The sequence below is a fragment of the Cupriavidus sp. H39 genome, assembly GCF_050271075.1.
In the GTDB taxonomy this organism is placed as follows: domain Bacteria; phylum Pseudomonadota; class Gammaproteobacteria; order Burkholderiales; family Burkholderiaceae; genus Cupriavidus; species Cupriavidus necator_B.
Window position 1 is genome coordinate 674573 of the sequence record NZ_CP189848.1, and the last position, 54867, is coordinate 729439.

55 protein-coding genes (2 of these 55 only partly in view) are annotated in these 54867 nt (G+C 67.8%); 24 read left to right on the forward strand and 31 right to left on the reverse strand.

The genetic code is table 11. The annotated features are described in order from the left end of the window. The 10 genes from rapZ to ACOCMH_RS18620 form a co-directional block, all read right to left on the reverse strand. Positions 1 to 24: the beginning of an RNase adapter RapZ gene (gene rapZ, locus ACOCMH_RS18575; RefSeq protein WP_427312453.1), read on the reverse strand. Its footprint begins 858 nt before the window's first position; 24 of the gene's 882 nt are visible here — the first part of the coding sequence; it begins with the start codon at positions 22 to 24; the stop codon falls past the left edge of the window. Between the two features lie 108 nt (positions 25 to 132). Then, positions 133 to 525 (reverse strand): PsiF family protein, encoded by a 393-nt coding sequence (locus tag ACOCMH_RS18580; RefSeq protein WP_427312454.1) that lies wholly within the window; start codon positions 523 to 525, stop codon positions 133 to 135. Between the two features lie 170 nt (positions 526 to 695). Beyond that, positions 696 to 1667: an HPr(Ser) kinase/phosphatase gene (gene hprK, locus ACOCMH_RS18585; RefSeq protein ID WP_012351664.1), complete on the reverse strand. Its 972-nt coding sequence runs from the start codon at positions 1665 to 1667 to the stop codon at positions 696 to 698. Between the two features lie 81 nt (positions 1668 to 1748). Beyond that, the gene (locus ACOCMH_RS18590) at positions 1749 to 2204 is read right to left on the reverse strand and encodes a PTS sugar transporter subunit IIA (RefSeq protein WP_018008706.1); all 456 of its coding nucleotides are present in this window, start codon (positions 2202 to 2204) and stop codon (positions 1749 to 1751) included. Positions 2205 to 2556: 352 nt separating this feature from the next. Continuing rightward, positions 2557 to 2907: a ribosome hibernation-promoting factor, HPF/YfiA family gene (gene hpf / locus ACOCMH_RS18595; RefSeq protein ID WP_010814386.1), complete on the reverse strand. Its 351-nt coding sequence runs from the start codon at positions 2905 to 2907 to the stop codon at positions 2557 to 2559. A 48-nt stretch (positions 2908 to 2955) separates the two neighbouring features. Then, a complete protein-coding gene (locus tag ACOCMH_RS18600; protein ID WP_427312455.1) occupies positions 2956 to 4434 on the reverse strand; it encodes an RNA polymerase factor sigma-54 in 1479 nt (492 codons plus the stop codon). Positions 4435 to 4555: 121 nt separating this feature from the next. Further along, a complete protein-coding gene (gene lptB / locus ACOCMH_RS18605) occupies positions 4556 to 5356 on the reverse strand; it encodes an LPS export ABC transporter ATP-binding protein (protein WP_171514267.1) in 801 nt (266 codons plus the stop codon). Positions 5357 to 5413: 57 nt separating this feature from the next. Beyond that, positions 5414 to 6064 carry a lipopolysaccharide transport periplasmic protein LptA gene (gene lptA / locus ACOCMH_RS18610; RefSeq protein ID WP_427312456.1) on the reverse strand — a complete coding sequence of 217 codons (651 nt, stop codon included), beginning with the start codon at positions 6062 to 6064 and terminating at the stop codon, positions 5414 to 5416. A 77-nt stretch (positions 6065 to 6141) separates the two neighbouring features. Further along, a complete protein-coding gene (gene lptC / locus ACOCMH_RS18615) occupies positions 6142 to 6771 on the reverse strand; it encodes an LPS export ABC transporter periplasmic protein LptC (RefSeq protein ID WP_427312457.1) in 630 nt (209 codons plus the stop codon). A gap of 42 nt (positions 6772 to 6813) precedes the next feature. Then, positions 6814 to 7797 carry a KpsF/GutQ family sugar-phosphate isomerase gene (locus tag ACOCMH_RS18620; protein ID WP_427312458.1) on the reverse strand — a complete coding sequence of 328 codons (984 nt, stop codon included), beginning with the start codon at positions 7795 to 7797 and terminating at the stop codon, positions 6814 to 6816. Here ACOCMH_RS18620 and ACOCMH_RS18625 point away from each other — a divergent pair. Then, entirely contained in the window at positions 7684 to 7941 is a 258-nt protein-coding gene (locus ACOCMH_RS18625; protein ID WP_427313411.1) for a hypothetical protein, read from the forward strand. The two genes, ACOCMH_RS18620 and ACOCMH_RS18625, sit on opposite strands and share 114 nt — an antisense overlap. After that, entirely contained in the window at positions 7941 to 9920 is a 1980-nt protein-coding gene (locus ACOCMH_RS18630) for a monovalent cation:proton antiporter-2 (CPA2) family protein (RefSeq protein ID WP_427312459.1), read from the forward strand. Before ACOCMH_RS18625 ends, ACOCMH_RS18630 begins: the two co-directional genes overlap by 1 nt. Positions 9921 to 9963: 43 nt before the next feature. Here the strand turns inward: ACOCMH_RS18630 and ACOCMH_RS18635 are convergent, their stop codons facing one another. Further along, positions 9964 to 10338 carry a ribbon-helix-helix domain-containing protein gene (locus ACOCMH_RS18635; protein ID WP_427312460.1) on the reverse strand — a complete coding sequence of 125 codons (375 nt, stop codon included), beginning with the start codon at positions 10336 to 10338 and terminating at the stop codon, positions 9964 to 9966. Between the two features lie 97 nt (positions 10339 to 10435). Beyond that, on the reverse strand, positions 10436 to 11014 hold the full coding sequence (locus tag ACOCMH_RS18640; protein WP_427312461.1) for a DJ-1/PfpI family protein: 579 nt from the start codon (positions 11012 to 11014) through the stop codon (positions 10436 to 10438). A 192-nt stretch (positions 11015 to 11206) separates the two neighbouring features. On the opposite strand from ACOCMH_RS18640, the gene ACOCMH_RS18645 reads away from it, so the two are divergent. From ACOCMH_RS18645 to ACOCMH_RS18655, 3 genes are all read left to right on the forward strand, one after another. Further along, positions 11207 to 11779, forward strand: coding sequence for an adenine phosphoribosyltransferase (locus ACOCMH_RS18645; RefSeq protein WP_427312462.1), 573 nt, complete (start codon positions 11207 to 11209; stop codon positions 11777 to 11779). Positions 11780 to 11819: 40 nt separating this feature from the next. Further along, positions 11820 to 12431 (forward strand): LysE family translocator, encoded by a 612-nt coding sequence (locus tag ACOCMH_RS18650; RefSeq protein ID WP_427312463.1) that lies wholly within the window; start codon positions 11820 to 11822, stop codon positions 12429 to 12431. A gap of 222 nt (positions 12432 to 12653) precedes the next feature. Continuing rightward, positions 12654 to 14333, forward strand: coding sequence for a Na/Pi cotransporter family protein (locus ACOCMH_RS18655; RefSeq protein WP_171514258.1), 1680 nt, complete (start codon positions 12654 to 12656; stop codon positions 14331 to 14333). Between the two features lie 10 nt (positions 14334 to 14343). Here ACOCMH_RS18655 and ACOCMH_RS18660 read toward each other — a convergent pair whose 3' ends face one another. The 3 genes from ACOCMH_RS18660 to uvrA all read right to left on the reverse strand — a co-directional run bounded on the left by ACOCMH_RS18660 (position 14344) and on the right by uvrA (position 18759). After that, positions 14344 to 14829, reverse strand: a complete 486-nt coding sequence (locus tag ACOCMH_RS18660) for an adenosine-specific kinase (protein ID WP_427312464.1) — start codon at positions 14827 to 14829, stop codon at positions 14344 to 14346. A gap of 147 nt (positions 14830 to 14976) precedes the next feature. After that, on the reverse strand, positions 14977 to 15759 hold the full coding sequence (locus ACOCMH_RS18665; RefSeq protein ID WP_427312465.1) for a hypothetical protein: 783 nt from the start codon (positions 15757 to 15759) through the stop codon (positions 14977 to 14979). Positions 15760 to 15897: 138 nt separating this feature from the next. Further along, a complete protein-coding gene (uvrA, locus tag ACOCMH_RS18670) occupies positions 15898 to 18759 on the reverse strand; it encodes an excinuclease ABC subunit UvrA (protein WP_427312466.1) in 2862 nt (953 codons plus the stop codon). Positions 18760 to 18983: 224 nt separating this feature from the next. Here uvrA and ACOCMH_RS18675 point away from each other — a divergent pair, with 224 nt between their 5' ends. The 4 genes from ACOCMH_RS18675 (at position 18984) to ACOCMH_RS18690 (ending at position 22793) form a co-directional block, all read left to right on the forward strand. Next, complete coding sequence (locus ACOCMH_RS18675; protein ID WP_427312467.1) at positions 18984 to 20234, forward strand: MFS transporter; 1251 nt, start codon at positions 18984 to 18986, stop codon at positions 20232 to 20234. A gap of 214 nt (positions 20235 to 20448) precedes the next feature. Further along, a complete protein-coding gene (locus tag ACOCMH_RS18680; protein WP_427312468.1) occupies positions 20449 to 21006 on the forward strand; it encodes a single-stranded DNA-binding protein in 558 nt (185 codons plus the stop codon). Between the two features lie 435 nt (positions 21007 to 21441). Then, the gene (locus ACOCMH_RS18685; RefSeq protein ID WP_427312469.1) at positions 21442 to 22263 is read left to right on the forward strand and encodes a DUF2092 domain-containing protein; all 822 of its coding nucleotides are present in this window, start codon (positions 21442 to 21444) and stop codon (positions 22261 to 22263) included. Between the two features lie 11 nt (positions 22264 to 22274). Beyond that, a complete protein-coding gene (locus ACOCMH_RS18690; protein ID WP_427312470.1) occupies positions 22275 to 22793 on the forward strand; it encodes a hypothetical protein in 519 nt (172 codons plus the stop codon). An 83-nt stretch (positions 22794 to 22876) separates the two neighbouring features. Here ACOCMH_RS18690 and ACOCMH_RS18695 read toward each other — a convergent pair whose 3' ends face one another. Further along, positions 22877 to 24046, reverse strand: coding sequence for a diguanylate cyclase (locus ACOCMH_RS18695; RefSeq protein ID WP_427312471.1), 1170 nt, complete (start codon positions 24044 to 24046; stop codon positions 22877 to 22879). 384 nt (positions 24047 to 24430) lie between these two features. On the opposite strand from ACOCMH_RS18695, the gene ACOCMH_RS18700 reads away from it, so the two are divergent. Beyond that, complete coding sequence (locus ACOCMH_RS18700; protein ID WP_427312472.1) at positions 24431 to 24769, forward strand: RcnB family protein; 339 nt, start codon at positions 24431 to 24433, stop codon at positions 24767 to 24769. An 84-nt stretch (positions 24770 to 24853) separates the two neighbouring features. Here the strand turns inward: ACOCMH_RS18700 and ACOCMH_RS18705 are convergent, their stop codons facing one another. After that, positions 24854 to 25102, reverse strand: coding sequence for a hypothetical protein (locus tag ACOCMH_RS18705; RefSeq protein WP_427312473.1), 249 nt, complete (start codon positions 25100 to 25102; stop codon positions 24854 to 24856). A gap of 370 nt (positions 25103 to 25472) precedes the next feature. Here ACOCMH_RS18705 and ACOCMH_RS18710 point away from each other — a divergent pair, with 370 nt between their 5' ends. The 4 genes from ACOCMH_RS18710 to ACOCMH_RS18725 all read left to right on the forward strand — a co-directional run bounded on the left by ACOCMH_RS18710 (position 25473) and on the right by ACOCMH_RS18725 (position 28768). After that, on the forward strand, positions 25473 to 26057 hold the full coding sequence (locus tag ACOCMH_RS18710; protein ID WP_427312474.1) for a hypothetical protein: 585 nt from the start codon (positions 25473 to 25475) through the stop codon (positions 26055 to 26057). A gap of 221 nt (positions 26058 to 26278) precedes the next feature. Then, entirely contained in the window at positions 26279 to 26785 is a 507-nt protein-coding gene (locus ACOCMH_RS18715; RefSeq protein WP_427312475.1) for an ion channel, read from the forward strand. A gap of 129 nt (positions 26786 to 26914) precedes the next feature. Next, a complete protein-coding gene (locus tag ACOCMH_RS18720; RefSeq protein ID WP_427312476.1) occupies positions 26915 to 28369 on the forward strand; it encodes an HdeD family acid-resistance protein in 1455 nt (484 codons plus the stop codon). A gap of 48 nt (positions 28370 to 28417) precedes the next feature. Next, entirely contained in the window at positions 28418 to 28768 is a 351-nt protein-coding gene (locus ACOCMH_RS18725) for a hypothetical protein (RefSeq protein WP_427312477.1), read from the forward strand. A 45-nt stretch (positions 28769 to 28813) separates the two neighbouring features. Here ACOCMH_RS18725 and ACOCMH_RS18730 read toward each other — a convergent pair whose 3' ends face one another. Beyond that, positions 28814 to 29731 carry a MurR/RpiR family transcriptional regulator gene (locus ACOCMH_RS18730; RefSeq protein WP_427312478.1) on the reverse strand — a complete coding sequence of 306 codons (918 nt, stop codon included), beginning with the start codon at positions 29729 to 29731 and terminating at the stop codon, positions 28814 to 28816. A gap of 395 nt (positions 29732 to 30126) precedes the next feature. On the opposite strand from ACOCMH_RS18730, the gene ACOCMH_RS18735 reads away from it, so the two are divergent. The 6 genes from ACOCMH_RS18735 to ACOCMH_RS18760 are packed head-to-tail and all read left to right on the forward strand — an operon-like array spanning position 30127 to position 36630. Next, on the forward strand, positions 30127 to 30543 hold the full coding sequence (locus ACOCMH_RS18735; protein ID WP_427312479.1) for a type IV pilin protein: 417 nt from the start codon (positions 30127 to 30129) through the stop codon (positions 30541 to 30543). A gap of 2 nt (positions 30544 to 30545) precedes the next feature. Further along, positions 30546 to 31040: a GspH/FimT family pseudopilin gene (locus tag ACOCMH_RS18740; protein WP_427312480.1), complete on the forward strand. Its 495-nt coding sequence runs from the start codon at positions 30546 to 30548 to the stop codon at positions 31038 to 31040. After that, on the forward strand, positions 31037 to 31657 hold the full coding sequence (gene pilV / locus ACOCMH_RS18745; RefSeq protein WP_427312481.1) for a type IV pilus modification protein PilV: 621 nt from the start codon (positions 31037 to 31039) through the stop codon (positions 31655 to 31657). Before ACOCMH_RS18740 ends, pilV begins: the two co-directional genes overlap by 4 nt. Further along, positions 31654 to 32727, forward strand: coding sequence for a PilW family protein (locus ACOCMH_RS18750; protein WP_427312482.1), 1074 nt, complete (start codon positions 31654 to 31656; stop codon positions 32725 to 32727). The genes pilV and ACOCMH_RS18750 overlap by 4 nt, the downstream gene beginning before the upstream one ends. 32 nt (positions 32728 to 32759) lie before the next feature. Continuing rightward, positions 32760 to 33317 (forward strand): pilus assembly PilX family protein, encoded by a 558-nt coding sequence (locus ACOCMH_RS18755; RefSeq protein ID WP_427312483.1) that lies wholly within the window; start codon positions 32760 to 32762, stop codon positions 33315 to 33317. A gap of 40 nt (positions 33318 to 33357) precedes the next feature. Continuing rightward, positions 33358 to 36630, forward strand: coding sequence for a pilus assembly protein (locus ACOCMH_RS18760; RefSeq protein ID WP_427312484.1), 3273 nt, complete (start codon positions 33358 to 33360; stop codon positions 36628 to 36630). A 6-nt stretch (positions 36631 to 36636) separates the two neighbouring features. Here the strand turns inward: ACOCMH_RS18760 and ACOCMH_RS18765 are convergent, their stop codons facing one another. The 7 genes from ACOCMH_RS18765 to ilvA form a co-directional block, all read right to left on the reverse strand. Then, positions 36637 to 38121 (reverse strand): efflux transporter outer membrane subunit, encoded by a 1485-nt coding sequence (locus ACOCMH_RS18765; RefSeq protein ID WP_427312485.1) that lies wholly within the window; start codon positions 38119 to 38121, stop codon positions 36637 to 36639. Positions 38122 to 38132: 11 nt separating this feature from the next. After that, the gene (locus ACOCMH_RS18770; protein WP_427312486.1) at positions 38133 to 39296 is read right to left on the reverse strand and encodes an ABC transporter permease; all 1164 of its coding nucleotides are present in this window, start codon (positions 39294 to 39296) and stop codon (positions 38133 to 38135) included. Next, positions 39293 to 40255, reverse strand: a complete 963-nt coding sequence (locus ACOCMH_RS18775) for an ABC transporter ATP-binding protein (RefSeq protein ID WP_427312487.1) — start codon at positions 40253 to 40255, stop codon at positions 39293 to 39295. The genes ACOCMH_RS18770 and ACOCMH_RS18775 overlap by 4 nt, the downstream gene beginning before the upstream one ends. Continuing rightward, the gene (locus ACOCMH_RS18780) at positions 40252 to 41241 is read right to left on the reverse strand and encodes an HlyD family secretion protein (protein WP_427312488.1); all 990 of its coding nucleotides are present in this window, start codon (positions 41239 to 41241) and stop codon (positions 40252 to 40254) included. Before ACOCMH_RS18780 ends, ACOCMH_RS18775 begins: the two co-directional genes overlap by 4 nt. Beyond that, positions 41238 to 41975 carry a TetR/AcrR family transcriptional regulator gene (locus ACOCMH_RS18785; RefSeq protein ID WP_427312489.1) on the reverse strand — a complete coding sequence of 246 codons (738 nt, stop codon included), beginning with the start codon at positions 41973 to 41975 and terminating at the stop codon, positions 41238 to 41240. Before ACOCMH_RS18785 ends, ACOCMH_RS18780 begins: the two co-directional genes overlap by 4 nt. A 268-nt stretch (positions 41976 to 42243) precedes the next feature. Further along, positions 42244 to 43077: an NADPH-dependent 7-cyano-7-deazaguanine reductase QueF gene (queF, locus tag ACOCMH_RS18790; protein WP_427312490.1), complete on the reverse strand. Its 834-nt coding sequence runs from the start codon at positions 43075 to 43077 to the stop codon at positions 42244 to 42246. A 15-nt stretch (positions 43078 to 43092) separates the two neighbouring features. Then, a complete protein-coding gene (gene ilvA, locus ACOCMH_RS18795) occupies positions 43093 to 44631 on the reverse strand; it encodes a threonine ammonia-lyase, biosynthetic (RefSeq protein WP_427312491.1) in 1539 nt (512 codons plus the stop codon). Between the two features lie 308 nt (positions 44632 to 44939). Between ilvA and otsB the strand changes: the two genes are divergently transcribed. The 4 genes from otsB (at position 44940) to ACOCMH_RS18815 (ending at position 49486) form a co-directional block, all read left to right on the forward strand. Beyond that, positions 44940 to 45746: a trehalose-phosphatase gene (gene otsB / locus ACOCMH_RS18800; RefSeq protein WP_427312492.1), complete on the forward strand. Its 807-nt coding sequence runs from the start codon at positions 44940 to 44942 to the stop codon at positions 45744 to 45746. Positions 45747 to 45756: 10 nt separating this feature from the next. Further along, positions 45757 to 47622 (forward strand): glycoside hydrolase family 15 protein, encoded by a 1866-nt coding sequence (locus ACOCMH_RS18805; protein ID WP_427312493.1) that lies wholly within the window; start codon positions 45757 to 45759, stop codon positions 47620 to 47622. A gap of 87 nt (positions 47623 to 47709) precedes the next feature. Then, positions 47710 to 49101, forward strand: a complete 1392-nt coding sequence (gene otsA, locus ACOCMH_RS18810) for an alpha,alpha-trehalose-phosphate synthase (UDP-forming) (RefSeq protein ID WP_018008747.1) — start codon at positions 47710 to 47712, stop codon at positions 49099 to 49101. 31 nt (positions 49102 to 49132) lie between these two features. Next, positions 49133 to 49486: a 4a-hydroxytetrahydrobiopterin dehydratase gene (locus ACOCMH_RS18815; protein WP_427312494.1), complete on the forward strand. Its 354-nt coding sequence runs from the start codon at positions 49133 to 49135 to the stop codon at positions 49484 to 49486. Between the two features lie 221 nt (positions 49487 to 49707). On the opposite strand, the gene ACOCMH_RS18820 is transcribed toward ACOCMH_RS18815, so the two are convergent. From ACOCMH_RS18820 to ACOCMH_RS18845, 6 genes are all read right to left on the reverse strand, one after another. Then, on the reverse strand, positions 49708 to 50313 hold the full coding sequence (locus ACOCMH_RS18820) for a nucleotidyltransferase family protein (protein WP_427312495.1): 606 nt from the start codon (positions 50311 to 50313) through the stop codon (positions 49708 to 49710). A 19-nt stretch (positions 50314 to 50332) separates the two neighbouring features. Further along, complete coding sequence (locus ACOCMH_RS18825) at positions 50333 to 51370, reverse strand: XdhC family protein (protein WP_427312496.1); 1038 nt, start codon at positions 51368 to 51370, stop codon at positions 50333 to 50335. Beyond that, positions 51343 to 51897 (reverse strand): CoxG family protein, encoded by a 555-nt coding sequence (locus ACOCMH_RS18830; RefSeq protein WP_427312497.1) that lies wholly within the window; start codon positions 51895 to 51897, stop codon positions 51343 to 51345. Before ACOCMH_RS18830 ends, ACOCMH_RS18825 begins: the two co-directional genes overlap by 28 nt. Continuing rightward, positions 51888 to 53138 carry a vWA domain-containing protein gene (locus ACOCMH_RS18835; RefSeq protein ID WP_427313316.1) on the reverse strand — a complete coding sequence of 417 codons (1251 nt, stop codon included), beginning with the start codon at positions 53136 to 53138 and terminating at the stop codon, positions 51888 to 51890. The genes ACOCMH_RS18830 and ACOCMH_RS18835 overlap by 10 nt, the downstream gene beginning before the upstream one ends. A 9-nt stretch (positions 53139 to 53147) precedes the next feature. Beyond that, positions 53148 to 54044, reverse strand: coding sequence for an AAA family ATPase (locus tag ACOCMH_RS18840; protein WP_427312498.1), 897 nt, complete (start codon positions 54042 to 54044; stop codon positions 53148 to 53150). Positions 54045 to 54242: 198 nt separating this feature from the next. Then, positions 54243 to 54867, reverse strand: partial view of an FAD binding domain-containing protein gene (locus tag ACOCMH_RS18845; RefSeq protein WP_427312499.1) — the 3' portion only. It continues 176 nt past the right edge of the window; only the last 625 of its 801 coding nucleotides appear in the window; its start codon lies beyond the right edge, outside the window — the gene reads right to left on this strand; the stop codon is at positions 54243 to 54245.

Genomic DNA, 54867 nt, shown 5'->3' on the forward strand with positions numbered 1-54867 from the left:
GCCGGTGATGAGGATGATGCGCATAGCAACTGAAGCATAGCATCAGGTGCTGGCTGCGTCATGACAGCACGTTGACACCAACAAAAATGGCGAACCTTCCGGTTCGCCATGCTGCTTCGCCAGTGGTGGCGCTCAGGCTGCCTTCGACAGGCATTCCTTCATGTAGGCCTTGTATTCGTCGCCCTTCTTGCCCTTGCCGGACTTGCTGCACGAAGCCATCTTGTCCTGCTGGGTCTTCGGCGCGCCCGACTTCGACAGGCATTCCTTCATGAAAGCCTTGCGTTCGTCGCCCTTCTTGCCGGCGGCCTGCGTATTGCAGGCCTTCATCTTGTCCTGCTGGGTATTGGCCGCGGGCTTGTCGGGGCTGGCCGGCGTAGCAGGCGTGGCGGGCACGGCAGGCGTGGCCGGGGCAGTAGCCGATGGCTTGGCCGGGGTCGCGGGCGTGGCCGGGGTGGCGGTCTGCGCAAATGCGCTGGCCGCGATCAACGGGGTGACCAGCGCGCACATCGCAATCAGTGTCTTCATGCTTGCTCTCCTCGGGGGTGGAAAACCTTATCGCCGCGCGCCGGGTCGGCGTTGCAGCTTCCGTAACGGGCGTGATGCCCATTACAGCACAAAACGGAGCATGCCTAAGAAACGTTGACGGGATGTGGCTACGCCGTTGTAAGCAATTGCAAACCGCGGCGAACGGCGGCTTAAAGCAGCCGGCCCTGCCCGCGCGAGACAGCGTCGGCCTGCATGGCGGCGCGCTGGCGATCCATGAAATCGCGCAGCGTGTCGATGCCGCGCAGGCGCAGGATGGTGTTGCGCACGGCAGCCTCGACCAGCACGGCAAGGTTGCGGCCGGCCGCCACCTGGATCTTGACCATGTGGATCGGCAGCCCGAGCACGTCCAAGTATTGCGAATCCAGCGGCAGCCGCTCGAACTCGCCATCGTTGCGCCGCACCAGCTGCACCACCAGCTTGATCTTCATCTTTCGCCGCACCGCGGTCTCGCCGAAGATGGTCTTGATGTCGAGCAGCCCCAGGCCGCGCACTTCAAGCAGGTTCTGCAGCAGCGGCGGGCAGCGGCCTTCGATGAAATCCGGCCCCAGCCGGACGAAATCGACGGCGTCGTCGGCCACCAGCCCGTGGCCGCGCGAAATCAGTTCCAGGCCAAGTTCACTCTTGCCCAGTCCCGATTCGCCCATGATCAGCACGCCCATGCCCAGGATGTCGAGAAATACGCCATGCATGGTCACGCGCGGCGCCGAGATGCGCGACAGGTACAGGCGCAGGTGGTCAATCACCGCCGCGGACGACACCGGCGTGGTGAACAGGGGCGTCGACGAGCGCGTGCAGCGCAGTTCCAGGTCCGGAGGCGGCTCCATGCCGTCGGCGATCACCAGGAAGGGCGGCTCCAGCAGGATCAGCTCGCCCATCTGGCGCTTGCGGGTCTCGTCGTCCAGCCGCTGGTAGTACGTGATCTCGGGTTTGCCAAGAACCTGGATCCGGTTCGGGTGGATCAGGTTGAGGTGGCCCACCAGGTCGGCGGCGGAGGTTGCTTCGCGGGCGAATTCCACGTCAAAGGCGCGGTCCGCGCCTTCCAGGCCGGCGACCCACGAGAGTTTGAGGTCGGCTGCGTTGTCGTCGAAGATAGACTGGGAGGTGACGCCGGTGAGTTCCATGCGGGTTGACTGGTAAGGCGGACTGCGAAGCGCGTGGCGCCTGCCCGGTCTGGTGCCGGCCCGCTCTGGGGAATCAGTGGATCAGGGATGCCATGCAATCAGCAGTTCGTGCACGGCATCGGGCGTGGGCAGGGTCGCCAGGCCCTCGCGCATGTCGCGATCCGACAGCAGTTGTGCGATCTCGGACAGGATTTCCAGGTGCTGCTGCGTGGCCTGTTCCGGCACCAGCAGGAAGATCAGCAGCGAAACCGGCTTGCCGTCCGGCGATTCGAACGGAATCGGCTCGGCCAGGCGCATGAAGGCGGCCAGGGGCTGCTTGAGGCCCTTGATGCGCCCGTGCGGAATCGCCACGCCGGCGCCGAGTCCGGTCGAGCCCAGCGACTCGCGCGCGAACAGGTTATCGGTCACGATGGCGCGCGCCACGCCATGATTGTTCTCGAAGAGGAGCCCGGCCTGCTCGAACACACGCTTCTTGCTGGTGACGCTGACGTCGAGGGTGATGTTGCCGGGTGGCAGCAATTTGGCCAAACGATTCATGGGCGATGCGCAGGATTTCAGTTAGCGGGCGGACCGTTCCGCCGGGCAGCGGCTGGCTCCCTGGCCGCTGCCGGCGCGGCTGGGAGGCGTCCGGCCCATTATAGAGCAGCGGTTAGGCTCGCATTGTGCAGCGCAGCGGGAGCAGGCGCGGCCACGATTTTCTCTCTCTCTTTGTATGGCGCAGCATACACCTTGACGCTGCGCTTGCGAACACCTCGGGTTCCTATGCGTGACAGGGTTGGCTCCGCTGCCACAGCCGAGCCGGCGCCCGGGCGCAAAAAAGCCGCGCTTCGCGGCGCGGCTTGCCTGTGGAATCCTGGTTCAGCAGCCCGTTTCGGGCTGCCGGGCACGGTTACTGCTGCATTTGCGCGGCGGCCATCTGGTACTTGACCGCTTCGCGGTCGTGGCCTTGCACGCGATCCTTGTAGCGGATCACCTGACGGTCCAGCTTGTCGACGAGTGCGTCGATCGCCGCATACAGGTCTTCGTGATGCGCCTCGACAAAGATGTCCTTGCCCTTTAGATGCAGATTGATTTCCGCGTACTGGCGCCGGTCCTTTTCCTTGTGATTGTCGACAGAGAGCAGCACGCTAACGCCAATGACTTGATCGAAATGCCTGACGATTCGCTCCAGCTTCGTTTCCACGTACTCACGCAGAGGGGGCGTGATGTCCAGGTGGTGTCCACTGATCTTGAAGTTCATAGCGCTTCTCCTTCTGAAAGAGCCTCACCAGGCAGGCGGTGGGCTCGGCTACAAAGACTTGCGGAGATTCACTGCGGGGATCTTGAGGGCTTCGCGATATTTGGCAACGGTGCGTCGTGCGACAACGAAGCCTTGCTCACCCAGCAGTTCGGCGATGCGACTGTCGGAAAGGGGATTCCTCGGGTCTTCGGCTCCTATCAGTTGCTTGATCAAGGCGCGGATGGCCGTTGATGAAGCCGCGCCACCGGTTTCGGTGGACACGTGGCTACCGAAGAAGTACTTCAATTCGAAAGTACCCATCGGCGTAGCCATGTATTTATTGGTCGTCACCCGGGAGATGGTTGACTCATGTAAACCCAGTGTATCGGCAATCTCCCGCAAAACCAAGGGGCGCATGGCGATTTCACCGTGGGTGAAAAAGTTCTTTTGACGCTCGACAATGGCCTGCGAGACACGCAGGATGGTGTCGAACCTTTGCTGGATGTTCTTGATCAGCCAGCGCGCCTCCTGCAGCTTCTGCTGCAGCCCCGCGGTGCCGGTTTCGCCCTTGGCGCCGCGCAGGATCTGCGCGTACATATCGTTGATGCGCAGCCTCGGCATCACATCGGGATTGAGCTGCGCGATCCAGCCGCCGCTGCCTTTGCGCACGAACACGTCGGGCACCACGAAATCGGCTTCGGGGCGGCTGTAAGCGTGGCCCGGGTAAGGGGCCAGCGAGCGGATCAGGTCGTGCGCGGCCTTCAGTGCGACTTCATCGACCTGCAGTGCCTTCTTCAGCCGCGTGTAGTCGCGTACCGCAAGCAGTTCCAGGTGATGGGTAACGATGGTCAGCGCCAGTTCGCGTTGCGGGTGGGTCAGGCGGCGCAATTGCAGCGCCAGGCATTCGGCGGCATTGCGCGCGCCCACGCCGGGCGGATCGAAGCTCTGCAGCAGCGTCAGGATGGCGTGGACTTCGTCGGGGTCGAACTCGAGCTCTTCGGGCAGTTCCGCGCAGATCTCTTCGAGCGAGGCGCTCAGGTAGCCATCGTCATCGAGGGATTCGATCAGGAAGATGGCGAGACCCTTGTCGCGCGCCGAGATCTTCAGCGGCGTCAGCTGCTCCATCAGGTATTCGCGCAGCGTGGGCTCGGCATCGCGCAGCTGCATCGGCGTCTTTTCGTCCTCGTCGCCTTGCGGGCGCCGGGCGAAGTCGTCCAGGCTCCAGTCGCCGTTGCTGTAGTCGTCACCGCTGCTGTTGTCGCCGTAGCTGTCATCGGCGGCGCCGTCGGCGCGCGCGTCGCCATTGCCCTGGGGCTCGGCCGGGGCGGGCGCGGGGGCGCTCTGTAAGTTGACCGAGCCATCGGCCGCCACGCGCAGCGGGCTTTCGATCCAGTCGTTCTCCCGTTCAAGCAGCGGGTTTTCTGTCAGCGCCTGTTCGACTTCCTGCTGCAGTTCGAGCGTGGAAAGCTGCAGCAGCCGGATCGACTGTTGCAGCTGCGGAGTCAGTGCCAGGTGCTGGGAGAGGCGAAGCTGTAGCGACGGTTTCATGCGACCTATTTTATGCGCATCTTTCCGATGTTGGAACGGAAATTGCTATCGCTGATGCGCCGTGATCGCCGCTGGCTCTCTGCCGTGCCGCCATGGCCGCCCGCACGGGGCGGCCGCCTTGTCACATGCGGAAGTTCTCGCCCAGGTAGACGCGCCGCACGGCGTCATTGGCAATGATGTCTTCCGGCTGGCCCGAAGCCAGCACCGTGCCTTCGCTGATGATGTAGGCGTGATCGCAGATGCCGAGCGTCTCGCGCACGTTGTGGTCGGTGATCAGCACGCCGATATTGCGCGCCTTGAGGAAGCTGACGATGCGCTGGATCTCGCCCACGGCAATCGGGTCCACGCCGGCGAAGGGTTCGTCCAGCAGGATAAAGCGCGGCGATGACGCCAGTGCGCGCGCGATTTCCACGCGGCGGCGCTCGCCGCCGGACAGCGACAGTGCCGGGTTGTTGCGCAGGTGGGCGATCTGCAGGTCGTCGAGCAGGGAATCCAGGCGGCGCTCGATCTCGGCCTTGGCCAGCGGCTTGCCCTGGTCCTGCTGCAGCTCCAGCACCGCGCGGATATTTTCCTCGACATTGAGCTTGCGGAACACCGAGGCTTCCTGCGGCAGGTACGACAGCCCCATGCGCGCGCGCTCGTGGATCGGCAGGCCGCTGATGTGGTCGCCGTCGAGCACGATGTCGCCTTCGTCCAGGGCCACCAGGCCGACGATCATGTAGAACGACGTGGTCTTGCCGGCGCCGTTGGGGCCGAGCAGGCCGACCACCTCGCCGCTCTTCACGTCGAGCGAGACGTCCTTGACAACCGTGCGCGAGCCATAGCGCTTCTTCAGGTGGCGCACGACCAGCGTGCTGCCGCCGGGCAGGACGGCGTTGGCTGCGACGGAAGGCTTCTCGGCGAGGGTGGCGTTATCGGTCATGGGTACGGTCAGGCGTTCAGGCGTGGCAGTCGCCGGCGCGCGGGCCGGCGACTGGCGTCAGGGTTTGTTGGCGGGCGCGGGCGCGGGCTTCAGGTCCAGCGGCGAGCCGCCGCCGCCCGCGGTGCCGGACTTCTGGTCCTGGCGCGGCGACAGCACCGCGCGCACCCGGCCGGACGGATTGGCTGCCGCGGCATCGCCGCTGCCGCCGCCGGCGGCGGTGTAGAGTTCCTTGCGGCTGTCGTAGGTCAGCACCGCGCCGCGGATCTCGTCGAGTTGCTTGGCGCCCTGCAGCCGCGCCATGCGGGCGTTGCCGATCAGCTTGGAGAATTCCTGCTTGCCGTCGTATTCGATGCGGTCGCCCCAGCCGTCGATGTATTCGTCGACGCCTTCGCGCTTCTGGCGGATATAGGCCTGCTTGCCCGGCTTCGCGGTGGCCACGGCGAACTGGTAGCCTTCCGGGTCGGTGCGCAGCTCGGCGGCGTCGGACTTCAGGATCATGGTGCCCTTGGTCAGCACCACGTTGCCGCTCAGCGTATAGATCTGCTTGACGTCGTCGTAGCTCGCGTTGTCCGCCTCGAGCACCATCGGCTTGTCGCGGTCCGCGCGCTCGGCAAGGGCAGGCTGGGCCAGCAGGCCGAAGGCCATGGCCAGCGCGAGCAGGGCCGGGGCGGTGCGTCGACGGGACGATGTCGTCAGGGAAGCGGTCATGTTAACAGGGTGGCTTGAGGGCGTCTGGATGCGTGATGGTGCGGATTGCGCGGAAATCGGTGCGCGCGGTGCGGGGCTCAGGACCCTGGCGCCCGGCCCGGCGACGGCCCGGTGATGATGGTGCCGCGTACATTGCCGAGCAATTGTACTTCGCGGGTGACGTTGTTGAAGACCAGGCCGTTGGCGGTCATGACCGACGGGCCGCGCGTCAGCTTGACGGGCTTGTCGGTCTTGACGATGTCGTCATTGACCAGCAGCTGGAAATAGCTCGACGCCGCGGTCAGCTGCGGGTCCTTGGACGGATCCGTGCCCTGCTGGCGCAGCACGTAGCCATTGCCGTACAGGTCGATCACCGTGCCTTCGGCGTTCATGCGGCCGGTGTCGGCACGCGCGGTCACCGGCGGGCGGTCCGGCTCATAGGCGCGCATGGCGGGACGCGTGACCTCGTAGGTCTGGTCGTCCTCGAAATGGACCATGCGCTCGCCGGTAAAGCGGATCTTGGTGCTGCCGTCCAGCGCCAGCTCGGTGGCCGAGAAGCGGTCCATGAAGTAATCCGGCTCGTGCTTCTTGGTGGCCTGCGCGGCCTGGTCTTCCTTGGGGGAGTTGATCTGGACCAGCCAGAACGTGCTGCCCGCCACGAAGGCCATCAGCAGCAGCGGCAGCAGCCGCATGACGATGCCGCTGAGGGAGGCGAGGAGTGCCTGCATGGTGTCCTTGGCGTAATCCTGGTGGTGGCGGCCCGCGGCCGCTCAGATGACCTTGGCGCGGGTCAGGTCGTGGATATGCAGCGCGCCGGTCAGGCGCCCTTCGTCGTCCACCACCAGCAACTGGTTGATGCGGTTGGCTTCCATCACCTGCACGGCTTCCACCGCCAGCCGGTCCTGGTTGACCACGTGCGGGTTGCGGTGCATGACCTCGCCGATCGGCACGGTCTTCCAGTCGCGCGGGGTTTCGAGCAGGCGGCGCAGGTCGCCGTCGGTGAACACGCCGATGGCGCGCCCGTCGGGATCGACCACCGCGGTCATGGCCATGCCCTTGCGGGTGATTTCCATCAGCGCCTGGGCCAGCGGCGTGCTTTCGCGCACCTCGGGCACGGCGTTGCCGGTGCGCATCACGTCGCGCACGTGGGTCAGCAGCTTGCGTCCGAGCGCGCCGCCGGGGTGCGAGCGGGCGAAATCTTCCTCGCCGAAGCCGCGCGCATCGAGCACTGCCACCGCGAGCGCGTCGCCCAGCGCCAGCGCGGCGGTGGTGCTGGCGGTCGGCGCCAGGTTCAGCGGGCAGGCTTCCTTCTCGACCGCCGCGTCCAGGTGGACGTCGGCCAGCTTGGCGAGGTTGGAGTCCGGGTTGCCGGTGACCGAGATCAGGCGCGCGCCGATGCGCTTGACGATCGGGATGATCGACAGCAGCTCGCCGGTCTCGCCGGAATTGGAGAAGGCGATCAGCACGTCGTCGCGCGTGACCATGCCGAGGTCGCCGTGGCTGGCTTCGGCGGGGTGCACGAAGAACGCGGGGGTGCCGGTCGAGGCCAGCGTGGCCGCAACCTTGCGCCCGATATGGCCGGACTTGCCGATGCCGGAAACGACCACGCGCCCGGTGCATTGCAGGATCAGCTGCACGGCATGGGCAAAGTCGCCGTTCAGGCGGGCGGAAAGTGCGGAAACCGCGTCGGCTTCAGTCTGGAGCGTGTCGCGGGCGAGCCTGAGTGCTCGATCCGCATCGAAATTGGCTATCATGGCGACGAAGTATACCAACGAATGCGACGACACCTCGCCGAGCCCATGGCGCGCGTCGCGCTCGCCCGTGCTCGCCGTATATCCGCCGGCAGGGTGCCCGTGCCGGGTCGGCCGCGCGCCTCGCCGGTCACCCTGACCGCCTGATGCATTCGCCGCTGGAACTGACCCTGGTGCTGCTGGCCGCCGCCGTGTTCGGCGTGGTCGCATTCCGCATGCTGCAGCTGCCGCCGATGCTGGGCTACCTCGCCGTCGGCATCCTGATCGGCCCGCATGCGCTGGGGCTGGCCAGCGACACCGCGCAGACCAAGTACCTGGCCGAGTTCGGCGTGGTCTTCCTGATGTTCTCGATCGGGCTGGAATTCAGCCTGGCCAAGCTGCGCGCGATGAAGCGGCTGGTGTTCGGCCTGGGCGGCTCGCAGGTGGTGCTGTCGATGCTGGCGGTGGTGCCGGCCAGTTGGGCGTTCAACTGGCTGTTCCCGCTGTCCTGGCAGGCGTCGGTGGCGCTGGGCGGTGCCCTGGCCATGTCTTCCACCGCCATTGTCTCCAAGATGCTGTCCGAGCGCATGGAGCTGGAGAGCGAGCACGGGCGCAACATCATCAGCATCCTGCTGTTCCAGGACCTGGCGGTGGTGCCGCTGCTGATCGTCATTCCGGCGCTGTCGCAGGATCCGGGCGACTTGATGAAGGCGCTCGGCCTGGCCACGCTCAAGATCGTGGTCGCGCTGGGCGCGATCTTCTTTCTCGGCCAGCGCCTGATGAGCCGCTGGTTCCATGTGGTGGCGGCGCGGCGCTCGCAGGAACTGTTCATGCTGAACCTGCTGCTGGTGACGCTGGGCATGGCGGCGCTGACCGAGCGGCTGGGCCTGTCGATGGCGCTGGGCGCCTTCATGGCGGGCATGCTGATCTCCGAGACGCCGTACCGCCACCAGGTGGAGGAAGACATCAAGCCGTTCCGCGACGTGCTGCTGGGGCTGTTCTTCGTCACCATCGGCATGCTGCTCAATATCCGGGTGGTGCTGGACCACATCTGGCTGGTGCTGGCGCTGCTGGTGGTGCCGGTGCTGTTCAAGCTGGTGCTGATCGCGGCGCTGGCGCGCGTGTTCGGCTCGCGCCAGGGCGTGGCCATCCGCACCGGGCTGGGGCTGGCGCAGGCGGGCGAGTTCGGCTTCGTGCTGCTGAACCAGATCGACGGCCTGAACCTGGTCGATCCGGTGCTGATCCAGGTGATCCTGGCGTCGATGCTGCTGTCGATGCTGGCGGCGCCGTTTCTGATCCAGTACAGCGACGCCATCGTACTGCGCTTTGCCGCCAATGAATGGCTGATGCAGTCGCTGAACATGACCCGCATCGCTGCGCAGAGCCTGCAGACCGAGAAGCACGCCATCATCTGCGGCTTCGGCCGCAGCGGGCAGAACCTGGCGCACATGCTCGAGCGCGAGGGCATCAACTACGTGGCGCTCGACCTGGACCCCGACCGCGTGCGCGAGGCCGCCGCCGCGGGCGATACCGTGGTCTACGGCGACGCGGCCCGGCGCGAGGCCCTGATTGCCGCGGGCATCCACCGTGCCGCCGCGGTGGTCGTGACCTATGCCAACACGCAGTCGGCGCTGAAAGTCCTGCACCATGTGCAGGAGCTGGCGCCGGCGCTGCCGGTGATCGTGCGCACGGTCGACGATTCCGAATTGGACACGCTGCAGAAGGCCGGCGCCACCGAGGTGGTGCCCGAGATCATCGAAGGCAGCCTGATGCTGGCGTCGCACGCGCTGGTGCTGCTGGGCGTGCCGATGCGCCGGGTGGTGCGCGGCGTGCAGCAGGCGCGCGACGCGCGCTACAGCCTGCTGCGCGGCTATTTCCACGGCCGCGACGACGAAGAGGACATGGTCGAGCGCGAGTCGGTGCGGCTGCATTCCGTGTCGCTTGGGCCGCAGTCCACCGCGGTGGGCAGGCGCCTGGGCGTGCTGGGTCTGGAGCGCATCGGGGTCGAGGTGACCGCGGTACGCCGGCGCGGCATCCGCGCCTTCGACCCGCAGCCCGAGACCGTGCTGGAGCCCGGCGATATCGTCGTGCTGCGCGGCCCGCCCGAGGCGCTGGAGGCCGCCGAGACAAGCATCCTGAACGGCTGAGCGCCGGCACGGGCAGGAGCGCGCCGCCGGCTCGGCGCCGGGTTCAGTGCCGGCGCGGCTCGACCCAGGAATCCGGCAGGTTGTCGAGCACCACGCGAGGGTCCAGGGAGCGGATCGGCACGTCGCGACTGGCCGGGATGCGGCCTTCGCCCTGCAGCATCAGGTAGCGCAGGCAGCACACCCGCAGGAAAGACGAGAAATTGGCCGCGACGGCCTCGCTGCCGCGGTGTTCGGTCAGTTCGTCGTGCAAGCGCGTGATCAGCTGGTTGACGGTCATGCCGTCGCGCTGCGCCAGCTCCTCCAGTACTTCCCAGAACAGGCTTTCCAGGCGGATGCTGGTGGCCGCGCCGTGCAGGCGCAGCGAGCGCGACTGGCTCTGGTACGACGCCGGATTGGCGCGGATAAAGATCTCACACATCAAAGGCTCCCTGGCGTGCGGCGCGGTCGGCAGGCTGGGCATGGCCGGCCGGGCCGGCAAGCCATGCGTCACGGTGGGGCGCCGCGTGCGGAAAGCACTAATGTACGATCCGCGTGCCCAGCACCGCAAGGAACTGCGCCAGCCAGGCCGGATGCGCTGGCCACGCCGGGGCGGTGACGAGGTTGCCGTCGGTGTGGGCCTGGTCGACCGGAATATCGGCATAGGTGCCGCCGGCCAGCTTCACTTCCGGCGCGCAGGCGGGGTAGGCCGAGCAGGTCTTGCCTTCCAGCACGCCCGCGGCCGCCAGCAACTGGGCCCCATGGCACACCGCGGCGATCGGCTTGCCGGCCTGGGCGAAGTGCCGCACGATCTCCAGCACGCGCGCGTTCAGGCGCAGGTACTCGGGGGCGCGGCCGCCGGGGATGACCAGCGCGTCGTAGCCGGCCGGGTCGATCTCGGCAAAGGAGGCGTTGAGCGTGAAGTTGTGGCCGCGCTTCTCGCTGTAGGTCTGGTCACCCTCGAAATCGTGGATCGCGGTGGCGCAGGCGTCGCCCGCCTGCTTGTCGGGGCACACCGCGTGAACGGCGTGGCCCACCATCTGCAGCGCCTGGAACGGCACCATGGTTTCGTAGTCCTCGGCGTAGTCGCCCACCAGCATCAGAATCTTTTTTGCCATCGTGGTCTCCTGTATGGTTACGGGTGTCCGGCGGGTGCCGGACGCGGCAGGCCGGCCCGGGCAGTCCGTCCGGCTGGCAGGGCCATTGTGGGGGGCGCCCCCGCGACGCGGGTGGTAACGGGTTACCGCGCCGTCCGCATGCCGCTGCCACCGCTTCCTGACCGGCGCCGCGCGCCTATTTCCCCAACCCCTATGGCAGATTCCATCACCCAGTCCCCTGACCTCGGCGACGTCACCGGCTACCTGCGCGACCGCATCCGGACCGTGCCGGACTGGCCCCAGCCGGGCGTGATGTTCCGCGACATCACGCCGCTGCTGCAGAATCCCAAGACCCTGCGCGTGCTGATCGATGTCTTCGTGCACCGCTATATGGACGCGCAGCTGGACCTGGTCGCCGGCATCGATGCGCGCGGTTTTATCCTCGGCGCGATCGTCGCGTATGAGCTGAACCTCGGTTTCGTGCCGATCCGCAAGAAGGGCAAGCTGCCGTTCCAGACCGTGGCCGAGGAATACGAACTGGAGTACGGCAGCGCCACGGTCGAGATCCACGCCGACGCCTGCCAGGCCGGCGACCGCGTGCTGCTGGTCGACGACCTGATCGCCACCGGCGGCACCATGATGGCCGGGCGCAAGCTGCTGGAGCGCCTGGGCGCGACGGTGGTCGAGGGCGCCGCCATCGTCGACCTGCCGGAACTGGGCGGATCGAAGCTGCTGCACGGCGCCGGCTTGCCGCTGTTCACCGTGTGCAAGTTCGAGGGGCACTGAGCGATGCGTGCCCGCACCGAGACCCCCGCAAGGAGTTTTCATGCCTGACCTGCTGCTGTTCCTGCTGACCTCCGTCGCCGTGACCGTGGCCCCCGGGCCGGACAACCTGCAGGTGCTGGCGCGCGGCATGGCGCAGGGGCGGCGCGCGGGACTGGTGGCGGCGCTGGGCTTTTCGGTCGGATGCCTGTTCCATACCGTGATTGCCGCGGTCGGGCTGGCCGCGGTGCTGCGCTCGTCGCCGCTGGCGTTCCAGCTGATCAAGTACGCCGGCGCGGCCTACCTGATCTGGATCGGCATCCGGGCGCTGCGGGCGAAGGGCGGGCTGGCACAGGGCGGCGATGTCGACGCCGTGCCGCTGGCGCGCGTGTTCCGCCAGAGTGTGCTGGGCAACATGATGAACCCCAAGGTGACGCTGTTCTTCCTGGTGTTCCTGCCGCAGTTCGTGCGCGCCGATGCGGCGCACCCGGGGCTGCAGTTCCTGCTGCTGGGCGTCGTCTTCATGCTGCAGACTGCGGTGGTGTTCTCGCTGTTCGGGCTGTGCGCGGGCTGGCTGGGCGGCTGGCTGCGCCGCCGGCCCGTCACCGGACGCTGGCTGGACCGCGCCGCCGGGGCCATCTTCGTCGGGCTCGGCATCAAGGTCGCGCTGCCCTGAAGCGGGCACGGTCACGGCGGCCGGCAGCGCGCCCACGCTGCGCTGCCGCATCGGCGGCGCGGCCCGGGATGGCGCCGCTTGCCCTGTTGCCTGCGGCCCGCAGCGCGCGCCCACGCCGTTGCCGGTGCCCGGGGCCGGGCGCATAATGAGCCCTTGACAACGACACGATGACCGGGCGGAGCCTCCATTCAGTATTCGGCACCGGTCACACAAAGGCGCACCATGGGCGTTCTTCTTCACCTGTTATCGGGCGTTGCCCTGCTCGTCTGGGGCACCAATATCGTCAAGGTCGGCATCCTGCGCGTCTACGGCGCCAACCTGCGGCACGTGCTGTCGACCAGCGTCTCCAACCGCTTCACCGCCTTCCTCGCCGGCCTGGGCGTCACCGGGCTGGTCCAGAGCAGCAACGCCACCGCGGTCATCGTCAGCTCTTTCGTCGGCCAGGGCCTGATTGCCGTGGCGCCAGCGCTGGCCATCATGCTGGGCGCCAATGTCGGCACCGCGCTGATGGTGCAGGTGTTCTCGCTAGACTTGTCGTGGCTGTCGCCGCTGCTGATCTTCGTCGGCGTGATCTGCCACCTGACCTGGAAGGGCAGCAAGCCCGGCCATGTGGGCCGCGTGCTGATCGGCCTGGGCCTGATCACGCTGGCGCTGGAACTGATCTCGATCGCGACCCGGCCGGTGGTGCAGGCCGCGGGCGTCAAGGTGCTGTTCGCCTCGCTGACCGGTGATTCGGGGCTGGACATGCTGGTCGGCGCCTTCCTGACCATCCTGTGCTATTCGAGCCTGGCCGTGGTGCTGTTCTGCGGCGCGCTGGCTTCGGCCGGCGTGGTGTCGATCCACGTGGCGTTGGCGCTGGTGCTGGGTGCCAACCTGGGCTCGGGCGTGTCGGCGCTGCTGACCACCTCCGGCAATAACCAGCCGGGCAAGCGCGTGACTCTGGGCAACCTGCTGTCGCGCCTGCTGGGCTGCCTGATCGCGCTGCCGCTGCTGGGCCAGGCCGAGGAACTGCTGGCACTGGTCGACCATGAGCCGCAACGGCTGATCGTCAACTTCCACCTGCTGTTCAATGTCGCGCTGGCGGTCCTGCTGCTCGGCGCCACGGCGCCGCTGGCGCGGCTGTGCGAGCGCGTGCTGCCGGGGCGCAATACCGGCGACAGCCAGGTCACGCCGCGGCATCTCGATACCGCCGCGCTGTCCACGCCCGCGCTGGCGCTGTCCAACGCCGCGCGCGAGGTGCTGCGCATCGGCGACCGCATCGAGCAGATGCTGGACAACATGCTGCGCGTGCTGCGCACCAACGATGCCAAGCTGGCCACCGCCACCTGCCGCATCGACAACGAGGTCGACGACCTCTACACCGCGATCAAGCTCTACCTGACCCGCATCAGCCTGGAAGCGCTGGACGAGCGCGACGGCCAGCGCTGGACCGAGATCATCTCGCTCACCATCAACCTGGAGCATGCGGGCGATATCATCGAGCGCATCCTGCTCGATACCAAGGACAAGAAGATCGCCCACAACCTGATGTTCTCCGAGGCCGGCATGCAGGAGATCGCCGAAATGCACGCGCGCCTGGTCGCCAACCTGCGGCTGGGTTTGTCGGTGTTTCTCAACGGCGACCTCAAGAGCGCGCAGGCGCTGATGGCGGAGAAGGCGAACTTCCGCGAGCTCGAGCGCAAGTACGCGCGCACCCATCTGCAGCGCGTGGCGGTGCAAACCGCGGAAAGCATCGAGACCAGCTCGCTGCACCTGGACGTGATCAGCGAGCTCAAGCGGCTGAATTCTCTGTTCTGCGCGACTTCCTATCCGGTACTGGAACAGGCCGGCGTGCTCAACCGCAGCCGCATGAAGGAAGACGATGTGCCGCCTGTTTCGACCGTACAGGCAGCTCGGTCCTGAGCGGCGCGGCCTACAGCTTGTAGCCGATCTTGCGCAACAGCGCCTTGCGCTCGGCCACATCGGCCTCCGTCTCTATCCCCAGCGGCGAGGCGCCATCGATCACGCCCATGACACCGCGCCCTGCATCGGTCTGCGCCACGATCACGTGCGTCGGGTTCGCCGTCGCGCAGTAAATCCGGCATACCTCCGGCACCGCGCGCACAGCACCCAGCACGTTCACCGGAAAGAAGCCGTCGCCCAGGAAGATCAGGAAGCTGTGCCCCGCGCCGATCGCGCGCGCGTTCTCGCAGGCCAGGTCGATCAGGCTCTCGTCGGTGCCCGACCAACGCACCAGCCGCTTGCCCGAGGCCTCGCAGAACGCGAGCCCGAAGCGGATGCCGGGCACCGTGCCCACCAGCGCCTCGTGCAGGTCTTCGACGGTCTTGATGAAATGCGAATGGCCAAAGATGAAGTTGGTGGCTTCCGGCTTGGTGACCGGTACCGACAGGAGTTCCATGGCAGGCCTCCAGGTGTTGGCGGCGACGGCTATTGTGGCCGTCCTTGCCGTTCATGGTAGGACTTGCCGTATTGAATGCAAGGTGGTGTCGCCAGCAAAATTGTGGCGCATCGCTACCGAGGCATTGAAGGCTGTAAAACGGCTGAGCTAATCAACAACGAATGACCCTTCCCCACGCGCGCATAAGATTCCCGCACACGCCTCAATGTTGGTAGCAACCACTGTCTGGAACGAGGGCGCGATGCAGCCGATAAAGTGCCAGACTTTATGGGAGCCCTCTTGGACCACGCCTTCCCATCTCCACGTGCATCCCAGTAAGGGGATGCTCGATACGACGCGCCCTCTGGGACCGCCCGTGAAGTTATGGAAGATGGCGTAGGAAGCGGGATAAAACATGGCGTCTCGCTTTACGGTGTAGTCGTTATTCGGGTAGACGCTTATGGTGGGAATTACCGCAGACGAATATGGAACCAGCGAGCTTTCCGGCTCAAGCGACTTTCTTGGGAATTTCGGAGTGATGGAGGGAGGCTTCTCCATCTCGGCGTCGGGAGAGATGATGCGCAGGCTCTGATCCTTTGGTATGTACGCGCCAGAGAAGCCAGGCTTGGAAGGGTCGAGAGATTGACAGACGATCCCGTCGAATGTCTTTGGGCCGAGCGTCACATCGCCTTCGTTTGTAATGTCCACCGCACCGTGCATCTGGCACCACCGCGCGTGGCGCTCGTTGGCCTCAGGCAGTTGTTGCGACCGCAGGATGGTGCGGGACCCATCGGCATTGGGTATCGCATTGTCAGGCGCATTCTGCGCAAGGGCGGGTGTCATGCTTGCCGCAGCCCCGAGCGCGGTGATCTTGAGCGCATGCTGGATTCGACTTCGCATCGGCGTCTCCTGGTTGCCCAGTAAAGGAAGGACGTGATGGGACACGTCCATGTCTTCACGTTAGGAGATGGAGCGGGCGCCTAAGCCATCAATGTCACCACATCTTGATGCAAGGCAACTAACACAACCGCCGATGCGAGCAAGCCCCGAGGATTCTTGCCCCGCGCATCACCGAAAGTTCCGAGGGCCCTAGCGCGCCAACAACGGCTTCAGGTACTTGCCCGTAAAGCTCGCCTTGCTCCGTGCGACATCCTCCGGCGTACCGCGCGCAATCACCTGGCCGCCGCCGGCGCCGCCTTCAGGACCCATGTCGATCAGCCAGTCGGCCGTCTTGATGACGTCCAGGTTGTGCTCGATGATGACAACCGTATTGCCCTGGTCGCGCAGCTTGTGGATGACCTTGAGCAGCAGCTCGATATCGTGGAAGTGCAGGCCGGTGGTCGGCTCATCGAGGATATAGAGCGTGCGACCGGTATCACGCTTGGACAGCTCGAGCGACAGTTTCACGCGCTGCGCCTCGCCGCCCGACAGCGTGGTCGCCGACTGCCCCAGCCGGATATAGCCCAGCCCCACGTCGAGCAGCGTCTGCAGCTTGCGCCGCACCACCGGCACCGCGCTGAAGAACTCATGCGCCTGCTCGACGGTCAGGTCGAGCACCTCGGAGATGTTCCTGCCCTTGTACAGCACCTCCAGCGTTTCGCGGTTGTAGCGCTTGCCGTGGCAGACGTCGCACGGCACGTACACGTCCGGCAGGAAGTGCATCTCGACCTTGAGCACGCCATCGCCCTGGCACGACTCGCAGCGCCCGCCCTTGACGTTGAACGAGAACCGGCCCGGGTCGTAGCCGCGCTCCTTGGCCGCCGGCACGCCGGCGAACAGTTCGCGGATCGGCGTGAACAGGCCGGTGTAGGTAGCCGGGTTCGAGCGCGGGGTGCGGCCGATCGGGCTCTGGTCGACGTTGATGACCTTGTCGAAGTGCTCCAGCCCCTCGATGCGGTCGTGTGCCGCCGGCTCCGGCGTGGATCCGTACAGGTGGCGCGCCACCGCGTGGTAGAGCGTGTCGTTGATCAGCGTCGACTTGCCCGAGCCGGACACACCGGTGATGCAGGTCAGCAGGCCCACCGGCACCTCGGCGGTGACGTTGCGCAGGTTGTTGCCGCTGGCGTTGACGATGCGCAGCAGCCGTTCTTCATCCGGGGCGGCACGCTGCTTCGGCACTTCGATGCGGCGCTGGCCAGACAGGTATTGCCCGGTCAGCGAAGCCGGCGAGTCCTCGATCTGCCGCGGCGTGCCCTCGGCCACGATCATGCCGCCGTGCACGCCGGCGCCCGGGCCGATATCGACCACGTAGTCGCAGGCGCGGATCATGTCCTCGTCATGCTCGACCACCAGCACCGAATTGCCGATATCGCGCAGGTGCTTGAGCGTGCCGATCAGGCGGTCGTTGTCGCGCTGGTGCAGGCCGATCGAGGGCTCGTCCAGCACGTACATCACGCCGGTCAGCCCGGAGCCGATCTGCGATGCCAGCCGGATCCGCTGCGCCTCGCCGCCAGACAGCGTGTCGGCGCTGCGCTCCAGCGACAGGTAGTCCAGGCCCACGTTGTTGAGGAAGTTCAGCCGCGCGGTGATCTCCTTGATGATCTTGTCGCCGATCTCGCGCTTGGCGCCGTGCATGTCCAGCGTCAGGAAATACGTCAGCGCGTCGCGCAGCGGCCAGCCATTGATCTCGAAGATGGCGCGCGCCTGCTCGCCCTCGCCCAGCTTGACGTGGCGCGCCTCGGTGCGCAGCCGGGTGCCGTGGCAGGCGGGGCAGGGCTGGTTGTTCTGGTACTTGGCCAGTTCCTCGCGCACGGCGACGGAATCGGTCTCGCGGTAGCGGCGTTCCAGGTTGGGGATGATCCCTTCGAACACGTGCTCGCGCACCGTGGTGCGGCCGCGCTCGTTGATATAGGTGAACGGGATTTCAAGATCGCCAGACCCGTGCAGCACCACCTGCTGCACGTTTTCCGGCAGCTCCTCGAACGGCGTCTCGGTGTCGAAGTCGTAGTACGCCGCCAGGCTTTGCAGCATCTGGAAGTAGAACTGGTTGCGTCGGTCCCAGCCCTTGATCGCCCCCGAAGACAGCGACAGGTTGGGGAAGGCCACCACGCGCTTCGGGTCGAAGAAGGTGATCTGGCCCAGCCCGTCGCAGCTCGGGCACGCGCCCATCGGGTTGTTGAACGAGAACAGCCGCGGCTCCAGTTCCTGCAGCGAATAGGAGCAGATCGGGCAGGCAAAGCGCGAGCTGAAGGTGTGCTCCTTGCCGCTGTCCATCTCGAGCGCCAGTGCGCGGCCGTCGGCCAGGCGCAGCGCGGTCTCGAACGATTCGGCCAGGCGCTGCTTGAGGTCGGCGCGGACCTTCACGCGGTCGACCACCACGTCGATGCTGTGCTTCTCGGTCTTCTTCAGCTTGGGCAGGGCATCGACCTCATAGACCCGGGCCTCGGCCTCATGCGCGGTGCCGCCGCCCGAGCGGATGCGGAAGCGCACGAAGCCCTGCGCCTGCATGCTGTCGAACAGGTCCGAGTGCTCGCCCTTGCGGTCGACCACCACCGGCGCCAGGATCATCAGCCTGGTGTCCTCGGGCAGCGCCAGCGCCGCATCGACCATCTGCGACACGCTTTGCGCCTGCAGCGGCTGGTTGTGGTCGGGGCAGTAGGGCGTGCCGGCGCGGGCGTACAGCAGGCGCAGGTAGTCGTGGATCTCGGTGACGGTGCCGACGGTGGAGCGCGGGTTGTGGCTGGTGGCCTTCTGCTCGATCGAGATGGCTGGCGACAGCCCCTCGATCAGGTCGACATCGGGCTTTTCCATCAGCTGCAGGAACTGGCGCGCGTAGGCCGAGAGCGATTCCACGTAGCGGCGCTGGCCCTCGGCATAGAGCGTATCGAAGGCGAGCGAAGACTTGCCGGAACCAGACAGGCCCGTGATCACGATCAGCCGGTTGCGCGGCAGGTCGAGATTGATGTTCTTCAGGTTGTGGGTACGCGCCCCACGGATCTTGATTTCTTCCATATGCCGAAAAGTCGTCGCCAGGCAGGCCGCCCCGGCCGGAATGCGCGCCCGGGCGCACCTCTGGGGGCCACTGGCATGGCCAGGTGACCCGGGAAGCGCGGAGGAGCAAACCTGTTAATATACCCAACTTCGGTTTCCGGGGTTGTCCGGCCACCAGCGGACCCGACCGTTGCCGCCCAGCGGCAACCAGCCCCATCCCGAATCCACACGATCCCACGATCGCAATGCCGTCGATCCAGTCTTCTTCCCCGGATACGGGTGCCGCCGACGCATCCCAAGCCCCCGCGCGCGAACGCATGACGCGCGCCGAACTGCGCGCCGCGGTATCGCTGGCCAGCATCTTCGCGCTGCGCATGCTGGGCCTGTTCCTGATCCTGCCTGTCTTTGCCGAATACGCGCGCGGATTGCCCGACGGGCACGACGCCCAGCGCGTGGGCCTGGCCATGGGCATCTACGGCCTGATGCAGGCCTTCCTGCACATCCCGCTGGGCTGGCTCTCCGACCGCATCGGGCGCAAGCCGGTGATGGTGGCGGGCCTGCTGCTGTTCATCGCCGGCGGCCTGGTGGCCGCGTTTTCCGACACGCTCTCCGGCATCATTGCCGGCCGCGCGCTGCAGGGCATGGGCGCGATCTCGGCCGCGATCACCGCCTGTATCGCCGACCTGACCCGCGAGCGCCATCGCACCAAGGCCATGGCGATGGTGGGCGGCAGCATCGGGCTGACCTTCGCGCTATCGCTGGTGATTGCCTCGCCGCTGCTGCACAGCATCGGCATGTCCGGCATTTTCGGGCTGATGTCGGTGCTGGGCGTGATCGCCATCGGCGTAACGGTGTTCCTGGTGCCCACCCCGCCGCCGCCGCACCCGGTGCGCCTGCCGTTCCGCAAGGTGCTGCTCAATGCCGACCTGGCGCGCCTCAACGTGGGCGTGCTGGCGCTGCATGCGTCGCAGGTGGCGATGTTCATGGTGGTGCCGGCGATGCTGACCGATGCCGGCATGCCGCTGGACCAGCACTGGAAGGTCTACCTGCCGGTGGTGCTGGTGTCGTTTGTGCTGATGCTGGGGCCGATGATGGCAGCCGAGCGCTACGGCCGCGTGCGCCCGGTGCTGCTGGGCGCGGTCGCGCTGATGACCGCGGTGCAGCTGCTGTTCGCCGCGGTGCATGGCCTGTGGGCGATCGTCGGGGTCTTGCTGCTGTTCTTCGTCGCCTTCAACGTGCTGGAGGCGATGCAGCCGTCGCTGGTGTCGCGCTACGCCGCGGCCGCGCGCGGCGCGGCGCTCGGCGTCTACAACACCACCCAGGCGCTGGGCCTGTTCCTGGGCGGTGCCGCCGGCGGCTGGCTGCTCAAGCACGAGGGCCGCAGCGCCGTGTTCGTGGGCTGCGCGGCGGTGCTGTTGGTCTGGCTTATAATCGCCTGGAGCATGAAGGCGCCGCCGGCACGGGGCCAGCAAGCCGCACCGGCCACCGCGGCCTGATCCTGCTCCCGGTTTCGCATCACTTCGTAAAGCATTCGGGCCTGAAAGAGGCCTAGCATCATCGCGCCACCCGGCATCCTGGCGGGGGGCGCGATGTTCGTTTACGTTGTTTCGTTTACGTCGCCGCCGTATCGCGTCACACTACAACCCGCTTTTACCGTCATCGTATTGCCACGCTTTTCAACACAGCGCGTGGCTTTTGGAGAACATTCACATGGCATCGGTCAACAAAGTCATTCTCGTCGGCAACCTCGGCGCAGACCCGGAAACGCGCTACATGCCCAGCGGCGACGCCGTCACCAACCTGCGCCTGGCCACCACCGACCGCTACAAGGACAAGCAGTCCGGCGAGATGAAGGAAGCCACCGAATGGCACCGCGTGGCGATGTTCGGCAAGCTGGCCGAAATCGCCGCCCAGTACCTGCGCAAGGGTTCGTCGGTCTATATCGAGGGCCGCATCCGCACCCGCAAGTGGCAGGACCAGTCCGGCCAGGACAAATACTCCACCGAAATCGTTGCCGACCAGATGCAGATGCTGGGCTCGCGCCAGGGCGGCGCTGGCGCTGGTGGTGACGAAGGCGGCTACGGCGGTGGCGCGGGCGGTGGCGGTGGCTACAGCCGCGAAGCGTCGGGCGGCGGCTACGGCGGCGGGCGTGGCCAGGCTGGCCAGGGTGGCGGCCAGGGCGGTGGCCAGGGCGGCGGCGCGGCGCGCCGGCCGCAGCAGCCGGCGTCGAATGGCTTCGAGGATATGGACGACGATATCCCGTTCTGAGTTTCACCTGAGACTAAACCGTAAAGTATTGCCTTGAAACCCCCGCCCTGCGGGGGTTTCTGCTTTTAGGGCAGTGTAAAAAGTGAGTGATCGTCTCGCGCAGGCCAGAGCACTGCAAAAAGACTAAATCAGCCAGACAAAAAGTTTCACTTCCCAAGCCATGCCGGTGCCTGCAACGTTGTGCCGGCAATTGGCCCGGATGGGCCTTTTGGATGGTGCTGCGCAACTATGGGCCGGCCGAATCAGTGATTAACCACACATGGAATGCCACGCATTTTCGAACTGCGCGCTGGCCTGTGCCGTTGGCGGCGACGGGGCGGCCATTCACCAGCCCGGTGTGTTTCTGCTGTATGGCACGGCTCGCTCAAGGCCGCTCTGCTGGATAGCGCCTCGGGGATTGTCAGTAGCGGCCTCTCTCAACCAAGGAGTTCCAACATGGCACGCATACCGGTATTAAGTCTTATCGTGGTCGCGCTGTCGGCGTGCAGTACCACAGGGACCACTTCCACCAGTCCTGAGGCCGGTCCGCAGCGCGCTGCCACGGCGCCTGCGCCGGTGAGTCCGGCCGAGTCCGTGACCGATGCCGCGAATGCCGTCGATCCGGGTGCGGTGCGCGCGCTCAATGACATGGGCAAGTATCTGCAAACGCTAACGCAGTTCGAGGTCATGATCGAGTTGTCAGGCGAGCGTGTGTTGGCGGACGGGCAGAAGTTGCAGCACACGGCAACGGCCGATCTCGACGTCGCGCGACCGAATCGACTGCGTGCCGACATGCGCAGTTCGCGCTCGCAACGCCAGCTGATCTACGACGGCACCACTGTGACGCTTTATTCGCCGCAGCAGAAATACTACTCGCGTGCCGCGTTCAGCGATAACCTCGCCGTCCTCGTCGAGCGGCTGCGGGAGCGCTTCGGCGTGGAAGTCCCTTCGGCTGACTTGTTCCTGTGGGGCACGTCTGCCGCGCCGCTCGACAACATGCAGTCTGCCATGAGCGCCGGGCAGGACATCATTGGCGGCGAACGGTGCAACCACTATGCCTTTCGCCAAGGCCAGATCGACTGGCAGATCTGGATCGCTGCAGGCAGCCGCCCGTTGCCCATGAAACTCGTCATCACCAATCGAGCCGATGAGGCACGGCCGCAATCCGTCACGCTCTATAAGTGGAATTTAAAACCGAGATTCGGCAATGCCATGTTCGCCTTCACGCCTCCGAAAGACGCCACGAAGGCCGAGCTTATTCCGTTGAAATCCCGCTAAAGGAGAGCGCCATGGAATTCACGACAGGCAGGCAGCTGGCGGTGTGCATCGCCGCGCTGGTGCTCGCTACATCCGCCTGGATGCCCGCGGCCGAGGCGCGCGGCGGAGGGCGTGGCGCTGCCGTGCATGCGGCAGGCGGGGGCGGGCACGTCGCGGAGGGAAGGGCCAGCGGCGCCAGACAGGTGGACAACCAACGTGCCGATGTGCGTACCAATAGCGTACGCAGCAACAGCGTCAACAGTGTCAACGCGAATCGGAACGTGAATATCAATTCGAACCGTAACGTCAACGTAAACGTCGACAGCCACGGCGGCTGCTGCGGCTGGGACAATGACTACCACCCCGTCGCAACGGCGGCCGCAGTGACCGCGACGGTGGCGGTCACCTCCGCGGTAGTGGGGTCCCTGGTTCGCTCCGTGCCCCCGGGCTGCGTGCCGGTGAACTATGGCGGCATGGTCTACCAGCAGTGCGGCAGTACCTGGTATCAGCCGCAGGGCTCGCAGTACGTGGTAGTGAATGCGCCCTACTGACACGGCGCGCCGGCCCTCCCGCAACAGGCCGCGTACTGGCACCAGTGGTCTGGCCAGGCTGCGTGGGCGCGATGCCTGGGTCATCATTGCACCGCCAGGCCGGCCTCCCGTTCCCACTCGACGCAGTTCCGGCCGTTGTTCTTGGCCGCGTACAACGCGTTGTCGGCGCGCATCAGCAGCGCTTCCAGGTCTTCGCCAGGCCGCAGCGTGGCCACGCCAAAGCTGGCGGTGACGTTGTGCATGCCGGGCAGGACGTCAATGCTGGCCTGCTCGAGCGTCTGGCGCAGCCGTTCGGCCAGCTGCAGCGCCGCGTCGTGCGGGGTGTCGGGCAGCAGCACGACAAATTCCTCCCCACCCAGGCGCGCGGCGATATCGCGGCGTCGGATGCCTGCGGCGATGATGCGGCCGACCTGCGTCAGCACCGCATCGCCGGCGCTGTGGCCGTAGTTGTCGTTGATGAACTTGAAGAAATCCAGGTCGCATAGCAGCACGCTCAGTTGCTCGCCGGGACGCGGCGGGACCTGATGCACCGCCAGGGCTTCGAGGCTGCGGCGCGTATGCAGCTGGGTCAGCGGATCGGTATCGCGTTCATGGCGCAGGCGGTCGATGACGTCCTGCGCGGTCGCTGCCAGCAGCGCCAGGGCGAGCGCCAGTAGCAGCAAGGCCAGCGTGGCCTGCAGCCATAGCCAGTAGGCGGTGCGCGGCAGCACGGCGGCATCCTGCACCACGGCCGGCGCCAGCGTCAGCAGCGTGCGCGGCAGGAACTGGAGCGCGAACACGACAAAGACCCAGAACAGCACCCGGTCCACGTTGCGGCCGGTGCGCAGGCGGCCCAGTCGCGCAACGCCCGCCAGCAGGATCAGCGCGACGCCGATGTTCAAAATGTAGATGCGCGCGAACAGGCTCGGTTGGACCAGATCGAACCACGCCAGCGCACCGAACAGGGCGAGCGGCAACACCATCGCCGCGCAGCGGTCGGGGCGCACGCCGATCCGGGCCAGCATGCCGCGCGACAGCAGCACGGCGCTGCCCAGGTAGAGCGCGCCGGTGACAGTGGCAGGCCCGCCGCCCTGGCGCGGCGGCCACACGGCCTGCACGCCAAACGCCACGGCATACAGCAGATAGCAGGCGCCCACCTGCAGCAGGTAGGGCCGGGCGCGCTCGTGGTGCCATGCGAGCACGAAGCAGAGCGCAAGCAGCAAGGCCATGCCGGGATTGAGCAGGGCCAGGAATTGACCGGCATCGTGCAACACGGAGAGTCCCCTGTCTTGGTGTTCTCTGGCAGGGAAAAAAAGCCCGCGTGCAAAGCGCGTGAAAACGCGCGAGCCAGGGAACATGGAAAGCGGCATGTGCCCGCGCCGGGGCGCTGTGTCGCGCCGTCGACGGGCCCGCAGAGCGCGCCGCAGCAAACAAACTGACGGCAACCGCTGGTAACAAAGTGTTTCTGTCGGAGTGCATTCTAGTCAGGGGTGGCGTCGGGGGCTCCCCCCTAATGGGGGCTCACCGGGCAAACAATTGTGAACATCCCTGGCCGGTCCGGCAGGCAGTGGCCCCCGCTCGCCGGCATTTGTGACTAATCTGGTAGATGCTGTCGGATCCTCCGGCAGGTCGGTTTTCCCGTACGCAAGGAGATCACGATGAAGACCAAGAAAGCGATGCCAGTGTTGTTGCTGGCGGCAAGCGTGCTGGCGGCGCCGTTCGCGATGGCGCAGGGCGGTACCAGGTCCAGGCCGATGACCGATCCCATGGCCGCGTCTGAGCCCGCGGCGCAGAACTCGCCCTATGTGCAGGTGCAGCAGTGGAAGAAGGGCGACCGGCTGCCCACCGAGTTCCGCGATCGCCAGTATGTGATCGACGACTACAAGCAGTACAACCTGCCGGCGCCGCGCAAGGGTACGCGTTGGGTCGGGATTGGCGCGGAGTATTATCTGGTGGCGCCCAACGGCGTGATCCAGCAGGTTGGGTCAGGCTCCTGAGGCCGCGCCCGCATCCGCAGCAAAAACTGGAAAACCGCCACGCCGCGACGCGTGGCGGTTTTGCCTTGTGACTGGCATCGGCGGTCAGATGCCCAGGATTTTCTTCGCCTCGAGCAGCGACTTCATCGCTTCATCATGCTTGCCGGCCTTGTGATAGGCCTCGCCGTCGGCGCGCAGTTTGGCGACCCTGGCGGCATCTTCGGGCGAGAGCGCGGGCTTGGTCGACAGCTTGGCGTCGATGGCCTTCATCTCGTTGGGGCAGTTGTGGGCGAACGCCATGCCGCTGGCGCCGCACAGCACGATTGCCGTGACGATTGGGAGGAACTTGCGCACAGTGGCCTCCACGCAGGACAGTTGGAGTCTTCAGCATAGTGCATGGCACCCCCGTCGGCGGCAGGCCTGCCGACGCCATCATGGCCGGATTCCGGCGGCGCGGAACATAACCCCCTTGAAGGGGTAAGTCGCGATTCCTTGTTTCTCTTTTGAACGCTGCCGCGCCGGCCTGCCACAGGCCATGCCACTGGCAATTCATCCATTATTCAACCATTTGGGCGAAACCAGCGCCGGAACCAGACGCGGCTATCCCGGTGGTCTGGTCCCTTATTTGCCCAGGCCTTTCTGCAGGCCAGTCGCGCCTGCCGGGCATGGCCATGGCCGGGCATTTTTACTGTTTTCGGCGGATGGGTGGCCAGCCGGAATATCGGTGGTCGGCCTGCCCGGTCCGGTCGGCCCCGCGGGCCCGGCAGGCGCCGACGGCGCGCCAGGCCCGGCCGGAGAGAAGGGGGAGCGGGGAGACAAAGGCGACCGGGGCGAGCCGGGGCCGCAAGGCGAGACCGGGGAGAAAGGCGACCCGGGCAAGCCCGGCACGGGCGGCGCCGTCTACACCGCCAACTTCGCCGTCACGGCCCCGCCGGGCGGCGTCGGGACCTATGTCATGACCGGTTCCGGGCTGACGCTGCAGCGCAGCGACCCGTACTTCGGCGCGGTGATGCCCGTGGCCTGCGAGGGCGGCTTCACCCTGACCGCGATCCTGGCGGGCGAGGTGCCGGCCGATGCGGCATACACGGTCACGGCGCACCGGGTGGCCAGCGGCACGGCGCTGGACCACCTCGACGTGCTGCCCATCACCGACGCGTCGCAATGCGTGCTCAACGACGGCGAGCGCACCTGCTCGACGCCGGCCACCATGCCGGTGGCCGCCAACGACGTAGTCCAGGTCCAGGTCAGCGGCAACACCGCCTTCAACTGGGGCGGCGGGCTGTACGTGAACCTGTCGTGCAAGCCCTGACTGAACCACGGCGCCGCCTCGCGCCCTGCAACACAACACGGCCGCCAGGCCGCCTCCAACCCTCTGCCAGGGCCGCCGGCGCACGAAGCGCGCGGGCCATGTAGCGCGTCCTGGTTTTCCCCCACGCCTTCCGGTGTTATTTTGGAGGGCGTCATTTTTTTTGCCCGGCCTGGTCCTTACCATCCCGATCGCACCGACGCCAAACGGGAGCGCCCCCGCGCATGGAAACCTCTGCCGAACATTATTCGCTGGCCCTGCTGTGCGCCGCCGTGCTGACCGTGACGGTGGTCGGCATCCACTACGAGGCGCTGCGCCTGCTGTCCGCGATGCACCCGCGGCGCTGGAGCGGGCGCATGAATATCGGCGTGCTGATCGTCTGTATCATCCTGGTCCATTGCCTCGAGGCGCTGCTGTTCGCCGTGGGCTTCTGGTTTGCCGACCGCGTGCTGGGACTGGGCGGACTGGCCGGCGTGGCGGTGCCCGGGGTCGAGGCCGCGCGCGCGCAGCCGGGCGCGTTGGTCTATGCCTACTTCGCACTGGAAACCTTTACCACGCAGAGCCTGGGCGATATCGTTCCGGTGGGCGCCAGCCGCCTGATCGCCAGTATCGAGCCGCTGGTCGGCCTGATCCTGATCGGCTGGTCCACCTCGTTCACCTATGTCATGATGCGCCGCGACTGGGAACTGGAGCGCGACGAAGCGGGCGAGCATCGCCGCGGCCGGGTCTGACGGCATCGTCCGTCGGCATCGCTTGTCGGCATCGCTCCCCGGCTGGTTCCTGCTTTCCGGTGCGGATCGCGTCTGTGCTCAAACCACGGGCCGCTCGCCGTGCCCAACAAGAAATGGGGATAACCGGACATGGCAAGACTGGTAATGATCCTGCTGGGTGTGGACTACCTGCGCGCGCGCTGGCGCGGCCTGCTGTGGCTGGGGTGCGTAAGCGTGCTGCTGGGCATCGTGATGTTTGTCGATGCACTGGATCACGCCATTTACTTCCCGATGACGCCGTTCGCGGTGGTGCTGCTGCTCGAAGGCCTGGCCACGCTGGTGGTGGCGCGCAGCGGCATCGGCGGGCAGCGCACGCTGCGCCAGGTCAAGGGCGTGTCGTTCTGCTTTGCCGCGGCGCTGATCCTGGCCGGCCACCATCACGGCCACTTCGTGCTGTCGATGATCTTCGCCACGCTGTTCCTGGCTGACGGCCTGCTGCAGATCGTGTCGGCGCGGGTGGTGCGCTTTCGCACCTGGCGCCTGGCAGTCGCCGTCGGCGTGTTCGAGATCCTGGTCGCGATCTTCTTCTATCAGCCGTATCCTACCCACTACGTCGGCACCGTGCCGTATTGCCTTGGCCTGGGGCTGATCTTCGGCGGCTGGAATCTGTGGCTGCTGGCCACGCGCCTGCGCCGGCTGGACCGCAACCCCGGCATGGATCCCGCCGGTGCCGCGCCCGCTCACGCCGCCGAGGCCGCCGGCGCCGCCAGCGACGCGTCCGACCTGACCCTGTGGGATGGCCCGCCCGAGCCCGGCGAGCATGCGTTGACCGTGCACGTCTGGACCCCGGTTGGCTCCGCCCGCGGCGAAGCGCGCCGCCAGCCACTGGTAGACCGCTATATCGCCGCGGTGGACCGCGACGGGGTCATCTCCACCGGCCATGCCGCGCTGGAATCCCCCGAGGGCATCTACATCAGCTTGTATCCGGCCGAAGAGATCGACCGCTCGCCCGACGATTTCGCCCGCATCCTGCGCGCCACCCGCGAAAACGACGTGGCGGGCAAGTTCCAGCCGGACTACCAGACCGAAGCGCGCGCCTGGTGCCCGTCGACGGTACAGGTGCGCATCCGCAACTACGATCGCGAGCGCCTGCGCCGCTTCTGGGAGGCGTACCGGCAGGACACCACCTACAACCTGACCTACCGCAATTGCTCCAGCACGGTCTCGCACGCGCTGGAAGCGGCGCTGGAAGGCGCTTCGGCGCGGGTCTGGCGCCAGGCCCGCGGCTGGCGGCCGCTGTGGCGGCTGCTGGCCACGCCGGAGCTATGGGTGGCGGCGCAGATCCGCAAGCGCGCCAAGACCATGGCCTGGACCCCGGGGCTGACGCTGGATTACGCCCGCGCGCTGAGCATGCTGGCCGATCCTCGGCCGTCCGGGTGGGCCAGCATGACCCGCATGGCGCTGGGACAGATGCGGCGCCAGCGCCAGGACTGGCGCGCGGCCGCGCACACTCCCGCGAGCGGGGCGGGTGCGGGGGCCGGCAGGGTCGCAGATGCCGCAAGCGCCGGTAGCGCGGGTCATGCCAGGCCGGGCACGAACGATTAAAGTCGCTGTGTTTGCCGAAACCAGCCGAGCCAGAGGAGGAACTTCATCATGCCGAGACCCCCGCGAGCCCTGCTCCGCGTTGCCGCCGTCGCCGCCCTGGCGGTGACATGCGGTGCGCATGCACAGAGGCCGGACCAGGGCGGTGCCGCTGCCGCCATCAATGAAGCCGTGCAGCAAGGCACCAGCCCTTACCGTCCCGACCCCGCGGCGACGCCGGGCAGCATCCAGTCGGACGAGTGCCGTGCGCTGGCCGACCAGATCGCGCAGGCGCCCAAGCGCGAGTACCGCGCCACCGAGCCGGCCATCGAAACCGCCCAGGGCCGCATGGTGCCGGAGCTGGAACGGGACCGGCCCAGGAAGTCGCTGCAGCAGGCGTACGGGGAGAAGTGCATGCAGTAAGCCGCCCGGCCGCGTGTTCGCCAGGCCTCGCGCCGCTGCGCGCGCTCAGCCGTGGCCGGGCGTCACGTAGGCGCCGGTGCGGTGCAGTTCGCCCTCGGCCTGTTCCAGCGCGCGGATGGCGCCCTTGCCCTTGCGGGCCAGCAGTTGTTCGACCAGCGCCTCGACCACGGCCACGCCGGCCGTGATCGACGGGAAGAACGACGGGCTTTCCACCGAAAACAGCAGCGTGCAGTCCGCGGCCAGCGCGATCGGCGCCACCGTGCTGTCGGTTAGCGCGATCACCTTGCAGCCGCACTCGCGCGCGGCCTCGGCCACCCGGATGCTTTCCTGCGAGTACGGGGCGAAGCTGACCACCACCACCGCATCCTTGGGCGCCAGCCCGCGCAGCTCCATCTCCAGCGTGCCGGCATCGGCGCGGATCAGGTGTACGGTGCTGCGGAACAGCCGGTAGACGTAGTGGAAGGTGAACGCAATCGGGAAGCACGAGCGAAAACCGGCCACATGCACGCAGGCCGCGTGCGAGAGCAACTCGGCGGCTTGCGGCAGCGTCTTCTCGTTGCTGGCGGCGATCCGGTCCAGGTTGTGGTGCTGCGCCTCCAGCATCTCGCCCAGCATGCGGCTGGCGCTGCTTTCGCGCACCACCTTGCGCGCGCGGCGCGCATACGGCTGGGTGCCGCCGCGCAGCGCATCGACAAACAGCTCGCGCATGGCCTGCCAGCCATCGAAACCGAGGTGCTGCGACAGCCGCACCAGGGTGGCGGGCTGTACCCCGGCACTGGCCGCGATCTTGCGCATCGACAGCACCGGCACGTCTTGCGGATGGTCGAGCAGGTAGCGGGCGCCGCCCTGGAATTGGGTGCTGAGGGCGGGAAAGCCGCGGCGCAGCGATGCCAGCAATGCTTCCAGGTCGGGCGGGGGCGCCGACGGCCCGGGCCGGGACGAGGCGGTAGGATCGGACGGCATGGGTGCTCCGGTTTCGGGATGTAACGATTGTTGCACAGCTGTCCGCGGTTACGCACCGCCGAGCGGCGTGAGGATCAACGTCCACCGCGAGCCGAAGCTGTATCCCCTGACGCACAGATGGCAGGAAGCACTGTCTGTTCGCTACAACGCCATCCGCGCCGCATCGTATTTTCCTTACCTACCTGGCAGATCGTGACTTACACTCCGCGCCATAACCTCCGGCATTAGGTCGTCCGGAACATAAAGAGTATCGGAGCGCGAGCATGGGACATAGAAGCCCGGCAGTGCGACACGGCGGGAGGGTCAACCCGCCGTTTCGGGTCATATTCAGGGTCATCCCGGGGGTCGGATCCAGCATCGGAATCCAGCCTGGCGGGGTTCAGGGGGCTGCCGGCATGCCATGCCGGGGCAGGCCGCCGCATGGCTTCACGCTGATCGAGGTGATGATCACCGTGGCGATCATCGCCATTCTTGCCGCCGTCGCCATTCCCAACTACAGCCGTTACGTGGTGCGCTCGAACCGCGCGGCGATCGAATCCTTCATGCTCGAGGTCGCGGGCGCGCAGGAGCGCTTCCTGGTCGACAACCGGGCCTATGCCGCCAGCCTCGGCGCGCTCGGCATGTCGGTGCCCGCCGGGCTGGATACGCGCTACGACGTCACCGTGACACCCAACGCGGCGCTGCCGCCGGGCTACCGCATCGTGGCCGCGCCCAAGGGCAGCCAGCTCGGCGACACCGATTGCGGCACGCTGACGCTGACCAGCGCCGGCGCCAAATCCGCGTCGGGCGCCGGCGCCAACTGCTGGAACTGACCATGCGGCCCAGCCCTTCCCGCGCCAATGACCGGCGGCGGCCGGCCCGCCGCGGCTTTACGCTGATCGAGCTGCTGTGCGCCTTGTCGGTGCTGGCGATCCTGGCAGTCGCGGCGGCCCCTTCCTTTGCCGCGCTGCTCGCCAGCCAGCGCGTGCGCAGCGCCTCGCTCGACCTGGCTTCGGCGCTGGTGCTGGCGCGCAGCGAGGCGGTCAAGCGCAATGCCACGGTCTCGCTGGCACCGGCCGGCGCCGCCTGGACCGCCGGATGGACGGTCAGCGCGGGCGCCGAGACGGTACGTTCGTTCGGGCCTTATGGCGGCCTTACCATCACGCCCAGTTCGGCCGGCGGCCTGGCTGTTGGCAACGACGGCCGGCTGACGGGCGCGGCGATGACCTTCGAGGTTGCGCCCAGCGGCGAGGCTTCGGCCACGACGCGCGTCTGCGTGCAGGTCAGCGAGACCGGCCGCATCGCCTCCTCCACCGGAGCCTGCACATGACACGCATCACTTCGCCGCGGCGGCGCCTGCCGGCGCGCCGTACGCAGGCCGGCTTCCTGCTGATCGAAGTGCTGGTGGCGGTGGTGATCCTGCTGGTCGCGCTGCTGGGCACGGCCGGGCTGGTGGCGCGCTCGGGGCAGACCGAGATGGAGTCCTATCAGCGCGTGCAGGCGCTGGCGCTGCTGCAGGACATGGCCGCGCGCCTGAATGCCAACCGCCAGGTGGCAGCGTGCTATGCCAACGGTGCTGCCGGCATGCAGCTGGGCAGCGCGGCCGCGCCGCCGGCCGCGTGCACGCAAGGCAGCGCCGCGCAGAACGCCACCGCCGACGCGGACCTGCTGGCCTGGAGCGCGGCGCTGCTCGGCAGCGCCGAAAAGCGTCCGGGCGCCAGCGCCGTCGATCCGGCCCAGGCCGTGGGCGCCATGATCGGCGCGCGCGGCTGCATCGAGACCGTCGACGCCGTCAACCAGATCTACCGCATCACCGTGGCGTGGCAGGGCCTGGCCACCACGGCCGCGCCGGCGCTGGGCTGCGGCAAGGACCAGTACGGCAACGACGCCAATCGCCGCGCGGTCAGCACGCAGATCCGCATCGGCACGCTCGGGACCGTGTCATGACCGCGCCGCGCTTCCCTAATCCATCCAGTCGGCGCGCCGTGCGTCCCGCCACGCGTCTGCGCCGCCAGCGCGGCATTTCGCTGGTCGAGCTGATGATCGGCATCACCATTGGCCTGGTGCTGCTGACCGCGCTGGCCAGCCTGTATTACGCCAACAGCCTGTCGCGCACCGAGTTCACCAAGGCCGCCGAACAGGTCGAAAACGGACGCTACGCGCTGGAGCAGATCCGGCGCGAAGTGGAACTGGCCGGATTCTTCGGCGTGGGCAATATCGCGCGCGGCAGCAAGGCCGCGGAGCCGGCGCTGTGCGCGACCGACGCGGCCGCGCTGGGCTTCTCGCCCACCGCCGAAACCGTGCCGGTGGCGCTGACCGGCTATGCGCCCGGCGTGGCGGCCCCGTGCCTGCCGGACCTGGCGCCGACTTCCGAGGTGCTGGTGGTGCGGCGCGTGTCGACCACACCGGTGGTGGCGCCCGCGCCGGGATCGGCCTACCTGCAGGTCTCGGCCTGCTCGCAGGACGCGCAGAGCTTCGTCTTCGATGCCAGCGGCGCGGCGGCCTTCGGCTTGCGCACCAAGGCTTGCGATGCGGCACAGCCGGCCGAATTGCGCCGCGCCATGGTGCGCATCTTCTACCTGGCTGGCTGCGACCGCTGCAGCAACGGCGGCGACGGCATTCCCACGTTGAAGATGGCCGAGCTGGTCAACGGCGCGTTCCAGTCGCGCTCGGTGGCGCAGGGCGTACAGGACCTGCATGTGCAATATGGCGTGGACCAGGACAGCAACGGCTCGGCCGACTGCTATGTGACGGACCCGCGCGCCAACAACGGCGCAATCTGCACCGCCGTGCCGGGCTACGACTGGGGCGTGGCGATCAACAACCTGGCCAATGTCACCACCGTGCGCGTGCACCTGCTGGCGCGCACGCTCAAGCCCAGCGGCGGCCACACCGACAACCGCACCTATGAACTCGGCCGCGCGGCGGCCGCGGGGCCGTTCAACGACGGCTACAAGCGCCACGTCTACGCCCAGGTGGCGCGCCTGGTCAACGTGGCCGGGTTGCGCGAGCAATGACGCCGCACCGGCACCACACTGCGAAGAGAACCATGATGAAGTCAAGCGCAGGCGCGCTGCGCCGCAGGCAATCCGGGGTCACGCTGGTGGTGACGCTGGTGTTCATGGTGCTGTTCCTGCTGATCGCGATGGCCATGGTCAATGCGGGCCTGATCAACGTCAAGGTGGCATCCAACCAGCAGCACAGCGCCGAGGCGCGCGACGTGGCGCAGCAGGCGATCGAGCAGGTGATCAGCAACGATTTCACCAAGGCGCCGGTGGCGGTGGACGTGCCGGTGGACGTGACCGGCGATGGCATGGCGGATTACGTCGCGCAAGTGGCCGCGCCCACCTGCGTGACCAGCAAGCCGGTGGCGAAGGTGATCGATCCGGAGAAGCACCCGGAAGATGCCGAATGCACGCTCGGCAGCAGCACCGGCAACGGCAACCTCGTGGTGGGGCCAGGCGGCGCCAGCGTGGTCAGCTCGCTTTGCAACGATACACAGTGGGACGTCGCCGCCACCGTCAATGACGCCAACAACACCGGCACCGTCGCGACAGTGCACCAGGGCGTGGCCGTGCGCACGCTGTATGGCTCCACCTGCCCCTGATGCCACGGGCGCGAACCAGATCCTGAAAGGAAGAACCAGCATGCCCATGCCTGCCCGCCGGCTTCGCGCCTATGCCGCCTGTGCCACGGCCCTGCTCGGGCTGGCTGCCGCGCCCGCGGCGCTGGCTGAAGACATCGACCTGTTCACCGGCCTGCAGAGCAACTCCGGCGCGCGGCCCAACGTGCTGCTGATCCTGGACAACGCCTCGGCATGGAATGCCAATGCGCAGGTCGATTGCGAAATGGCGGGCGTGGTAGGTCCGAACAACCAGAACAACAACGTCGGCGCCGAACAGTGCGCGCTGTACAAGGCGGTGTCGGACCTGATCAACGACCCCAATACCGCCGGCAAGATCAACCTCGGCGTGATGATGTTCGGGGACAGCAACAACTCCGGCGCCCAGTTCCGCTTCCCGAACGTCAAGCCGCCGACCGCGCCGTCCGGACTGGTGCTGCTGGACAAGACGTCGGGCGGGCCCGAGATGCTGGCGTTCATCAAGAGCATCGACCGCACCAAGGACAGTTCCAATAACTCGCAGGTCGGCGGCGCCATGCAGGAAGCGTGGGCGTTCTTTTCCGGCAACACGGGCTTGTCCGGCACCACGTACAAGTCGCCGATCAGCAATCCGTGCCAGAAGAACTTCATCATCTACATCGCCAACGCGCTCAACAACGGCAAGCCGCAGGACACCGGCCAGGACGCCTACAACGCGCTCAGGGCGGCGGGCGCCACCGCTGCCCAGCTGACGCCGATCCCGCTGTCCAAGGCCAACAACATCGACAACTGGGGCGATGAATGGGCGCGCTTCCTCAACGGCATGGACCTGAACGCCGCCAACAACGCGGGTTCGGCCACGGCGACGCGCCAGAACATCATCACCTACACCATCGGCGTCACTGACGGCAGCAAGCAAAGCCTGGATTACCTGGAGTTCGTCAACAGCATGGCCAGCAAGGGCGGCGGCGGCAACTTCACGGTGCGAGCCGGCGACGACGACGCGCTGGCCAAGGCGCTGAAGGACATCTTCAACGAGATGCAGGCGGTCAACAACGTGTTCGCCTCGGTCAGCCTGCCGGTCAGCGTGAACGGGCAGGGCTCGTACCTGAACCAGGTCTACATCGGCATGTTCCGCCCGGACGGCAAGGCGCGCCCGCGCTGGGTCGGCAACCTCAAGCAATACAAGCTGGGCTACGACACCAAAGGCAACCTGGTAATGCTGGATGCCGGCGTGCCTGGCGGCACCGAGCAGACCTCGAAGAGCGCGATCAGCAATGCCGGCACCGGGTTTATCTCGCCCAACGCGCGCAGCTACTGGACCGAGGACCCGCCCAAACAGGTGGCCAATTCCAGCATGGTGACCGACTGGCCGGCCGACGGCTTCTGGAAGAATGCCTCGGCGCAGCTGCGCAACGCCAAGGACGCGCCCGACGGCGAGATCGTCGAGAAGGGCGGCGCCGGCGAAATGCTGCGTGCCGACTACCTGACAGGCCAGGGCGCGCGCCGCCTGCTGACCTGCGCCGACGCGAAGTGCAGCAAGGGCACGGCGCTGGCTGCCTTCAACGCCGCCAACAAGGCCCTGACCGAGGGCAGCGGCCCGTCGTTGCTGAAGACCACGGCGGCGGACGTGGCCAACATGATCGATTGGGTGCGCGGCAAGGACGTTTTTGCCGCGTTGACCGGCACCGACCCGAAGAAGGAGGCCGAGCCCGGTCCGGGCGGCAACGTTACGGTGCGCGGCTCGATCCACGGCGACGTGCTGCACTCGCGCCCGGTGGTGGTCGACTACGGCAGCAGCACCGGCGTGGTGGTGTTCTACGGCGCCAATGACGGCGTATTCCACGCCGTCAACGGCAACCGCACCGGTGCCATTTCCACCAGCGCCGGCACGGTGCGCGCCGGCGGCGAACTCTGGGGCTTTATCGCGCCCGAGTTCTACGGCAAGCTGGCGCGGCTCTACAACAATGCGCCCGAGGTGCGGCTGACGGGCAGCCCCCAGGACACCGCCGAAGTCCAGTTCACGCCGCGCGATTATTTCTTCGACGGCACCACCACGGTCTACCAGAACCTGAGCAATCCGGCCGCACCCGAGGTCACCATCTACCTGACCGCACGGCGCGGCGGCCGCCTGGTGTATGCGCTCGACGTCAGCGATCCGGCGCAGCCCAAATACCTGTGGAGCAAGACCAGTGCCGATATCCCGGAACTGGGCCAGACCTGGTCGCAGCCGCGCGTGATGCGCGTGCGCGGTTACCAGAAGCCAGTGCTGATCATGGGCGCGGGCTACGACCCGGACGGCGAGGACAGCGACCCGGCGCTCGCGGGCGACCCCACGGCGACGAACAAGCAGGGACGCGGCGTGCTGGTGCTCGACGCCGGCACGGGCTCAGTGGTGTGGGCCGCGCTGGCGAACTGCAGCGGTATCACCACGGGCACCTGCGTCACCATCGACAGCCGCGCGATTCCATCCGACGTTGCGGTGGTCGACCGCAATGGCGATGGCTATGCCGACAAGGCCTACGTCGGCGACGTGGGCGGCAATCTCTGGCGCATCGACTTCGGCGCGCTCGAAACCGACGTGCCCTCGACCTGGAGCATCGGCAAGCTGGCCCAGCTTGGCGGCGCCGTGAACAGCAACGACGCGCGCAAGTTCCTCTATCCGCCTGATGTGGTCGCCACCGGCAAGTACGACGCCGTGATGATCGCCTCCGGCGACCGCGAGAAGCCGCTGTATTCGCTGAGCCAGACCCCGGGCGCGGCGCAGAACGTGCGCAACCGCTTCTACATGGTGAAAGACCCGAATGTCGAGGGCAGGCCGCCGGAAACCTGGAGCCCGGTCCGCGAGCCGGATCTGGTGGACGCGACCAGCGTGGCCTACCGCGATACGGCCACGGCGAGCGGCTTCTACCTGGCGCTCGAAGCCGGCGAGAAGGCGGTCAATGCACCGCTGACCGTGGCGGGCTACACCTACTTCGGCACCAACACGCCGTCCAAGATCCTGCCGGGCGCCTGCTACCCCGACCTGGGCGAGGCGCGGGGCTACGCGGTGTCGTTCCTGACCGGGCTGGGCATGAACAACGGGCCGCGCTACGTCAAGTTCGATAACGGCGGGCTGCCGCCGTCGCCGGTGTTCGGCATGGTGTCGGTCACGCAGACCGATGGCTCGACCCGGCTGGTGCCGGTGCTGATCGGCGGTGGCAAGGCTGGCGCCAGCGGCGGCGACGACAAGTCTTCGCTGGGCGGCCAGGAAGTGAAGCCCGCCAGTGCCGGCAAGCGCAAGCGCACTTATTGGTACACGCAGAGCGACAAGACCTGAGCGCCGCTACCGCGGCGCCGCCGTCGCCCCGGCTTCTTCTGTCCACCACCCACCCCCCAGCGCCTGCAGCAGCGCCGCCGAATCCGCCAGCCGGTCGGCGCGCGCCTGCGCCAGTTCCAGCGCGGCCTGGCGTGACTGCCGCTCGGCATCCAGCAGCGCCAGCTGGCTGACGCCGCCGAGCCGGTACTGCTCCGACACCACCGCCAGCGTAGCGCGCGCCTGCCGTGCGCTGTCGGCGCGCTCGCGCAGCGCGGCGGCGTCGGCCTCGAGCGCGCGCAGTGAGTCAGCGACATTCTGCAGGCCCTGCAGCACGGCTTGTCGATACGCGGCCAGCGACTGCTCATACGCAGCTTCCGCCGCGCGCTTGCGTGCCTGCAGTTCGCCGCCGCGGAACACGGGCTGCACCAGCCCCGCGGCCAGGCTCCAGACGTTGAGGCTGCTGAACAGGTCGCGCGCCGCGGTGGCCTGCGTGCCGCCGCTCGCGCTCAGCGTGATCTGCGGATAGAGGTTGGCGGTGGCCACGCCAATATTGGCCGAGGCCTGGTGCAGCAGTGCCTCGGCCGCGCGGATATCCGGCCGGCGGCGCGCCAGCGTGGCGGGCAGGCTGACCGGCAGCGTGTCGGGCAGGTGCAAGGCTTCGAGATGGAATTCCGGCAGCGCGGCCGAGGCCGGGCTCTGGCCCGTGTAGACCGCAAGCTGGTGCCGGGTGGCATCGAGCTGGCGCTGCAGTGCCGGCACCAGCGCCTGGGTTTGCGCCAGTTCGGCGCGCCGGCGCTGCACCTCGACGCGCGCGACGCCGCCCGCGCGCAGGCGTGCCTCGGTGATGCCGAGCTGGCGCTGCTGCGCCGCCACCATCACGGCGGTGTCGGCCAGCTGAGCGCGCAGGCCGGCTTCGCGGATGGCCGCGGTGGCAACGTTGGCCGCCAGCGCGAGGCGCGCGGCTTCGAGTTCATAGCGCTGGTAGTCCACTACGGCCTGCAGGCCCTCCAGCTCGCGCCGCTGGCCGCCGAACAGGTCGAGCACGTAAGACACCTGAACCGTGGCGCCGTAGAGCGTGAACGGGCCGGGGCTGGGGATGGCGGTGATGCCCAGCGACTGGAAATCGACTTGCTGGCGCGTGGTGTTCAGCTTCGCGTCGACCGCGGGCCAGCGCGTGGCGCCGGTGCGCGCGGCCAGGTTTTCCTGCGCCTCATGCAGCCGCGCGCGCGCCTGCGCCAGCGTGGGGCTAGCATCGAGCGCAATGCGAATGGTGGCGTCAAGCTCCGGGTTGCGGAACAGCCCCCACCACTGCGCGGGGACATCGGCGCCGGCGACCAGTGTTTGCGCGTGGGATTGCCCTGGCGCGTCGGCACTGTCTGCCGCAACGGTGGCCACCGGCTGCGGACCGGGCACGTAGCCGGCATCGTCCACCGGCGCAGGCGCGCGGAAATCGGGACCGACCGCGCAGCCGCACAGCAGCGCGGCGGCGAACAGGGGCGTGAATCGTTGCATGGCCAGCTCCATCAATCGAGCGTACGCCGGTAGAAGCGCACCGCGATCGCCATCACCACCACGATAAACAGCGCCATCGGCCACACATTGGGCCAGAGCTCGACCCAGCCGTTGCCCTTGAGCAGGATGCCGCGCACCATGCGGTGGAAGTAGGTCATCGGCAGGATGTTGCCGATCGCCTGCGCCCAGCCCGGCATGCCGGCAAACGGGAACATGAAGCCTGACAGCAGGATGTTGGGCAGGAAGTAGAAGAAGGTCAGCTGCATCGCCTGCAACTGGTTCTGCGCTAGCGACGACAGCGTGATGCCCACCGTGAGATTGGCTGCGATGAACAGCAGTGCCGCCAGGTACACCGCCAGCACCGAGCCGACAAAGGGCACGCTGAAGATCCAGCGCGCGGCCAGCAGCACGATGGTCGACTGGATCAGGCCGATGAAGATGTACGGCACGATCTTGCCGGTCATCACCTCGATCGGCCGTACCGGCGTGGCCAGCAGGTTCTCCATGGTGCCGCGCTCGCGCTCGCGCGTCATCGCCAGGCCGGTCATCATCACCATGGTCATCGACAGGATCACGCCCATCAGCCCGGGAATGATGTTGTACTGCGTGATGCCCTCGGGGTTGTAGAGCCGCTGCACCTGCACCTCGAACGGGGCCTTGCCGCCGGCCAGCGGCGCCAGCGCGCCCTTCAGGTCTTGCGCGGCCACGCGGTAGGGCAGCTGCGCCAGCGCGGCGATGGCCTGGCCGGTGGCGCCCGGGTCGGTGGCGTCGGCCTCGACCAGCAGCGCGGGCCGCTCGCCGCGCAGCAGCCGGCGCGTGAAGTCGGGCGGGATGGTCAGCACGAACTGCACCTCGCCCTTCATCAGCGCCTCGCGCCCGGCGCGCTCGTCGGGCAGCGTGCCGACCAGCTTGAAATAGGTCGACTGTTCCATGCTGGCGATAAAGGAGCGCGTGAATTCGCTCTGGTCGGCTGCGATCACCGCGGTGGGCAGGTGGCGCGGGTCGGTGTTGATGGCAAAGCCGAACAGCAGCAGCTGCATGATGGGCAGGCCGACGATCATGCCGAAGGTCACGCGATCGCGCCGCAACTGCAGGAACTCCTTGAGCACGATGCTCCACCACCGTTGCAGCGAGAAGTGCGGTGGCGCGGCCGGCTTGCGGGCGGCGGCGGTCATGACGCCTCCTTGCCTTTGCGGGCCGCCATATTGTCCTCGGCCCCGCTCATCATGTGGATGAACACGTCTTCCAGGCTGGTCTGGGTCTGTTCGATGCGCCGTCCCGGGCCGGCCAGCCGCGCGAGCGTAGCGGCCAGTGCCTGCGCATCGCGCCCGGTCACATGCAGCGCGGTGCCGAAGGCCACGGTCTGTTCCACACCCGGCGCGCCTTGCAGTTGCTCGGACAGCGCGGCAAGATCGTCGCCTTCCACGCTCCAGGTGGACAGCTGCTGGCTGGCTACCACTTCCGCGGCGGTGCCCTGCGCCAGCAGCCTGCCATAGGCGATATAGGCGAGCTTGTGGCAGCGCTCGGCCTCGTCCATGTAGTGCGTGCTGACCAGTACCGAGATGCCGCGCGCGGCCAGCTGGTGCAGTTGCTCCCAGAAGTCGCGCCGCGCCTTGGGGTCGACGCCGGCGGTGGGTTCGTCGAGCAGCAGCAGCTCGGGCTCGTGCAGCAGGCACGCCGCCAGCGCCAGGCGCTGCTTCCAGCCGCCCGACAGCGCGCCGGCCAGCTGCGCCGAGCGCGTCGCCAGGCCCAGGCCTTCGAGCGCGCGGTCGACGGCCTCGCGCCGGTTCGGCATGCCGTACACGCGCGCGACGAAGTCCAGGTTCTCGCGGATCGACAGGTCGTCCCAGTACGAGAACTTCTGCGTCATATAGCCGACGCGGCGCTTGATCTGGTCGGACTCGGTCAGGATGTCGTAGCCCAGGCAGGTGCCTTCGCCCGAATCCGGCGTCAGCAGCCCGCACATCATGCGGATCGAGGTGGTCTTGCCGCTGCCGTTGGGGCCGAGGAAGCCGAAGATCTCGCCGCGCGCGACCTGCATGCTGAGGTCGTTCACCACATGCTTGTCGCCGAAGCGCTTGTTCAGGCCGCGCACGTCGATGGCGAGGCCGCTGCCGTTGGCTGCCGGCTTCATGGCCGCACCACTTCCACCGGCTGGCCGGGCCGCAGTTTGGGGGCATCGGCGGCTGACGGGCGCGCTTCGACCAGGAACACCAGCTTGCGCCGGGTCTCGTTGCTGTAGATCACCGGCGGCGTGTATTCCGCCTCGTTGGCGACATAGCTGATGGTGGCGGCCACGGGCGCGGCGCAGCCGTCGCAGCGAACCTGGACCGGCTGGCCGTTGCGCAGCGCCCCCACCACGGTTTCCGGCACATAGAAGCGGACCTTGACGTTGCCGGGCGGCAGCATGCGCACCACCGGGCTGCCGGCCGGCACCCATTCGCCCAGGCGGTAGGGCACGTCGTAGACCAGCCCGGCCTGGGTGGCGGACACGGTCTTGCGCGACAGCTTCCACTCCGCCTGCGCCAGTGCCGCGCGCGCGGCCGCCACCTGCGCGGCCTGGGCCGCCTGCTGCGCATCGCGGCCGGGCAGGCGCGCGACATCGATATCGCGCTGCAGCTCGCGCACGCGCGCGGCGTCGCTGCTGGCCTGCGCGCGCGACTCGTCTAGCTGGGCCTGGGCGATGCCGCCGATCTCGTACTGGCGCTGGTCGCGCCGCAGGGCCGCGGCGCTGCGCTGCGCCTGCGCCAGTGCCTGCGCAAGCTGGGCACGGCTGACCTCGACTTCAACCGGGCGCTTGCCGGTCTTCAGGTCCTGCAGCGTGGCTTCGGCGGCGCGCAACTGGTCTGCGGCCTGCTGGCGCGCGGCGCGCTCGTCGTCGGCTTCGAGCGCGAACAGCGCGGTGCCCTGACCGACCTGCTGGCCGCGCTGCACCGAGAGCGTGTCGAGGCGCCCGGCGAAGGGCGAGGCCACGCTGACGAATTCGCCTTCGACATAGCCCTGCCAGGTATCGGTGCGCGCGTTGCCGCATGCGGCGACAAGCAGCACGGCGGCGAGCAGGGCAGTGCCGCGCAGCGCCGTGCGCGGTCGCGAAGAAGGGTGGGAAGCAGCGTGGTTCATGCGGACTCCGGGGAATGCCTGGCCGTGCGGGCTTTCCTGCTGGCGGCGCCGCCGGGCGGCTTCGCGCTTGCCGGTGCCGGTGGGGCGGCCAGCCCGTGGGTCAGCAGCGCGGTGACATGGCGCACCAGCGCCTCCGTATCGACCGCCTCGGCGCCGGGCAGCCGCCGCCAGATATGCGTGGTGGCAAGCGGCAGCAGCGTCAGCCCGATCAGCGACGGCACCACCAGCGCGGGCTCCAGTCCGGGGTTGAGCTGCCCGCGGCCGATGGCCGCCGCCAGCGGCGCCATCAGCGCACCGGCGCGCTCGAGCGCAAAGCGCCTGAGCACGCGCTCGCGCAGCGCGCCGTCGTCGCTGGCCACTTCGCGGATCCACAGGCCGGGAAACCAGGGGGCTTCCGCGACAGCGCGGATCAGCCGGGTCGCGATCCCGACCAGCATCGCCAGCGGCTCGTCGTCGGCCTGGCTGCCGGCAAAGAAGCGGGCCACCAGCGGCTGCACCTTTTCTTCGATCACGGCATCGAGCAGCAGCTCGCGATTGCCGAAGTAGTAATGCACCAGTGCCGGGGTGACGCCGGCCAGCGTCGCGATGGCCTTGACCGGGGTGCCCGCCACGCCTTGCCGCGAGAACAGGTCGGTAGCCGCGTCGAGAATGCGTTCGCGCTGGCCCGGCTGGCCCGCCGCCGGCCGGCCCGGGCTGCGGCGGGGTGCCTTGGCGGTGGCGGGTTTGCGAGGCATGGCGGCTGGCTTGGCGCGGCAGGTATGTTCAATTCATATTAATTTTTTCGTTAATTAATTCAAGGCCGGTTACAACTAGGGCGCGCGTCATGGACGCCCAGGGATTGTGCTTTCGGGGATATCAGGGAGGCCGGCAAGCAACGTTGCCGCTCCCGCTGCGGGAGAGGATAGGTGGGCCGATGCGTCGCGACCTGATGGCGCTTATCGCCAGGCACGCGGCCCCTCTCCCGCGTGCAGGAGAGGGCAGCAGACAAGTTTCAGTTAAAGACTACTGCCGCGCATTCCGCTTGTTATCCGGCCACGCCGTATTGAAGTTGGTGCGGAACGGATTGATATCGAGCCCGCCGCGGCGCGTGTAGCGCGCGTACACCGCCAGCTTGACCGGCTTGCACTGGCGCATCACGTCCATGAAGATCCGCTCGACGCACTGCTCGTGGAATTCGTTGTGGTTGCGGAACGAGATCAGGTACTTGAGCAGCCCTTCCTGGTTGATCGGGGCGCCGACGTAGCGGATCTGCACGCTGCCCCAGTCCGGCTGGCCGGTGACCAGACAATTCGACTTGAGCAGGTGCGATACCAGCGTTTCTTCCACCGGCGTTTCTTCCTGGTCGGCGAACAGCAATTCCGGCGCGGGCTCGTAGCGGTCCACCTCGATATCGAGGCGGTCGAGCAGCAGGCCGTCGAGCTCGCCCATCTTCTGCGTACCCAGCTCGGCTTCCGTCACCAGCCGCACCTGCACGGTGCCGCCGGTGGCTTCGGACAGGTCGTGGTGCAGCAGCTGCTGCAGCGCTTCCGGCGAAGCAATCCGGGTCTGGTTGAACGAGTTCAGGTAGAGCTTGAACGACTTGGACTCGATGATGTTGGGCGTGTCCGACGGGATGATGAAGGTGGCCAGCGCCACCTGCGGCTTGCCCTTCAGGTTCAGCCACGACAGCTCGTACGCGTTCCAGATGTCGACGCCGAAGAACGGCACCGGCTTGCCCTCGGGCAGGCCGATCTCGGTGCGCTTGGGCTGGCGCGGGATGGGGAACAGCAGCGTGGCGTCGTACTCGGTCTTGTAGGCCGAGGGCTTGCCCAGCGGCGAGTGTTCGGGAAGGCTCATGGGGCGCTCGGCGGATCAGGACAGGAACAGCTTGTACACCGGGTTGTCGGTCTCGTCCCAGTGTACGTAACCCAGCGTCGAAAGGAAGGCGCGGAAGGCGCGCTTCTCGTTTTTCGGCACCTGGATGCCGACCAGGATGTTGGAGGTGTCCGCGCCCTGGTTGCGGTAGTGGAACAGGCTGATGTTCCAGTTCGGGCTCATGCTCGACAGGAACCGCATCAACGCGCCCGGGCGCTCCGGGAATTCGAAGCGGTACAGCAGTTCGTCATGCGCCAGCGCCGAGCGCCCGCCCACCATGTAGCGGATATGCTGCTTGGCGAGTTCGTCGTTGGACAGGTCCAGCGTGTCGAAGCCGTGCTTGCGGAAGCTGGCGGCGATCTTGTCGTTCTCGGCGCGGCTGGCGATCTGCACGCCGACGAAGATATGCGCCATGCTGGTGTCGGCGATGCGGTAGTTGAACTCGGTCACGCTGCGCGTGCCCACCAGTTCGCAGAAGCGCCTGAAGCTGCCGCGCTCTTCCGGGATGGTCACGGCGAACACGCCCTCGCGCGCCTCGCCCACCTCGGCGCGCTCGGCGACAAAGCGCAGGCGGTCGAAATTCATGTTGGCGCCGCAGGCGATCGCCACCAGGTGCTGGCCCTTGAGCTTCTCGCGCTCGGCGTACGCCTTCAGGCCGGCCACGGCCAGCGCGCCGGCCGGCTCGAGGATGCTGCGGGTGTCCTGGAACACGTCCTTCACGCCCGCGCAGATCGCGTCGGTATCGCACAGGATGATGTCGTCGACCAGTTCGCGCGTGATGCGGAAGGTCTCCTTGCCAACCAGCTTGACCGCGGTGCCGTCCGAGAACAGCCCCACTTCCTTCAGCTCGATGCGCTTGCCGGCGTCGACCGAGCGCTTCATCGCGTCAGAATCGACCGTCTGCACGCCGATCACCTTGATCTCGGGACGCACCGCCTTGATGTACGCGGCAATGCCGGAGATCAGCCCGCCCCCGCCGATGGCGACGAACACGGCGTGGATCGGGCCCGGGTGCTGGCGCAGGATCTCCATGGCGATGGTGCCCTGGCCGGCGATCACCTCGGGGTCGTCGAACGGGTGGATAAAGGTCAGCTTGTGCTTTTTCTCCAGCACCGCGGCGTGGTTGTACGCGTCGCTGTAGGACTCGCCGTGCAGCACGATCTCGACCCACTGGCCGCCGCGCTCGCGCACGGCGTCGATCTTCACCTGCGGCGTGGTCACCGGCATGGCGATGATGGCCTTGGACTGCAGCCGCGCCGCCGCCAGGGCCACGCCCTGCGCGTGGTTGCCGGCCGACGCGGCGATCACGCCGCGCTTGAGTTCCTCCGGCGACAGCGACGCCATCTTGTTGTACGCGCCGCGCAACTTGAACGAGAACACCGGCTGCGTGTCCTCGCGCTTGAACCAGACCGAATTGCCGGTGCGCGCCGACAGCTGGTGCGCATAGGTCAGCTCGGTCTCCTGCGCCACGTCATAGACCTTGGCGGTCAGGATCTTCTTCAGGTAATCGGGTCGGGCGGCGGACTGGCGGGTCATGGTCTCGGGGCTGGCCCGGCGGGCGCGCAGCTGGCGCGCAAAAAAGCCGGGAAATTCTGGCGGAAACCGTCAATGATAAAGGATGCCGGCCTGGCGCACCCGGCCCGGGAGGCGCGGCCGCCCCCTGGCGACGGCGCCCGCCGCCCGGCAGCCGTGCGGGCTGAGTGGATCGGTATCCACTTGGCGCCGTGATGCTCGCAGGGCGGCCGGGCCGGCTTCAAACTCGCATCGGCCCCGGGTTGCGCTTGCGCCATGTAGGACGGCGCCCGGTGGACGCCGGTCAAAACGACGTGTTACGGTGTAACGCGATGCCACAGCTACCGCTAATCGAACCCAATACCGCCCTGTTTCTCGACTTCGACGGCACGCTGGCCGACCTGGCCCCGCGGCCCGAACTGGTGCAGGTCGAACCCGAACTGGTCGGCACGCTGCGCACGCTGTACCAGCGGCTGGACGGCGCGCTGGCCGTCATCTCCGGGCGGCCGATCATCGAACTCGACCACTTCCTGCAGCCGCTGCAACTGCCCGCGGCCGGCATCCACGGCGCCGAATTCCGCACCGACGGCGGCATGGTGACCAAGACCCCGGCCCCCGGACTCGAGCCCCTGATTCCCCACCTGGAAGCGCTGGTGCACGCTTATCCGGCGCTGCGGCTGGAGCGCAAGTCGGTCGCGGTCGCGATCCACTACCGGCAGGCGCCCGAGCTGGCCGGCATTGTCGATGCCGCGGTCACTGACGTATTGCGCCATGCCGTCGGCCTGGAAGCGCTGCCGGGCAAGATGGTGGTCGAGATCAAGCCGGCCGGCGTCGACAAGGGCGATGCCATCGCGGCCTTCATGAAGGCCGCCCCGTTTGCCGAGCGCGTGCCGCTCTTTGCCGGCGACGACCTGACCGACGAACCTGGCTTCGCCGCGGTGCGCAAGCTGGGCGGGCTGGGCGTGCTGGTGGGCCAGCGCGAGACCGTCGCCGCGGTGAGCGTGCCCGGTCCGGCAGCGCTGCGCAGCTGGCTGCACCGCTCGGCGCATGCGCTGGCGTCATCCGCAAGCGCCAGCGCACCGCGCGCCGTGCCCCACGAGGCCGGGCCAGGCCCGGGCCGGCGCTCAACGACATCGTGAGGGAGAACCCGTGACCAATCCGAGCAGCCCTGGAGACCTGGGCAAGCCGCCGACCGAAGGCGTCAACCGTACCGTGGACGGCGGCACGCGCTTCGCCAACCCGTCGCTGTCGCTTGGCATGATCGGCAACTGCGCCATCTCGGCGCTGGTCGACTGCCGCGGACGCATCGTCTGGTCGTGCCTGCCGCGCTTCGACGGCGACCCGGTGTTCAATGCCTTGCTGGACCCGAGCGAGAACGCCGGCCATTTCTCGATCGAGATCGAGGACTTTCATTCGTCGCGGCAGTGGTATGAGCCCAATACCGCGGTGCTGCGCACGCGGCTGACGGACATCCACGGCAACTGCCTGGAGATCACCGACTTCGCCCCGCGCTTTTTCCGGCTGGGGCGCTATTTCCGCCCGACCACGCTGATCCGCCGCATCCGCCCGGTGCGCGGCGCGCCGCGCGTGCGCGTGGTGGTGGCACCGCGCTTCGAATGGGGCCGCAAGGCGCCGCAGATGACGCGTGGCAGCAGCCACGTGCGCTATATCGGCGACGACATGACCCTGCGCATGACCACCGATGCGCCAATGGCCTACGTGCTGTCGCACACGCCGTTCCTGGTCACGCGCGGGCACAACTTCATCCTGGGTCCGGACGAGACCCTGACGCACGGCGTGGAGGAAACCGCGCGCGACTTCGAGCAGGAAACCACCGCCTACTGGCGCCTGTGGAGCCGCCGCCTGGCGGTGCCGCGCGAATGGCAGGACGCGGTGATCCGCGCCGCGATCACGCTGAAGATGTCGCTGTTCGAAGAAACCGGCGCCATCGTCGCGGCCATGACCACCAGCATCCCCGAGGCGCCGGGCAGCGGCCGCAACTGGGACTACCGCTTTTGCTGGCTGCGCGATGCCTTCTTTGTGGTGCGCGCGCTCAACAGCCTGTCAGAGGTCGGCACCATGGAGGACTACCTGCGCTGGCTGTCCAACGTGGTGATGCAGTCGCAGGACGGCCATATCCAGCCGCTGTACGGCATCGGCCTGGAGCGCGAGCTGCCCGAAAGCATGCTCGACCACCTGCCCGGCTACCGCGGCATGGGACCGGTGCGGGTGGGCAACCAGGCGCAGGAGCACTTCCAGCATGACGTCTATGGCAACGTGGTGCTGGGCGCGGCGCAGGCCTTTCATGACCACCGGCTGCTGCATCGTGGCGGCCAGGCCGAGTTCGGCCGCCTGGAAACGGTGGGCGAGCAGGCGGTGCGGGTGTTCGGCACGCCCGACGCGGGCATGTGGGAGCTGCGCACGCGGGCGCGCGTGCATACGTCCTCGGCATTAATGAGCTGGGCCGCCTGCGACCGGCTGGCCAAGATTGCCGAGAAGCTGGTGCTGCCCGAGCGCGCCGCGTACTGGCACGGCCACGCCCAGCGCATGAAGGAACGCATCCTGGCCGAATCGTGGAGCGAATCGCGCCAGGCCTTTGCCGAGAGCTTCGGCGGGCGCGAACTGGACGCCAGCGTGCTGCTGATGGCCGAGGTCAACTTCATCGACCCGCGCGACCCGCGCTTTGTCGCCACCGTCAAGGCGCTCGAGACCTCGCTGTGCGACGGCCCCTATATGCGCCGCTACGAGGCGCCGGACGATTTCGGAAAGCCCGAGACCGCGTTCAATATCTGCACCTTCTGGCGCATTGATGCACTCGCGCGCATCGGCCGCCGGGAAGAGGCGCGCGAAATCTTCGAGGCCATGCTGGCCGCGCGGAATCCGCTCGGGCTGCTGTCCGAGGATACCCATCCGGTGACGGGCGAAATGTGGGGCAATTTCCCGCAGACCTATTCGATGGTCGGCCTGATCAATGGCGCCATGCGGCTGTCGGCGCCGTGGGACACGGTGATCTGATCCGGCACGCAGGACCTCGCAGACCACGCCGGCAGCCAGCCCCGGCAAGCAGCAGCATCAGGAACAAGGAACTGAAGAAGAAAATCTATGCCTAGACTTGTAGCGGTATCCAACCGGGTCGCAGATCCCCGCAACGTGGCGGCGGGCGGCCTTGCGGTCGCGCTGTCCGAAGCCCTGCGGCAGACCGGCGGCCTGTGGTTCGGCTGGAGCGGCAAGGCACTGGAAACCGCCCAGGGCGGCACCCCCGGTGAGGGCGACCTGCACCTGCAGCAGGCCGGCAATGTCACGCTGGCCACCGTCGACCTGAGCCGCGAGGACCACGACGCCTACTACCTGGGCTACAGCAACGGCGTGCTGTGGCCGGTGTTCCACTACCGGCTGGACCTGGCCGATTTCGATTCGAACTTCCTCAACGGCTACCGGCGCGTGAACCAGCTGTTCGCGCGCAAGCTGGCGCCGCTGTTGCAGCCCGACGATATCATCTGGATCCACGATTACCACCTGATCCCGCTGGCCTCTGAGCTGCGCGCGATCGGCTGCGGGCAGAAGATCGGCTTCTTCCTGCACGTGCCGCTGCCGCCGCCGCTGATCCTGGCCGCGATTCCCCAGCACGAGTGGCTGATGCGCGCGCTCTTTGCCTACGACCTGCTGGGCTTCCAGAGCCATGCCGACGTGGAGCATTTCTCGCGCTACGTGCAAGCCGAAGCGCAGGCCGAGCCGATGGGCGAGCACCGCTACCGCGCCTTCCACCGCACGGTGCGGGCGCAGGCGTTCCCGATCGGCATCGATGTCGACGAGTTCATGGAGCTGGGCCGCGGCGAAGAGGCGCAGGAAACCTACGAGATGATGTGCGCGCAGTACGCGCGGCGCCGGCTGCTGCTGGGCATCGACCGGCTCGACTATTCCAAGGGCCTGCCGCAGCGGCTCAAGGCGTTCTACCGGCTGCTGGCCGAATACCCCGAGAACCGCTCGAGTGCGACGCTGGTGCAGATCGCCGCGCCTTCGCGCGAATCGGTCGATGCCTATGTCGACCTACGCCGCGAGATGGAGCAGCTGAGCGGCTCGATCAATGGCGAGTTCGGTGAACTGGACTGGATGCCGGTGCGCTATATCCACCGCACCACCGCGCGCAAGCGGCTGCCCGGGCTGTGCCGCGCCAGCCGCGTGGCGCTGGTGACGCCGCTGCGCGATGGCATGAACCTGGTGGCCAAGGAGTTCATCGCGGCCCAGGATCCCGAGGATCCCGGCGTGCTGGTGCTGTCGCGCTTTGCCGGCGCGGCCGAGCAGTTGCGCGAGGCGCTGCTGGTCAATCCCTACGACACGCGCGCCACCGCGCAGGCGATCCAGCAGGCATTGCACATGCCGCTGGCCGAGCGCCAGCAGCGGCACCAGAAACTGCTGGAGCGCATCCGCGCGCAGGATGTGCACTGGTGGAGCCGTGAGTACCTGCGCGCATTGACTGAGACCGAGGGCGCGTAGGTTCGACGCGTTCCGGTCGGGGAGCAAGACCATGAGCGAAGACCTGGCGGCGCAATCGTGCACGCCCTGCCGCGGCGGGGTGCCGCCGCTGACTCCCGACGAGGCCGAGGCGCTATTGCAGCAGGCCCCCGGTTGGGAACTGGCTGACGGCGCCACGCGGCTCGAACGGCGTTTCACCTTCGGCAATTTCGCGCAGGCGCTGGCGTTCGTGACCGGCGTTGGCGAGGTGGCCGAGGCGCAGGGGCATCATCCCGAGATCACCTTTGGCTGGGGGCATGCCACGGTGTCGTGGCGCACCAAGAAGATCAAGGGGCTGCACCGGAATGATTTCATCATGGCGGTGAAGACTAGCGAATTGGCCGAGGGGCAGGGCGGCGGCGGCTGAATTGGCAGAGGCGGCTTGGCTCGCAGCGTTCCCGTTAGAACTACCGCAGGCCGGTCCCCTCTCCCGCGCGCGGGAGAGGGCTAGGGTGAGGGCGGGCGCGACAACGAAGTCAATGCCGTCGGTATGCCACTGCCCACCCTCACCCCCGGCCCCTCTCCCGCAAGCGGGAGAGGGGAGCACGCCAGTGGAACAACGAAGCGCAACGGTCGTTTTCGCGCGCCTCAGCCCAAATCCGCCGGCGTATCGATATCCCGGAACGCCCCCTCGTCCTCGGTCAGGATCCGCGTCACCGGCTTGTCCTTTAGCAGCGCGCGCGCGCCCTCATCGCCGTCCAGTGCCAGCAGGGCTTCACGCCAGGCCGCGCCAAAGCCCACCGGATGACCCCGTTGGCCGTTGCGCCATGGCGCGGCGATGGTCTCGGGCGAGGTGATCGTCAGCGCCACCGCGCGGATCAGTTCCATCGGCAGCCACGGCATGTCCGCCAGCGCCACCACCCAGCCGCGTGCTTCCGGCGTGGCCGCTACCGCGGCGCGCAACGCCGCGCCCATGCCGGCTTCGGCCTCGGGCGCTTCCAGTACGCGGCAGCCGCCGCGGCGCAGCTCTTCGGCCAATGCCGGGTTGCCCGGGCGGATCACGGCGATCGATTCCGGCAAGGCCGCGGCCAGCGTGCGGGCGCTGCGCCAGGCCACGGTGCGCCCGCCGGGCAGGGCCTCGAGCAGCTTGTTGCGCTTGCCGGCGGCGTCGAAGCGGCGGCCGAAGCCCGCTGCCAGCAGGATGCCGGTGGGCAGGTCGGTGCGGAGCAGGGGAGCGTTGGGGGCGGCGGTCATGGCGGCACTCGCGGGGTCGTCAGGCAGGATCGGGCGCCACGTCGCAGCTGCTGCCGGTGCTGGCAGCCATTTCGCGCGCGGCCTTGGCGCCTTCCACCTGCAGGATGTCGGGCAGCGAGACATGGTTCTTGGCCGCGATCACCTCGGCCAGGATCGAGATCGCGATCTCGGGCGGGGTGCGACTGCCGATATAGATGCCCACGGGACCATGCAGGCGCGCCAGCTGCAACTCGGTCAGGTCGAACTCCTTGAGCCGTTCGCGGCGCGCCTGGTTGTTGCGGCGCGAACCCAGCGCGCCTACATAGAACGCCCGGGTACGCAGCGCCTCCATCAGCGCCAGGTCGTCGAGCTTGGGGTCGTGCGTCAGCGCGATCACGGCGCAGCGCTCGTCCAGCTTCATGTCGGTGACGGTGTCGTCCGGCATGGTCCGCACCATGGTCACGCCGGGGATGTCCCAGGTCTCGGTGTATTCCTCGCGCGGGTCGCAGACGGTGACCTGGAAGCCCAGGCCCACCGCGATCTGGCACAGGTACTTGGACAGCTGCCCGGCGCCGATCACCAGCATGCGGTAGCGCGGGCCATGGATGGTCAGCAGGGTCTTGCCGTCGAAGGCCAGCCCGTCTGTGGCATTGGCCGGACCCAGCGTGGCCACGCCCGTGGCTATGTCCAGCGTGCGCGCCACCAGGCGGCCGTGTTCCACGGCGTCGAGCAGTTCGGCGATGCCGCTGGCCCGCTTGAGCGGCTCGGCGACCAGTTCGATGGTGCCGCCGCACGGCAGCCCGAAGCGGTGGGCTTCCTCGGCGCTGATGCCGTACTTGATCGCTTCGGGGCGCTCCGACGTGATGCCTTGCCGGCGCACGCGGTCGATGATGTCGTCCTCGATGCAGCCGCCCGAGACCGAGCCCACTACCAGCCCGTCGTCGCGCACGGCCAGCATCGCACCCTCGGGACGGGGCGACGAGCCCCAGGTCCGCACCACCGTCACCAGCAGCACGCGATGGCCTTGCTGCTGCCACTGCACGCTGTTCTTCAGGACTTCGAGATCCACGCTGTCCATGATCGTTTCCGCTTCGCTTCTTCTGTCGGTTCGTTGTCGCCAGCGGCGGCGGGGGCGCCCCCGGCCGCTGGCGTGCTGTCTGTGGCGTCAGGGGTGACGGCCTCGGTGAAGCGCGCAAAGAAGGTGTCAGCCATCTTGCGTGCCGCGGCGTCCACCAGCCGCGAGCCGATCTGGGCGATCTTGCCCCCCACCTGGGCGTTGACGGTATAGGTCAGGACAGTTTCATCGCCGTCTGGTTCCAGCCGGACCCGGGCGCTGCCCTTGCCGAAGCCCGCGGCGCCGCCCTGGCCGTCGAAACGGATGGTGTAGCTGTCGGGCGCCTGGACGTCTTCCAGCGCCATGCGGCCCTTGAAGCGCGCCTTGACCGGACCCACCGCGGCCGTCATGGCCAGCAGGTAGCCGTGGTCGCCGTCGGGCTCGATACTCTCACATCCCGGGATGCATTGCTTGAGCAGCTCGGTGTCGTTGAGCGCTTCCCATGCCACCTGCTGCGGGACCGGCAGGCGCTGGCTCTGGTTCATTTCCATGGCGGGGCTTCCTTGTGGGGCGTGGCGGGGGCAGCGGCCCGGACCGGGCCGCCGTGGTCGGACAGCAGCGTCTCGAGCGCCAGCAGGCTGTCCAGGTTATGGGCCGGGCGCAGCGCGTCGACGTGCGGCAGGATGGCGTGCACGCCACGCGCCTGGGGCGCGAAGCCGGGGTAGCGCAGCAGCGGATTGAGCCAGACGATGCGGTGCGCAAAGCGGCGCAGCCGCGCCATCTCTTCGCCCAGCAGGTCGATCTGCTCGTGGTCCAGGCCGTCCGTGACCAGCAGCACGGTGGCGCGCCCGGACAGCGTGCGCCGCGCCCAGTGGCGGTTGAAGCTCGCCAGGGCCGCGCCGATGCGGGTGCCGCCGGCCCAGTCGCGCACCTGGCCGGTGACGACGGCCACGGCCTCGTCCGGGTCGCGTTCGCGCAGCGAGCGGGTGATGTTGGTCAGCCGCGTGCCGAACAGGAACACCGTCAGCCGCTCGCGCGACTGCATCAGCGCGTGGCAGAAGTACAGCACCGCGCGCGAGTACTGGCTCATCGAGCCCGAGATGTCGAGCAGCAGCACCAGTGGCGGCTTGCGCTCGGCATGCTTGCGGAATTTCCAGCGCAGCCATTCGCCATGCTGGCGCACCGCCAGGCGCGCGCTCGCGCGCAGGTCGGCGTGGGTGCCGCAAGTGGCGGCGCGCAGCCGGCGCGTGCGCTGCAATGCAAGATGGGCGCGGCGGGTGCGCACCAGGTGCTGCAGCGCGCGCCATTCCTGCGCTGTCAGGGTTTCGAAGTCGCGCTGGGCCAGGCGTTCCTGGTCGGAGAAGGTCAGCGGCACGTGGATGCGCTCGGCTTGCGCTTGCGCCGGGCGCGCCGGCAGGTCCGGCTGGCGCGCGGCCAATGCGTCGGCAAGGCGGTTGCTGCGCCGCGGCGGCGGCGCGCCCGCGTCGACGCGCGGCAGCAGCAGCGCGCGCAGCTTGCCTTCCCAGTCGGGGTCGCGCCAGAACAGGTCGAAGGCGGCGTCGAACAGCGGGCGCTGGTCAGGGCCGGACAGCACCAGCGCCGCCAGCGCGGCGCGTACTTGGTCGCGCTGGCCGATATCGACCAGTCGCAGCGCGGTCAGTGCATCGACTGCGTGCGCCGGCGACAGCGCAAAGCCGCCGTCGCGCAGCAGCCGCATGAAGTGGGTGACGTTGCGCGCCAGCACCGGCAGTCCCGCTTGCGGACCGCCGCCGCGCGCGCCGGCGTGCAGCATCGGCACGGCTCAGCCTCCCGGCGTGGCGCCCGCCAGCAGTTCCGCCACGGTGGGGCCGTCGACACGTGCCAGGTCGTCCTGGTACTTGAGCAGCACGCCCAGCGTATCGCGCACGGATTGCGGATCGAGCTCGGTGGTGCCCAGCGCCGCCAGCGCGCGGCACCAGTCGATGGCCTCGGCGATGCCGGGCGCCTTGAACAGGTCGATGCCGCGCAGCCGGTGCACGAAATCGATGGCCTGCACCTGCAGCGCGGCCGCCGCCTCGGGCGCGCGCGCCGCGACGATCTGCAGTTCGCGCTCGCGTTCCGGATAGCCAACCCATTGGTACAGGCAGCGGCGCTTGAGCGCGTCATGGACTTCGCGCGTGCGGTTGGAGGTGATCACGATCAACGGCGGGCGCTCGGCGCGGATCACGCCGATCTCCGGGATCGAGACCTGGAATTCGGAGAGGACTTCCAGCAGAAAGGCCTCGAACGGTTCGTCGGCGCGGTCGATCTCGTCGATCAGCAGCACGCGCGGCACCTGGGGCGCGGCGGGGTCCGGCAGCAGCGCCTCCAGCAGCGGGCGCTTGAGCAGGTAGTCGTCGTGGTACAGCGATTGCGCTTCCGGCCGCTCGCCGCGTGCCTCGGCCAGGCGCAGCGCCATGATCTGGCGCGGGTAGTCCCATTCGTACAGCGCGCTGGCGGCATCGAGACCCTCATAGCACTGCAGCCGCAGCAGCCGCGTGCCCAGCACGCCCGCCATGGCCTGCGCCAGCGCGGTCTTGCCGACGCCGGGCTCGCCCTCGAGGAACAGCGGGCGCTGCATGCGCAGCGCGAGGTAGAGCACCGTGGCGGTTTCGCGGTCGGCGAAGTATTGCTGGTGTGCGAGCTGGGCGAGGGTGTCGTCGATGGAGGTGGGGAGCATGGGGCGATATATGTTGCTGACGGGTCTCGCACGCCAGCGGTTTGCGCCCCTCTCCCACTTGTGAGAGAGGGGCGGGGGGTGAGGGCGGGCGCTCGCAATAGCGACGGCGCTCGCTTCGTGGCGGCGCCGGCCCTCACCCCCGGCCCCTCTCCCGCCTTGCGGGAGAGGGGAGACCACAACAGGAGAGGCGAAGCGTTATCAGCCTTTAGCCGCCGCCTCCACCGCCCTCGCCGCCAGCACCGGAATCAAATGCGCCCGGTATTCCGCCGACGCATGCAGGTCGGTATTCAGCCTCGCCGCGTCCACTTTCACTCCGCGCGCCGCCTGCGCGGTGAAGCTGCCCGCCAGCGCCTGCTCCAGCGGCTGGCAACGGAACACGCTGTCCGCGGCACCCGTGACCGCCACGCGCACCGCGTTGCCGGTGCGGGCCACCATCACCCCCACCAGCGCGAAGCGCGAGGCCGGATTGCGGAACTTGACATAGGCGGCCTGGTCCGCGATCGGGAAGCGCACCGCGGTGATCAGCTCGTCGGGTTCTAGCGCGGTTTCATAGAGGGCCTTGAAAAAGTCATCCGCCGCGATGCTGCGCCGGTCGGTGACCACGGTCGCGCCAAGTCCGAGCACACCCGCCGGATAATCCGCGGCGGGATCGTCATTGGCCAGCGCCCCGCCGAGGGTGCCCATCGCGCGCACCTGCCGGTCGCCGATGCCGCCGGCCAGCGACGCCAGCGCCGGGATGCGCTGGCGTACCTCATCGTTCTCGGCCACGTCGGCATGGCGCGCGGCGGCGCCGATGACCACCTCATTGCCTTCGACGCCAATT

Excerpts from the sequence above, each read along its gene's own strand:
- ACOCMH_RS18580 (WP_427312454.1), bottom strand. The coding sequence starts at position 525 with ATGAAGACACTGATTGCGATGTGCGCGCTGGTCACCCCGTTGATCGCG.
- hprK (WP_012351664.1), bottom strand. The coding sequence starts at position 1,667 with ATGGAACTCACCGGCGTCACCTCCCAGTCTATCTTCGACGACAACGCA.
- ACOCMH_RS18590 (WP_018008706.1), bottom strand. The coding sequence starts at position 2,204 with ATGAATCGTTTGGCCAAATTGCTGCCACCCGGCAACATCACCCTCGAC.
- hpf (WP_010814386.1), bottom strand. The coding sequence starts at position 2,907 with ATGAACTTCAAGATCAGTGGACACCACCTGGACATCACGCCCCCTCTG.
- ACOCMH_RS18600 (WP_427312455.1), bottom strand. The coding sequence starts at position 4,434 with ATGAAACCGTCGCTACAGCTTCGCCTCTCCCAGCACCTGGCACTGACT.
- lptB (WP_171514267.1), bottom strand. The coding sequence starts at position 5,356 with ATGACCGATAACGCCACCCTCGCCGAGAAGCCTTCCGTCGCAGCCAAC.
- lptA (WP_427312456.1), bottom strand. The coding sequence starts at position 6,064 with ATGACCGCTTCCCTGACGACATCGTCCCGTCGACGCACCGCCCCGGCC.
- lptC (WP_427312457.1), bottom strand. The coding sequence starts at position 6,771 with ATGCAGGCACTCCTCGCCTCCCTCAGCGGCATCGTCATGCGGCTGCTG.
- ACOCMH_RS18625 (WP_427313411.1), top strand. The coding sequence starts at position 7,684 with ATGGGCAAAGTCGCCGTTCAGGCGGGCGGAAAGTGCGGAAACCGCGTC.
- ACOCMH_RS18620 (WP_427312458.1), bottom strand. The coding sequence starts at position 7,797 with ATGATAGCCAATTTCGATGCGGATCGAGCACTCAGGCTCGCCCGCGAC.
- ACOCMH_RS18630 (WP_427312459.1), top strand. The coding sequence starts at position 7,941 with ATGCATTCGCCGCTGGAACTGACCCTGGTGCTGCTGGCCGCCGCCGTG.
- ACOCMH_RS18635 (WP_427312460.1), bottom strand. The coding sequence starts at position 10,338 with ATGTGTGAGATCTTTATCCGCGCCAATCCGGCGTCGTACCAGAGCCAG.
- ACOCMH_RS18640 (WP_427312461.1), bottom strand. The coding sequence starts at position 11,014 with ATGGCAAAAAAGATTCTGATGCTGGTGGGCGACTACGCCGAGGACTAC.
- ACOCMH_RS18645 (WP_427312462.1), top strand. The coding sequence starts at position 11,207 with ATGGCAGATTCCATCACCCAGTCCCCTGACCTCGGCGACGTCACCGGC.
- ACOCMH_RS18650 (WP_427312463.1), top strand. The coding sequence starts at position 11,820 with ATGCCTGACCTGCTGCTGTTCCTGCTGACCTCCGTCGCCGTGACCGTG.
- ACOCMH_RS18655 (WP_171514258.1), top strand. The coding sequence starts at position 12,654 with ATGGGCGTTCTTCTTCACCTGTTATCGGGCGTTGCCCTGCTCGTCTGG.
- ACOCMH_RS18660 (WP_427312464.1), bottom strand. The coding sequence starts at position 14,829 with ATGGAACTCCTGTCGGTACCGGTCACCAAGCCGGAAGCCACCAACTTC.
- ACOCMH_RS18665 (WP_427312465.1), bottom strand. The coding sequence starts at position 15,759 with ATGGACGTGTCCCATCACGTCCTTCCTTTACTGGGCAACCAGGAGACG.
- uvrA (WP_427312466.1), bottom strand. The coding sequence starts at position 18,759 with ATGGAAGAAATCAAGATCCGTGGGGCGCGTACCCACAACCTGAAGAAC.
- ACOCMH_RS18675 (WP_427312467.1), top strand. The coding sequence starts at position 18,984 with ATGCCGTCGATCCAGTCTTCTTCCCCGGATACGGGTGCCGCCGACGCA.
- ACOCMH_RS18680 (WP_427312468.1), top strand. The coding sequence starts at position 20,449 with ATGGCATCGGTCAACAAAGTCATTCTCGTCGGCAACCTCGGCGCAGAC.
- ACOCMH_RS18685 (WP_427312469.1), top strand. The coding sequence starts at position 21,442 with ATGGCACGCATACCGGTATTAAGTCTTATCGTGGTCGCGCTGTCGGCG.
- ACOCMH_RS18690 (WP_427312470.1), top strand. The coding sequence starts at position 22,275 with ATGGAATTCACGACAGGCAGGCAGCTGGCGGTGTGCATCGCCGCGCTG.
- ACOCMH_RS18700 (WP_427312472.1), top strand. The coding sequence starts at position 24,431 with ATGAAGACCAAGAAAGCGATGCCAGTGTTGTTGCTGGCGGCAAGCGTG.
- ACOCMH_RS18715 (WP_427312475.1), top strand. The coding sequence starts at position 26,279 with ATGGAAACCTCTGCCGAACATTATTCGCTGGCCCTGCTGTGCGCCGCC.
- ACOCMH_RS18720 (WP_427312476.1), top strand. The coding sequence starts at position 26,915 with ATGGCAAGACTGGTAATGATCCTGCTGGGTGTGGACTACCTGCGCGCG.
- ACOCMH_RS18725 (WP_427312477.1), top strand. The coding sequence starts at position 28,418 with ATGCCGAGACCCCCGCGAGCCCTGCTCCGCGTTGCCGCCGTCGCCGCC.
- ACOCMH_RS18730 (WP_427312478.1), bottom strand. The coding sequence starts at position 29,731 with ATGCCGTCCGATCCTACCGCCTCGTCCCGGCCCGGGCCGTCGGCGCCC.
- ACOCMH_RS18735 (WP_427312479.1), top strand. The coding sequence starts at position 30,127 with ATGCCATGCCGGGGCAGGCCGCCGCATGGCTTCACGCTGATCGAGGTG.
- ACOCMH_RS18740 (WP_427312480.1), top strand. The coding sequence starts at position 30,546 with ATGCGGCCCAGCCCTTCCCGCGCCAATGACCGGCGGCGGCCGGCCCGC.
- pilV (WP_427312481.1), top strand. The coding sequence starts at position 31,037 with ATGACACGCATCACTTCGCCGCGGCGGCGCCTGCCGGCGCGCCGTACG.
- ACOCMH_RS18750 (WP_427312482.1), top strand. The coding sequence starts at position 31,654 with ATGACCGCGCCGCGCTTCCCTAATCCATCCAGTCGGCGCGCCGTGCGT.
- ACOCMH_RS18755 (WP_427312483.1), top strand. The coding sequence starts at position 32,760 with ATGATGAAGTCAAGCGCAGGCGCGCTGCGCCGCAGGCAATCCGGGGTC.
- ACOCMH_RS18760 (WP_427312484.1), top strand. The coding sequence starts at position 33,358 with ATGCCCATGCCTGCCCGCCGGCTTCGCGCCTATGCCGCCTGTGCCACG.
- ACOCMH_RS18765 (WP_427312485.1), bottom strand. The coding sequence starts at position 38,121 with ATGCAACGATTCACGCCCCTGTTCGCCGCCGCGCTGCTGTGCGGCTGC.
- ACOCMH_RS18770 (WP_427312486.1), bottom strand. The coding sequence starts at position 39,296 with ATGACCGCCGCCGCCCGCAAGCCGGCCGCGCCACCGCACTTCTCGCTG.
- ACOCMH_RS18775 (WP_427312487.1), bottom strand. The coding sequence starts at position 40,255 with ATGAAGCCGGCAGCCAACGGCAGCGGCCTCGCCATCGACGTGCGCGGC.
- ACOCMH_RS18780 (WP_427312488.1), bottom strand. The coding sequence starts at position 41,241 with ATGAACCACGCTGCTTCCCACCCTTCTTCGCGACCGCGCACGGCGCTG.
- ACOCMH_RS18785 (WP_427312489.1), bottom strand. The coding sequence starts at position 41,975 with ATGCCTCGCAAACCCGCCACCGCCAAGGCACCCCGCCGCAGCCCGGGC.
- queF (WP_427312490.1), bottom strand. The coding sequence starts at position 43,077 with ATGAGCCTTCCCGAACACTCGCCGCTGGGCAAGCCCTCGGCCTACAAG.
- ilvA (WP_427312491.1), bottom strand. The coding sequence starts at position 44,631 with ATGACCCGCCAGTCCGCCGCCCGACCCGATTACCTGAAGAAGATCCTG.
- otsB (WP_427312492.1), top strand. The coding sequence starts at position 44,940 with ATGCCACAGCTACCGCTAATCGAACCCAATACCGCCCTGTTTCTCGAC.
- otsA (WP_018008747.1), top strand. The coding sequence starts at position 47,710 with ATGCCTAGACTTGTAGCGGTATCCAACCGGGTCGCAGATCCCCGCAAC.
- ACOCMH_RS18815 (WP_427312494.1), top strand. The coding sequence starts at position 49,133 with ATGAGCGAAGACCTGGCGGCGCAATCGTGCACGCCCTGCCGCGGCGGG.
- ACOCMH_RS18820 (WP_427312495.1), bottom strand. The coding sequence starts at position 50,313 with ATGACCGCCGCCCCCAACGCTCCCCTGCTCCGCACCGACCTGCCCACC.
- ACOCMH_RS18825 (WP_427312496.1), bottom strand. The coding sequence starts at position 51,370 with ATGGACAGCGTGGATCTCGAAGTCCTGAAGAACAGCGTGCAGTGGCAG.
- ACOCMH_RS18830 (WP_427312497.1), bottom strand. The coding sequence starts at position 51,897 with ATGGAAATGAACCAGAGCCAGCGCCTGCCGGTCCCGCAGCAGGTGGCA.
- ACOCMH_RS18835 (WP_427313316.1), bottom strand. The coding sequence starts at position 53,138 with ATGCTGCACGCCGGCGCGCGCGGCGGCGGTCCGCAAGCGGGACTGCCG.
- ACOCMH_RS18840 (WP_427312498.1), bottom strand. The coding sequence starts at position 54,044 with ATGCTCCCCACCTCCATCGACGACACCCTCGCCCAGCTCGCACACCAG.